This is a genomic window from uncultured Mucilaginibacter sp. (assembly GCF_903893715.1).
Taxonomy (GTDB): domain Bacteria; phylum Bacteroidota; class Bacteroidia; order Sphingobacteriales; family Sphingobacteriaceae; genus Mucilaginibacter.
The window spans coordinates 57,672-100,568 of the sequence record NZ_CAITNG010000094.1 but is presented as its reverse complement, the minus strand read 5'-3'; the positions used below and the strand labels follow the sequence as shown (position 1 = coordinate 100,568).

Sequence of the window (42,897 nt, the reverse complement as noted above, 5' to 3'; positions counted from 1 at the left end):
AGCAACAACAAGCTCAACAACAGCAGGCGCAGCAACGTCAGCAGCAGCAAGCCCAACAGCAACAGGCGCAGCAACGTCAGCAGCAGCAGCAAAGGCAAGCACCGCCTCAGCAGCAGCAGCAAAGACAGGCACCGCCACAACAGGCTCCGCCACAACAAGACAAGCGTGAAGAACGCAGACCGTAGTTGGCGTTGACATTAAAAAAGCCCCGAAAATATCCGGGGCTTTTTTAATTTTATGGCGAAGTATCCATAAAAATTGATGAACTTGTATCGAGATAATTTATTACATCACCCATGAGAAAAACACTGTTTACTATTAAGATATGTTTGTGCCTGGCACTATGCCTCAGCACGGCCGCAAAAGTTGCGGCGCAGGGCACAAAAACAAACGATAAGATACATTTTATTGAGGATGCATGGAGCGAAGCTTTAAAACAGGCAGCCGCCCAAAACAAGTACATTTTTGTGGACGCCTATGCCAGCTGGTGCGGGCCATGCAAAATGCTGAAGAATACAACTTTTAAGGATGCCAAAGTAGCTACGTTTTACAACAAGAATTTTGTGAATATATCGATAGATATGGAAAAGGGTGTTGGGCCTAAATTGGCTGCCGAATGGCAGATGCAGGCTTACCCAACCCTCATTATTTTTAACCCGCAAGGTAAACCCGTTTTAGGTACCGTGGGCTACATTAAAGCCACAGACCTGCTGAAATTTGGGCAGGATGCTTTGGCGAAGAAGATGTAGGGGGTTTTGATTTTCGCCAATAATCACTAACTTTAACAATAAAAAATTAAAAAAGCAATGACTACGATAACATTACAGGTGCCTGATGATCTTGAAAAAGACCATGATGAAACTGTTCGTTTAATTGCAGCCAAATTATACGAGGCGGGTAAATTGTCATTAGGGCAGGCGGCCGAAATGTGCGGCATGGATAAATGGGATTTCCCAAAGGTATTGGCCCAATTTGGCGTAGATTATTTTCAGTATAGTGCAGAAGATGTAATGGCTGATGTTGCAAGAATCTCCAAAAGTTAATACCATTATTACCGATGCCAGTTGTTTTATTTTATTTGACAACATAGGTTGCCTTGATGTACTCCAAAGACTTTATCTGCGGGTAGTTACCACACCTGAAATTGCAAAGGAATATGGGAAATCGTTACCTGAATGGGTAATTGTTAAATCTGTAGAAAATTTAGCCTTGCTTAATACTTACTCAGCAATTGTTGCATTGGGCGAGGCCAGTGCTATAGCATTGGCAATAGAAGTCGTTTCGCCGTTATTAATTCTTGATGACCTAAAAGGCCGTAATCTTGCCGAATCGTTCAATTTGGCATATACCGGCACCATTGGGGTGCTGATTTCAGCAAAAAAACAAGGTATTATACATTCTCTTAAACCATATTTTGAGAAGATTGCCGCTACAGACTTTCGCATCCCCGCAAATTTCCTAAAAACACTCCTGGTTAAGTACGACCGGTAAGTACATAGAAACAAAAATAGCGATGGGTTTGAAACCCATCGCTATTTTTTATGGAGCGAAAGTTATTTATGCGTAGCTATTCAACATTACCGGCATCACCAGCATCAGTACATCTTCGTGCTCGTCGCCGCCTTGGGGCAGCAACAAACCGGCGCGGTTTGGTGTCGACATTTCCAGTGATACTTCGGCACTGCTTAGGTTTTTCAGCATCTCGATGAGGAAACGGGCGTTAAAGCCAATCTCCATATCTTCGCCTTCATATTGGCAGCTTAAACGCTCGTGCGCTTCGTTAGAGAAGTCGATATCCTCGGATGAGATATTCAACTCACTTCCGTTTATTTTTAACCTTACCTGGTGGGTGGTTTTGTTAGCGTATATGGCAACGCGGCTCAACGAACCTAAAAATGCCTGACGGTCTATCAGTAATTTGTTGGGGTTGCTTTGCGGGATAACGGCTTCGTAATCCGGGTAACGCTCGTCAATTAAACGGCAAACCAAATTGATGTTGCCAAATTTAAAGAACGCGCTGGTGCTGTTGTACTCGATGGCTACGTTCACATCATCCGACGGTAGCGAAGACTTTAGAAGGTTCAATGCTTTTTTTGGCAGAATGAACGATGCTGTACCGGCAGCTTTTGCATCGGTGCGGCGATAGCGTACCAGTTTATGCGCGTCGGTAGCTACAAAGGTGATGGATGTGGTGGTCAGCTGGCAGAAAACACCCGTCATGGCAGGGCGCAGCTCATCGTTGCTTACCGCGAATATGGTTTTGCTGATGGCTTCGGCCAGTACTGATGCCGGTAAATTTACCGAAGACGCGTTTTCTACAACCGGAATCTTAGGGAAATCGTCGCCGTTTTCGCCGCTCAGTTTGTATTTACCGTCGCCGGCGTTTATTTCGATAGCGAATGTTTTGTCATCAACCGAAAAAGCAATGGGCTGCTCGGGCAACGATTTTAAGGTATCGAGCAAAATGCGCGATGGTATAGCCACACGGCCGTTTTCTTTAGCCTCGACGGTTAAAGAAGTCGTCATGCTGGTTTGCAGGTCGGTTGCCGAAATGGTGAGGTTACCATCCTTAATTTCGAACAAAAAGTTTTCGAGTATGGGCAATACAGTGCTGCTGCTCAGCGCGCCGCTAACTGCCTGCAACTGCTTTAGCAATGTTGATGTCGAAACTATAAATCTCATATCTCTCTTCAGTAATTATCAATCAAAAATATAAAAAATTAGTGCGCATACTTTCGTTTGCGCATATAATGTTGAAAAATAGCAAATATTAACACTAAAGCAATGGGAATTACATTATTTATTAACTGCCAGAACATTTTTTCGCTGCGGATGCGGGTGCGGTCGAGCAGGCGGAGCTGTATTTCTTTGTTGCGCAGGCTGATGAGGCCCGAGTCGTCGGTCATGTAATCGGCAATATTGAGCAACAGATTTTTGTTGCCGTAGCTTTCCCGGGTGAAATGGTCGAAACCTAAGGGATATGGCGAACCATCGCTGGCTACCTGGTTTTTAAACAGGTCGCCATCGCTGAACACAATCATTTTTGTGGGTATGCTTTCATCGGCCTGGTTTACCTTTTCGGTGATGCCGGGCGGTATGGGGCGGTTAGCGAAATCAGACTTGAAAGTCCCTTCGAGCAATACGCCTACCGTTTTTGGCGCGCTGCGGAAGGTTTTGGGATCAGGCACTTCTTCCACCATTTGCAGGGATAGCATGTGCGGAGCACCCAGTTTGCGGTTATAGGGCGACGACGCGAGTATCACCGTTTTTTGTGTGCCTTTGGTGCCGAGCGTATCGATGGTGCTGGCAAATTCGCTGCGGATGCCATCGAGGTTTTTTACGATGGGGTTTTTTGACAGCGGCATAAAAATGGGGTAAAACAACCAGGGCACCATTTGTATTTGGGGCTGCCCGCTGATATCGCCGGTGGTGAGGGGGATTTGAGCCGAACTCATATCGGCTATCATATCGTAATTGATGCGGATGCCGTAGGTAAACAACTGGTCGTCGAGGTTGAGCTGCTTGTTAAAAGCTAATTGCTGATGGCCATGCAGGCTATCGAGTTCGGCGCTTACCTGGTCGATGCTCCACACTACCCTGCCGCCGTGCATAATGTATTGGTCGAGTTTGAATTTTTCGGCTTCGGTAAAGGGTTTATCAGGTTTGGGGATGACCAGCATTTTAACCTTTTGCAGGGATGCCATTGAAATGGTGCTGAGGTCGACGCGTCCTACCAAAAAACCATCGGATAAGGACTTCATGGCATCGTTCAGTTGCAGGTCGCTCAGTTCGTTGTGGCCTTCGGTAAAGCCTATTTCGGGTTTGCCATCGGCACAAACTTTTTTGATGGCCGATACAAAAGCATACTCCAGGTTTTGAATGGAGTTGTTCAATACTTCGTCGGATGAGAGACCTGTGCGGGTTTGCAGCAACTTTACGGCTATCTGCTTGCCGTTGGCGCTTACCATGGCCGATGGGAAGATGATTTTTTGCGTTAGACCGTTATCTGTTTTTATGCTCAGGTTGGTGGCATCAATGCCCTGGCCCTGCAGGTCTTTTATTACATCATTTTGTTGCTGTTCGGCAACTCCCGCAAGGGGATTGATAAACTCGTATTGAATGCTGCTGCCATGTGAGTAGGCTTCCAAATCTATCAGCATGTCGTGGGTGGCGCTTTGCAGGCGTTTAAAGCCGGGCGGCAGGTCGCTGCCCTCGAGGTAAACGGTTATTTTTACTTCCTGCGGCAAGCCATTCATCAACAACTTACTGATGGGCGACAGGGTGTAGCGTTTCTCCTTGGTAAAATCGAAACGGGTAAATACTTTATCCGAGAGTAAATTCAACAGAACAATACCCACCAGTACAATGGCGAGCGTAATCAGGTCGCGTTTTTTTTGTGAGCCTACCATTTGCGCCCTCCCAAAATAGTTTTAGTAGTGGCTACAAACACGGCGATAAAGCTGAGGAAGTAGAGCAAGTCGCGGGTATCCAGCACGCCGCGGCTGATGGATTGGTAATGTTCGTTTATGCCAAAGTTTTCGAGGCCGTAGCTTTGCAGGCTGAGCATTTGGCTGAGGGAATCGAACCCGCTGAAAGCGAAAAAGCACAGGAACACGGCAATGGTAAACGCGATGATTTGGTTATTGGTGATGGATGAGGCGAATATGCCTATCGCGACAAAAGCCCCACCCAACAAAAACAGGCCGATGTAAGAGCCGATAACCGCGCCGGTATCGATATTGCCGACAGGGTTGCCCAAAGTATAAACGGTATAGTAGTAAATGAGCGTGGGCAACAGCGCGAACAACACGATGAGCAGGCAGGCCAGGTATTTGCCGATGATGATTTGCCAATCTGTGAGCGGGCGTGTGGCTAAAAGCTCGAAGGTACCTTCCTTGCGTTCTTCGGCCAGGGAGCGCATGGTGACGGCCGGGATGAGGAACATGAACAGGTAGGGCGCAGTGCTGAAGAGGCTATCGAGGCCGGAATAGCCGTACTCGAGTATGCTCGACTCGGGGAACACCCATAAAAACAGGCCCAATACCAACAGGAACGCCCCGATGGTGATATAGGCCACCATGGAGCTTAAATACGCTGTTATTTCTTTTTTGAGGATAGTGAGCACGTGCGGGAAAATCACCTAATAAACGTCGAAATTACAACATTATTGGCAAAGCTAAAATTTATCGCGGGGGAATTTGCCTTTCGGATAGCGATGGGTTTAAAGCCCATCGATATGAATGACTTAAGATAGCTTATAGCCCGAACTTGTAGGCCACCCGCAAACCGATAAGCTGGCTCACGTTGTTTTCACCAATCACGGTTTGGCGGGTCCAGTTTTCGAAATGGATACCAAAATCGATGGCGCGGTAATTATCCATGATATAAGAGACTCCGGTACCTGCACCAAGGGCGAAGGCGGGCATTGTGTAGTGTGAAGTATACAATACTGCCCCCGTTTCGGCTTCGGTATACCAGTTTTCGGTGAGGTAATACTTGCCGCCAACTTTTAAGGGTATAAAATTATCGGTTTTGTAACCCACATGATTGTATTTAAGATAGAAGGCATAGGTACTTGTAGGCAACAGGGTCAATAAGCCTACCGACCCTGTCAAATTAAAACACCCGGTCATGTGGTATTCGCCCCTTACAACCAAAGCGGGGCCTGTTTTAAAATCCTGTGTAACAGGGCCTACGGCCATATTGGTTTCGAGGCCGTAGCTGATTGAACTGCCGTAATTGGCGGGTACGGCTAATTGCGCGGTTGCTTTAAAACCTATAGCCACCAGTAATATAATGATGATATTTATTCTGTTGAGGGTCTTCATAGTTGATATGATATATCAATTATGCGACCACAGAATGAATTTCGGGCTGAATAGATGGGAATGTGACGGATTACACGGACGACGATGTGAGGCTGATAAATATCTGCTCCATAGTTTTGCCCTTGTGGCCATCTTTTATGCCCTGCAAAGTGTCGCTTGCTACAATTTTACCCTGGTTAATGATGATGACGTCATCGCAAACGGCATCAACTTCCTGCATGATGTGCGTGCTGAGGATGATGGTTTTTGTTTGGCCCAATTCCCGGATGAGCTGGCGGATACCTACAAGTTGGTTCGGGTCGAGGCCGGAGGTGGGTTCGTCCAAAATAAGTACCTGCGGATCGTGGATGATAGCCTGGGCAAGGCCTACACGCTGGCGGTAGCCTTTAGATAATTGACCTATTTTTTTGTGCTGCTCGGGGCCAAGGCCGGTTTGTTCTATCACTTCGGCAATGCGTTTGGCGGGGTTGTGCAGTTTGTGTATTTCGGCAATAAAGGCCAGCGATTCTTTTACATACATCTCCAGGTATTGCGGATTGGTTTCGGGCAGGTAGCCTACGCTGCGCTTTACCTCCTGCGATTGCGTTACCACATCGAACCCGCAAACCGTAGCCGTACCCGATGTTTGGGGGATAAAGCCGGTGAGTATCTTCATGGTGGTGGATTTGCCCGCGCCGTTGGGGCCCAAAAAGCCGGTTACCTTGCCCGGCTGCGTGCTGAACGAAATGGCATCGATAGCTTTTTGTTTGCCGTAAAGTTTGGTTAAGTCGGTTACCTGGATGCTCATCGAAATGGAAGACGGAAAATGTAAGATGGAAAATGTAAATAAACGCAAATTTAGCAGAAGTTGTATAACACGCGGAAAATGTTTGATAATGGGTAACCCCGATAGGGCATTTATTTCTAATGGCTGATTGTTTTTTTTTAATACCTCGTAGGGATTACCTGTTTGTAGTAAAATATTGTGAACGTCCCCAGCGCCGTAGGTGCTGCCCGCCAACAAACAGGTGTCTCCTATAAAATCTACAATTTCCGTCGTATATCATCTATCTTGCATCTTAAAAAAATTATCTTTGCCCCTGTTATGAGTAAAAATACCGACGAGCTGTTTAAGAATGTGATATCGCATGCCAAGGAATATGGTTTTGTGTTCCCTTCGAGCGAAATATATGATGGTTTGAGCGCTGTGTACGACTACGGTCAGAATGGTGCCGAACTGAAGAACAACATCAAAACCTATTGGTGGAAAAGCATGGTGCAACTGCACGATAATATTGTGGGCATTGACAGCGCCATATTTATGCACCCAAAAATATGGAAAGCCAGCGGCCACGTGGATGGCTTTAGCGACCCGATGATCGATAATAAGGATTCGCAAAAACGCTACCGTGCCGACCAGCTGATTGAAGATAAAATAGCCGCTTTGGATGCCGAAGGCAAAACCGATGAGGCTGAAACCCTACAGGCCGATATGGATGCAGCGCTGAAGAGCGAGGACCTGCAACGTTTGAAAGAGATCATCATTGATGCTAAAATAGTTTGCCCGATATCGAAAACTGCCAACTGGACGGATGTGCGCCAGTTTAACCTGATGTTCAGCACACAGATGGGCGCGATGGCGGAGGAAAGCAGCGAGATATATTTGAGGCCGGAAACAGCCCAAGGCATTTTTGTGAACTTTTTGAACGTGCAGAAATCGGGCAGGATGAAGATACCTTTCGGGATAGCGCAAATTGGCAAGGCTTTCCGTAACGAAGTAATTGCCCGCCAGTTTATCATCCGTATGCGCGAGTTTGAGCAGATGGAGATGCAATTTTTTGTGCGCCCCGGCACCGAAATGGAATGGTACAAATACTGGAAAGAAGCCCGCCTGAAATGGCATTTGGGCCTGGGTACCAGCGCCGATAAATACCGCTACCACGACCATACCAAGCTGGCGCATTATGCCAACGCTGCGGTGGATATTGAATATGAGTTTCCGTTCGGATTTAAGGAGGTGGAAGGTATACACAGCCGCACCGATTTTGATTTGAGCCAGCACCAAAAATTTTCAGGCAAAAAAATGCAATACTTTGACCCAGAACTGGGCGAGGATGGCAAACCTTACGGCAATTATATCCCTTACGTGATAGAAACTTCTATCGGTTTGGACAGGATGTTCCTGCTCACGATGATGAACGCCTACGAAGAAGAAGACCTGAGCACCGAGGAGCGCGAAGACAGTCGCGTGGTGTTGCATTTCCCGCCGGCGTTGGCGCCTGTTAAGGCCGCTATTTTCCCGCTGACGAAGAAAGACGGTCTGCCGGAAAAGGCACGCGAAATAATGGACAAACTGAAGTTCGACTTCAACATCCAATACGAAGAAAAAGATACCATCGGCAAACGTTACCGCCGCCAGGATGCCATAGGTACACCGATATGTATCACCGTTGACCACCAAACTTTGGAGGACAATACCGTAACCATACGCCACCGCGACAGCATGGCCCAGGAGCGTGTTGCCGCCGACCAATTGGAAAAGATTATTGGGGATATGGTGAGTTGGAAGAGGGTGTTAAGCCCCCTCTAAATCTCCCCCGGTAGGGGAGACTTTTGAAAAAGTATTTGAGCCTGCGGATTTCGCAGGCTTTTTTGTTGACATGGCATTTATACATATATTTTGTAAATTTGAGATATGAATTGGCAAGATTACATTGTTTCGGATAAAAACATTTTATTGGCTAAGCCAACCATCAAAGGCACGCGCTTGTCGGTAGAATTGATACTGGAATTATTGTCGACTGGTTGGACTGAACAAATGTTGTTTGACAGTTATCCAAATCTTACCGAGACGCAATTACAGGCGGTGTTCGCTTATTCTCAGATCTAAATAAAAACTGACGGATCGGCCAAGTGTCAGGAAGCTACCTTCAATTTAATGACCTCTAATTCAGCACCATTGGCAACGGCTTCATTGCCTTTTTGAAGCACTTCGGCGGTAATTTCTTCCGACAGGTAATAATGTCCGCAATTACTGCAAACATCTGCGGGTACATCCTTGATCAGGATAATGGAATTGCCCTTTTCTAAGGTAACCAAAACAACCCCTTTTGTAGTTGTGCCGACCTTGCATAAATCGCAATCCATAGCTATATTTTCTCCAAATCTCAACAATTTTTCTTATATTGTATGGATTGGCAAGGTGGGATGAACAGATAATTTCATATACCCATATTTACCCATATGCATGGCAGAGCGCGTAGAGCTGAGCGCAAAGCGGAAGAAAAAGTTCTTTGAAATTGTACCCATAATTACCCATATAGTTTGTCATTAGGTCATTGGTCATTGGGTCATTTTTAATTTGCACATAGGCGCATTTATGCATTGGTACAACACCCATAAATACTCATATGGTTCGACGACTTTTTTTGAAATTGACAGCAAATCGGTGAAATCGAATATCAATTAGTGCAATCTCAAAAACGCCCGAAAACTTTGATACGCTGGCGTTTGAGTTGGTTGGCGAGCATGAAAACGTAAACCACATCGTAAGCTAAAATGGCAACAAAAAGGAACTGCATGAGCGGCGAATGGCTGTAGGTTTTGGTTTGGGTGTAGAAGGCAACTGAGGCCAACAGTGTGCCGGCAAGCTTGAACAATGCGATGTAAATGCTTTGCCCCGAGGCGGATTTACGGTCGCGCAGGATGGCAATGAACAGGGCCGACATCATGAGGTTTTGGCCGAAGGCAACATAGGCGCCGTTATCATCGTGCAGGGCATCGCTCACCAACAGAATAAGGATAAAGGTTACGCTGAAGGAAAGCAAAAACTCGAGGTAAAAGGTAATGTTGATGCGTACTTTACGCACCGAGGGGCCGAAGCGCAGGTACTGCAACAGCAGCAGGAAATCGAACGTTAACCAAATGCGGTCGACCGCCAATTGGGGCATGGTATGCGGGTGGATGAAGGAATAGATAATCTCCCAGGCCAGGTTGGCAAACAAGGCCGCGGCGGGCATGCCATAGGTAAGATCGAGTATGCCGCGCCTGAGGATAAGCAGGTAAGTAATGGTCCAGCATACGCCGGAACCTATCATAAGCTGGTTAAAGATTGACATAGGTGCCCAAAGGTAAATAAATAGCGATGGGTTTAAAACCCATCGCTATTTTGAAAGGCGGCAAATGTATTTATTAGGCGCCGTAAGTAGCAGTCATGGTGATAGGCACGTTGAGGGCCTTTGATATGATACAGCCTGCTTTTGCACCCGCGGCTATTTCCTGAAATTTTTCTTCGGAAACACCTTCGATGGCCGATGCTTTTAGTTCCAGATGGATGCCTGTGATGCTCAGGGCAACCATATCAAGGTCTAAAATGGCTTCGGTTTCCAGGTCGCCGGGGGTAAAGCCTGCCTGGGTAAGTGTAGCGCCAACGGCCATGGTAAAGCAGCCGGCATGGGCGGCGGCTATCAGTTCTTCGGGGTTGGTGCCAATGCCGTCGGCAAAACGGGTTTTAAATGAGTACTGGGTGTTGTTCAATACGGTGCTTTGGGTCGAGATTGTTCCCTGGCCGTCTTTTAAAGTGCCGGTCCAATGGGCTTTTGCGGTACGTTTCATGGTTTTTGTGATGATGTTTTAATGAGTACAATATAGGATGATTTTTGTTTGTTATCATGACCATTTGGCCCGCTCGTATTGCAGCGGCCATTTGATATCGACACCGAGCGCATGAGCCGCGCGAAGCGGGAAATGCGGGTCGCGCAGCAACTCGCGCGCAAGCGAAACGATATCGGCCTTACCGTTTTTAATGATGTCGTCTGCTTGTTGCGGCTCGGTTATCATGCCAACTGCCCCGGTGAGCACGCCAGTCTCCTTGCGGATGCTTTCGGCAAATTGCACCTGGTAGCCGGGGCCAACGGGTATTTTGGCGTGCGGCACATTACCGCCTGATGAGCAATCGACGAGGTCCACGCCATGCTGTTTGAGTATGGCGGATAATTTTATGGCCTGTTCGGCATCCCAACCACCTTCGGTCCAGTCGGTAGCCGATATGCGGACGAAGAGCGGGTTTTCATCGGGCAATACCGAACGAACGGCATCGGTAATTTGGAGCAGCAGGCGTATACGGTTTTCGAAAGTACCTCCGTATTCATCTGTACGGTGATTACTTAAAGGCGATAAAAACTCATGGAGCAGGTACCCGTGGGCAGCATGGATCTCGATCACTTTAAAGCCGGCTTTCAGGGCGCGCAAGGTGGCCTGTTCAAAGTTGCCGGTCAATTTGCTTATGCCCGCGGCATCCAGTGCTTCGGGTGCTTCGGTCTCTTCCTTAAAAGGGATGGCGCTGGGGGCTACGGTGAGCCAGCCGCCTTCGGCCGAAACGGGTACTTGTGTGCCGCCATTCCATGGTTCGCTGTGGCTGCCTTTGCGGCCGGCGTGCGCCAGTTGTATGCCGGGAATTGCACCTTGTTTTTCGATGAAGGTGGTTATTTGCTTAAGCTGGTCGATGTGTTCGTCTTTCCAGATGCCGAGGTCGGATGCGGTAATGCGGCCCTCGGGCGATACGGCGGTAGCTTCGGTCATCACTAACGCTGCACCGCCAACGGCAAAGCTGCCCAGGTGTACGGTATGCCATGGGTTGGCAAAACCATCCATACTGGAGTACTGGCACATGGGCGATACGGCGATACGGTTTTTTAACTCGATGCCCTTTATGGTTAAGGGACTGAATAAGTTGGACATGTGTTTAAGGCTAATTATTGCTCAATTTTAACACTATTTTGGATGTTTATGTTTGATAGTTTGAATAAATACTTTGGGATGACTAAAGTGACCGCGTATGTCAATTTTATTACTTTATTTTCGAAACATCGCGGGCAAACGCGCATCTAAAGCACATGTCGACATCAAATTATAACGGAAAAATATATATCAACCCCATACCCACACAAGTTGGCGGAGATGGTAATAAAGGCAAGCTGATTGCCCAACTATTTAAAAAACATCCTAACCGGACACCGGCCAAAACGCCGGGGCCTTTTAAGGCAGACTTTGAAAAACTGAACAAACTGCCAAAAGACACCTTGCGTGTTACCTGGCTGGGACACTCGGGCTTAATTATAGAAATTGACGGCAAGCGAATATTGACCGACCCGGTTTTCAGGAGGGCTTCGCCTGTTCAGTTTATGGGACCCAAGCGGTTCTTCCCAACCCCTGTTTCGGTTGAGGAAATGCCGGAGCTGGATGCCATTATCATCTCGCACGACCACTATGACCACCTGGACGATAAAACCATCGTCGCCCTGGCCAAAAAAGGGACGCCGATATATACTTCGCCTGGCGTGGGCGCGATATTGAACAAATGGGGCATCCCGGCAACACAAATAAAGGAACTGGACTGGTGGCAATCGGTTGATTTGGGTGATGGCTTTACGCTTACCTCAGCACCTGCCAGGCATTTTTCGGGGCGTAGCCTGTTTAACCGTATGCAAACGCTTTGGGCTTCATTTGCCATAAAAGGACCTGTACACAATGTTTATTATGGCGCTGACTCGGGCTTGCACCCTTTGTTTGCGGAGATAGCGGAAAGGCTCGGACCGTTTGACATCACGATGCTGGAGATTGGCGCTTCGGACGAGTTATGGAAAGACATACATATGGGCCCGGACCGCGCCATCGAAGCGCAGCTGATGTTGAAGAGCGCGGTATTGATGCCGATACATTGGGGTACGTTTAACCTGGCTTTCCACGCGTGGACACAGCCGGTTGAAAGGGTGATGGAAGTGGCCACGGAAAAGGGCGTAGAACTTTTGCTGCCTGCACCAGGCGAGACCTATACGTTTAACGGCAAGGGTTATACCAATAAATGGTGGGAGGCGTTTAAATAGGTTTGTTAATGGAACACCCCTTTATAAATTACCGCGCCTTGTACCGTATCGACGAGCAGGTCGTGGCCTTTTATATCATCAAGCCTTACGCCGCCTATTGAACCATCGATTGGAAACGCCGCGCCCTTATTGATGGTATAATATTTTATTTTGAAAGGGTATAAAGCCACTATGTCGCCATTTTCTTCTTCCTTAAAAACAGAGAAAAACCTTACGACGATTGGCTGCCTTACCGATTTATCGGCAACGGTGAGGGTGTCTTGTTTCTTTACTTTTTTTGCCGGCTTTGTTTGGCTAAAGGCCATAGCTGACAGCATGACCAGCGACAGGATCAGGAAGATGTTTCTCATAAGTCAAAGTTTATGAACAAATTTAAATAAATGTATTTTTATTTGCTTACAAAAATTGGATGGAAATTTATGCCTAATTGATTGAAAAAGCGTCCATTGCAGTTGTGGGACGGCCGGAATTATCAAACGCCCCCATAGAATAACTTTGCCAGTTATACGCTTCGGGCTCCCAATAAAACACGCCCAGGCCATTGCCATTGGGGACAGAATTTACCTTGGTGATTATATCGGTAATAAAGGAATTGGTAATGGCCGGCGAGTTGACATCCATGCCTATTTCGCATATCATAACGGGTTTGCCGTAACGGCTCACCATATCGTTCATGTTGGTGAGGCATTGGCCATCCAAGGTTGCCCAGTTTGATGTTGATGGATATAAAGACATCCCGATAATATCGTAATTGGCGTTGTTAGCCTTTAAACCATCGAACATCCATCGAAACAAACTGTTATCGTAACCATTCGAAATATGGACGATTACTTTTATGGAAGAATTGACAAACTTTACCGCATTGTAGCCCGCATTGACCAGCAGCGCGAAGTTTGCCATATTGGTGGATGCACGGCCATCTTCCCAAAGCATACCATCGTTGGTTTCGTTGCCAACCTGTACCCAAACAGGTGTTATGCCGTTGGTCTTCAGGGTAGACAATACATCGACCGTGTGATTATAAACCGAGGTTTGCAGTGTGGCGATATTTTGCCCAACCCAGGCTGCGGGTTTGGTTTGATGGGCCGGGTCGGCCCAAACATCGCTGTAATGAAAGTCGATCATGATTTTCATACCCAGATTATTGGCGCGGATGGCTTTGGCAAGCAGGTCGGCTTTGTTGCACCAACCATCGGATGGGTTTACCCATACACGCAAGCGGATGGCATTCATACCTTTATCTTTCATCAGTTGAAAACAGTCTTCAACCGCACCCGAGTTATTGTAAAACTTATATCCTGCCGATTCCATTTGGGTAACCCAACTGATGTCGGCCCCTTTGGCAAAACTTGCGGGCAAGCCAATAGTGGTAGTTGTATTGGTTGAACCATTGTCGCCCGTTGAGCCGCCCTTGCTGCAAGCTGTTACCACAAACAATGCAGCCAGCAGGCTGATATATCTAAACTTCGTCATGGTTATAATTGGTTTGGTGGTTCAAATATAGGGCTTAATTGTGTAAGATATAAAGCGCCGTTGCCGGGATAGTAAGCCCTGTCGTAATCCCTTTATTTAACGGCTTTTGCTGCACCTTATTTTCATTGGCTACCAAATCCCAGTTACCCGGTGGCAGCTTAACCGTTTGGGCTGTGGTATTGCCATTGATGATGACAAGGATATCCTTCCAGGCATCGCCATTGGCATGTTCTTTCAGCCGGTACATAATTAGGTTGGGATTCGCGGTATCCATAAACTCCAAATGGCTGCTTATCATCTGCGTTGAGGGCATCCTGAAAGCGGGGTGATTGCGACGCAGCCAAACCAAAGATTTATAATAGTTAAATACGGCCTCATATTTTGTTTTGCGGCTCCAGTCTATCTCATTGATACTATCGGGCGATACGTAAGAATTGGCGACTCCATGTTTGGTGCGCAACAGTTCGACGCCCGAGTGCAGGAACGACACGCCCTGCGATGTGAGTACCACCGCGTTGCTCAACTTATCCATTTGTATCAGCTGAGCTTCGGTGGCATCGGGGTTGCTTATTTTTAGGCGATCGAACAGGGTATTATCGTCGTGGCAGGATACATAGCTAATGGTTTGATAAGGCTGTGCCGCCCAAGGTACTTTGGAGTAATTTACCATGGCATAATTAACTTGCGGATGTTGGGTTGATGCTACAATACCAAACTTTATTGATTCGGCCATGCCGGGTGCACCGCTTACAAAGCCTTTGGCTTTCACGTCACTCCAACCACCTTTTAGAGCATCGCGCAGGTCGTCGCTAAAGGCGGCAATTTTGTTGAGCCGGGGCACATTCTTTTTTATGGCGCGCTGGTTTTCGGGCAGCGGGGTTGAGCCTGCCGTCCAGCCTTCTCCGTAGATAAATATGGTAGGGTCAATTTTATGCAGGGTATCGCTGATAGCGTTCATGGTCGCTATATCGTGCACACCCATCAGGTCGAACCGAAAACCGTCCAGATGATATTCCTTCGCCCAGTACACAACCGATTCTATCATAAACTTACGGACCATGGTACGTTCGGAAGCGACCTCGTTGCCGCAACCTGTGCCATTGCTGTAGGTGCCATCGGTATTGGTACGGTAAAAGTAGCCCGGTACAAACTGGTTAAAGTTGGAGTGTTGGATATCGCTGGTATGGTTGTAGACTACATCCAATATTACCCTTAACCCGTTTTTATGGAGGGCTTGCACCATCTGTTTAAATTCTCTGATGCGCACGTTGCCATCGTGAGGGTTGGTGGAGTAACTGCCTTCGGGTACGTTATAGTTGAGTGGGTCGTATCCCCAGTTGTATTGGGTGCCAGATCGTTTGGTCTCATCAACACTGTTAAAATCGAATGAAGGCAAGATGTGCACATGGGTGATGCCGAGCTCTTTAATATGGTCGAGGCCGGTTGACTGCCCGTCGGGATTTTTAGTACCCGTCTCGGCCAGGCCTAAAAACTTGCCTTTATGTTGGATGCCCGAATTGGGGCTCACAGAAATATCCCGGATGTGGGTTTCGTAAATGACGATGTCGGTGAAGTTTTTCAGCGGCGGGCGCTTATCTGATGCCCAGTTTAGTGGGTTGGTGGCTTTCAGGTCGACCACCATACCGCGGTGCCCGTTTACCCCTACCGCTTTAGCATAAATATCGGGCGCTTCGTCAGGCCATTTACCATCCCGGTTAACCTGGAAGGTATAGTATTTGTTTTTGATGTTGCCTACAACACCTATTGCCCACAGGCCATTATCCTTTGGCATCATGCTTTTGGTAAAAGCGGGTTGCCCACCATCGCCGGCATCGTATAGCCTGAGCCTTACCTCGGCAGCGCCTGGTGCCCATACTTTAAACGTCGTCGCCTTCGGGGCATAGGTAACTCCGAGGTCTTTGCCCGCGTAAACGGGCACTTCATTGGCAACGGGCATTTGGCGAAAAGGCCCGATAAAGAAGTTGAGGAACGCTAAAATCAATACTGCTCTCGTCATGTTATGCCGATACTTTTATAAACCACAGGTTTTAACCGGCTGTTATTTTAATGCTGTTGTGCTGTATACATGGTATTCGCCGGGTGCCAATGTGATGGCGTACGATGTTGATGACGGCACGGTAATGCTGGTGCCGGTAATGTTATCATAATACGTGCCCGCCGCCGGGAAGTTGATACTGGTTGGCTGCGAAACCACATCGAAATTACCGACTACCTCTACATTGGTTGATGGGTCTAACAACTGTATCCATTTAACCGGACCAGCCAGACTATAACTAAAGTTGGTGGTGGCAAAAACCGGATTATTGATCTTCCATTTTATCATTTTGCTGTAAATGGTTTGCAGGTGTTTGCGGTTAACATCGGATGTGTAATTCCAAACGATAGGTTTATCGCCCAGGCGGCCATTATAGTTTACACTATAATCGTAACCCAACTCGCCAAATTGCCACAGCATTTTAGGCCCGGGGGACGAGAACATGAATACGGCACCCATTTCGTTACGTTTTAAACCGGTTGGGATGTCTTTTGTGGTGTACGAGCCCGAACTGTTACCAAATTGTTCGTTTTTATACATGAGCCGTTCTTCGTCGTGGCTTTCAAAGTATGATATAAGCGCGTAAGGTGCGGTAAAACTGAACTGGTTATAAAATAGCCCGGATATATCCCAGGATGGATTGGTAGCATAACCCATAGTAGCCTGCTCGCTGCTGCCACTTAAGTTGTTCCACATCATCATGCCTTGGTTTGCCAATTCCGATTCTTCCTGGTTACCGGCAAAATATTCCAATATCACATAAAAATTAGGGTCGATGCCTTTCATATAACTGTTATATGCTTTCCATGTAGCAACCCTGCCGGCATCATAATTGGCCCAACTGGCTTCGTCGGCAGAGTAGGTTTGGGTATAACCTTTAGCCTCATCGAACCTGTAACCATCAATATGGTACTCCTGCATCCAGTACTTCATTACTCTTTCGGTATAATACTGCGTATAGGCACTCTGGTGGTTGAGCTGATAGCCAACTGCATCAGGGTGCATATTGGCGACATCAAACCAGGGATTATCGGCCGTCGGCACACCATTTGCGTCGCAATACATCCGCACCATCGGCGATGAGCCGAACTGGTCTTCCAATACAAAATCCTGTATAACAGCTATACCTTTTGCGTGGCAGGCATCAATAAAAGCTTTATAGGCATTTTTTGTGCCGTAATATTTATCCAACGCCATACCGAAGTTGGTATTATAACCCCATGAGTCGTTGCCTTCAAACTCGTTTACGGGCATCAGTTCGATGGCGTTAACGCCAAGGTTGGCAAGATAGCTTATGGTATCCTTCAAAGTGCTGTAGCTGTGTGTGGCTACAAAATCGCGCACCAGCAACTCATATACTACCAGGTTTTTGGGGGCGGCGCGGGTAAAGTTAGTGGTTGTCCAGGTATAAGCCGGTTGTACGGGTTGTACAATGCTTACTATACCTGTTTGCCCTGCCGGGTAAGCTTTCAGATTGGGATAAACGCTGGCCGGTATGCCGGGGTCGTTTGCCGGGTCGAGCACCTTTTCGGTATAGGGGTCGGCCACCTTGATGGTACCATCGATTAGGTATTGATAGGCGTATTCTGTAGTGGGGGTCAAGCCGTCAATCTGTATCCACCAATGTGTGCCATCGGGTGTTGGGGTCATGGCGGCAGGCTGCCAGTTATTAAATTCGCCTATAATGCTTACCGAGCTTTTGCCGGGCGCGGTGAGGTCGAATATAACAGAAGTGCCTGAGTTAAGTATGGTAACGCCATCGGCAACACCAGCCGGGAGGTCTTTACCATTTGGGAACGGCACGCCTCCACCACCTGTACCGGGGTCGACGCTTTTTTTGCTGCAACCCAAGCTCACTAATAACGCGGCTGCAATCAGTAATAAATATGTCCTTTTCATTATGTTTTTATTTAGATAGTATGATGTTCAATGTTTTTGGCCGGTTCAAATGATTCAGTATGGTCAGATTCAACGGTTTCTACGGGTAAAAATTTTATATCCTTATTGTCCTGCACGTAAAGTACAGAAACCGCGCCGCAAAGCATAAATATGCCCGCCAACACAATGGCGTAAATGGCTTCGCCACCAAAGATGTTTTTCACTATCCAGCCACCAAAAAAGCCGTTAATAATTTGCGGGAAAGTGATAAAGAAGTTGAAAATTCCCATGTACACGCCCATTTTTTTGGCGGGGATGGAGCCTGATAAGATAGCGTAGGGCATGGCCAAAATACTCGCCCAGGCTAAGCCTACCCCTATCATTGACAGGATAAGCATCGTTGGGTTTTGGATAAAGAATATGGAAACCAAGCCAACTCCACCAATAGACAATGAAATAGCATGAGCCATTTTACGACCGATTGCACGCGCCAGAGCAGGCAAAAAGAAAGCCGCGTATATGGCAGATACGCCATTGTATACCCCAAACATCAGCGTAACCCAATCGCCCGCTTTTGCAAAATTTACGGAGGTTGTATCGCCGGCGCGAACATGGTATACGTGTTGCGAAATTGCAGGAAAAGCAAATACCCACATGGAAAATAAGGCAAACCATGAAAAGAACTGAACCAAGCCTAACTGACGCATTGTTGCGGGCATTTTAGCAAAGTCCTTGAATATCACCATCACGCTCTCCTTTTGCTGTGTTTCTTCTTCTTCAGGATGAAATTTGGCGTTTTCTTCGGGAGAGTATTCTTTGGTTTTGAATATCGTCCATAACAAGCAGGCAATCATTACGACAGCACCTACATAGAACGAGTAGATTACGTTATGCTGTACATGACCGGCAACAGCTTTTTCGGGGGCCATAAAATGCGTAAGCACCCAGGGGAAAACCGAACCGGCAACAGCACCAACACCTATCAGCGCAGTTTGAATAGAGAATCCCAGGCTACGTTGGCTATCGGGCAAATTATCGGCGATGAGCGCGCGAAAAGGCTCCATGGCTACATTGAACGAGGCATCCATAATCATCAGGATACCCGCTCCTATCATTACCGGTGGCAAAAACAACAAAACAGAAGCATTGGGCATAAAAAGCAACGCGATACCAGACAAGATACCACCTGCCAAAAAATAAGGTTTACGACGGCCTAAACGGTTCCAGGTATGGTCGCTGTAATGCCCGATGAGCGGTTGAATAATCATGCCCGTTATAGGGGCTGCCAACCAAAAAAGCGAAAGATGCTCGACATCGGCACCGAAAGTTTGCAGTATGCGCGATGCATTGCCGTTTTGTAAAGCAAAACCAAACTGGATGCCCAGGAAGCCGAAGCTCATGTTAAAAATTTGCCAGAAGGTTAGCCTGGGCCTTTCTACAACTTTTCTCATCGTCATATTTAGTCTATTTATTTGGCCAGCTCGAGCACCAGGGCACCTTTGCTGTTTATATTTATGTTTGTTATGGCCGGCAATTGCTCGCCCGTCATCACATTTTTTGCTTTTGTAAACCCGGCCATGCGCTCAACAAACCTGTCGGTAGTTAGGGTAGCATCTTTATCGCCGCTGTTATAAATTACCATTACGGTGCTTTTGGCATCGTACCTAAAATAAACGAATATGCCTTTTTGGGGTATGTACTCCATCATTTTACCGGTTTGCAAGGCGGTGGTATTTTTGCGGTAATTTGCCAGCGTGCGTACATAGTTAAAGGCTTCGTTTTCCCTGTCAGTTCTACCCGCGGCAGTAAACTTGTCTACCTTATCGCCGGGGAAACCGCCGGGGAAATCGGAGCGTACCAAGCCATCGGGGCGTGAGCGGTTTTTCATCAGTATCTCATCGCCGTAGTAGGTTTGCGGTATGCCACGCAGCGTGAGCAGCATGGTCATGCCAACCTTGTATTTGTTGAAATCTTCATCGACCACCGAGAAGAACCTGTCCATATCGTGGTTATCTAAAAACACCACGTTTTTGGTCGGGTCGTGATACACAAAATCCTGGGCCAAAATACCGTACAAACGATTTACACCGCCATCCCAACCGTCTTTACCATTCAAGGCCTCGGCAATGGCGTCTTTAACGGCCGCATCGGTAATGCCGGGCAAATGGGTATCAAAACCGCGGTTAACCGTATTGCCCTCTTCAAAATAGGCTTCATTCACCGGTGCCTGATCCAATACTTCGCCAAAAATGGAGAAATGAGGATATTCGGCTTTTACTTTTTGAGCCCAATCGGCCATGTAAGGGGCATCGTTGTACGGGTAGGTATCCAGACGGAAACCATCTACACCGGCGTATTCGATCCACCAGATGTGATTTTGGGTAAGATAATTTTGAACGTAGGGGTTGTTCTGGTTCATATCGGCCATATGGCGGTCGAACCAGCCGTCGAGCATTTGCTTGGTATCGGATGCTGCAGCATGCGGGTCCGTAACGGCACCGTACCTGAAGTTGGAGTTGGTATATTTTGGCCATTGGTGCACCCAGCTTTTCATGGGCATATCGCGGATGAACCAATGCTCGGTGCCTACGTGGTTGTGCACCAAATCTTTAATCACTTTTAAGCCCATGGCATGGCATTTTTCAACGTATTGTTTGTACAATTCGTTGGTACCATAGCGTGGGTCGGTTTTATAATGGTCGGTAACGGCGTAACCATGATATGAAGCATGTGGTTCGTCGTTCTCAATTTCAGGCGTCATCCAAATGGTGGTAACGCCCAGGTCTTTCAGGTAATCCAAATGGTTCATCAAACCTTGTATATCGCCACCGTGGCGGGAGTACATCGAATCGCGGTTAACGCGGGTTTCGCGCATGTTTGCGAAAGAATCGTTACTTGGGTCGCCGTTAGAGAAACGGTCGGGCATGATGAGGTAAATAAAGTCTTTATCCGTTACACCCTGTGCGCGAATGGCATGGTCGCGTTTTAAAAGGTTATAGGTATAGGTCAGGTTTTTATCACCTGCTTTTATAAAGCTGATAGCGAAGGAACCGGGTTTGGCAGCGTGTGAAATATCCAGATCAAGGAACAGATAATTCGGGTTTTCCACCTTGTGCACCTGTACCAATTTTACACCGGCGTAGTTCATTTTAACCGTGCGGCCGGCAATGTTGTTACCATGCACAATAAGCTGCAGTTTGGTATTCTTCATACCTACCCACCAAAACATTGGCTCAACACGTTCCAAAGCCGGTACCTGCGCAAAAACGGTTGCCGATAAAAGCAGCAAACAGGTAATGATGTATATTCTAATTTTCATTTTTAACATGCTTAGTAAGTGATTGAAAACTGCGTGTTATCGTTTTTAACAAAGGCGCTCTTTACACGGTCGCCTTCTACATTGTGGCTGTTACCCTGCGGGTCGAATTTTGACACGGGGGTTAGGTACGATACAAAGTCGTTGTTGAAAGCAGCTGCCTTGTTGTTTATTTTAAATGAGGCATTGCCATCGAAACCATGCATCACCAATTTAATGGTATTGAATTTTGATTTGAAGGAACCCTCAACACTTCCGAAAGTGATGCTTCGGTTAGCGGCATCATAACTAATGGCTCGTTTAAAGTAAGCTCCGTTTTCATAACCAAAGCTCTCACCATCATCCTCATAATACACATATTGGTTGTTTACAGCACCATTGTAGATATGCACCACCAGGGTATCGGTAGGTAGTTGAGCGGTAGTTTGCACCAGCGATTGCATCGGGATAATGCTGCTTTCTTTTACATAAACCGGTAACTTGTGAGCTGATAGCTCGATGATTTTTGATTGGCCTCCGGATTGTACCTCACCGGTGTACATATCATACCATTTACCTTGCGGGAAATACACTTTGCCAAAACCTGCCGTGCCGTCGAAAGGAGCAACCAGAAACGCGCTGCCAAACAGATATTGGGTTTGGAATTGGGTGTTATAAATATTGGGGTCGAATGTATAATCGATAGCCAGCGAACGCATTAAGGGCTGACCGTTTTGTGTGGCTTGATAAAATGCGGAATACAGGTAAGGCATCAGCATATAGCGCAGGTTAACGTAATTGCGCGATGTTTCGAGCACCTCTTCGCCAAAGGTCCAGGGCTCGGCCGATTTGGTATTAACAGCGGTATGGTTGCGGAAATATGGGTTAAAGGCGCCAATCTGCATCCAGCGGCCAAAAAGCGCGGGTGTACCGTTGCCCGCAAAACCACCAATGTCCATTCCCGTAAAGGCAACACCGCTTAGGCCTAAGCTATTCAACAAACGAACGCCGAGCAGCATGTGGCTATCTTCGGCGCGGTTATCGCCTGTCCAGATGGCCGAGTAGCGTTGAAATCCCGCATATCCTGCCCTGGTCAATATAAAAGGGCGTTTGCCGAAGGCGGCCTTGGCACCTTCGTAGCTGGCGCGGGCCATTTGCATGGCGTATACATCGCGGGTTTGCAGGTGCGATGCCTTGTGGCCTTCATAATCAAAAATGATGTTATCGGGCATTTTTTGGCCCCAGGTGGCAATCTCGTTCATATCGTTCCATAGCCCGCTGATGCCATCATCGCCATACTTCTTTATCTCATTTCCCCACCAGGCACGACCTTTGGGGTTTGTAAAATCGGGGAAGTTACACCAGCCGGGCCAAACTTCGCCCTGGTAGTTGGTGCTATCGGGATATTTGGCGAAGATGTTGGCTTTCACTCCGCGGTCGTAAACGCCGTATCCGGGTTCCACTTTAACGCCGGGGTCAACAATCACGGTTAGTTTAAAGCCCATGTCCTTTAGTTTAGCCGTCATGGCTTTAGGGTCGGGGAAACGTGTTTTGTCCCAGGTAAACACCTTGTATTTATCCATGTAGTGGATGTCGAGGGTGATACCATCGGCAGGTATCTTTTTCTCCCGTAAGGTTTGCGCTATGCGGAACACCTCGGTTTCGGGATAATAGCTGTAGCGGTTTTGCTGATATCCCAAACTCCATAGTGGCGGCATTTTCATGCGGCCTGTAAGGGCGGTGTAGGCCGTGATAATATCGGCTATATGTTTGTTGTAGATGAAGTAATAGTTCATTTCGCCGCCACGTGCGCCGAATGATGAGAAGCGGTTATTACTTGCACCAAAGTTGAAGTCGGTTTGATAGGTATTGTCTAAAAATATACCGTAGTTGATGTTGTGGTGTATACCGATGTAAAACGGTATGGTGGAATAAATAGGGTCCTGGGTATCTGAGTAACCAAAGGCATCCGTATTCCAGTTGGTATAACCTGTTCCCCTGCGGTCGAGGTTACCGGTTTTTTCGCCGAGGCCGATGAAGCGCTCGCCGTCTTGCATTTTTTTGTAGGTGGTAACCGATTCGTTTACCCATGAGGTGGTTAAACCGGTTTCATCCTCACTTATTAACGCGCCGTCCTTATTATAAAAGCTTAAAGAGAACGGGCTTTTTTTGATGACGGCTTTGAGCGAGTCGGTAAGGATGGTTACTTCCTGGGCGTTTTGGGTGATGTTTGTATTGGTTTTTTGTGGGGTAGCGATGATGGCGTATGAAAAATCGTCGCCCAGTTTCTTTTTATCTATCCTCACCCTGATTACCCCGGGGGTATAAACAGTAATTTGGGCAAAGGCATTATCGGTAACTACATTAACCTGCTGGCCCTGTACATCAACGCTGTTGACATTGCCGATACCTTTTACCTGGGCCTGCAAAGTGGTATGGCCCAAAAACAGTATAAATAATAATAAACAGGTGTGTTTGATGTTCATATTAGTGTGTTAGCATCCAGGCAATGGAAAAAACCATTGTCAACATGTATTTATTGGCTTAAATTAAGCTATAGCTTTTGTAAAACCAACCTGCAATTATTTTGCAGGTTGGTTAAATTGAAGTCAGTCAATAGTATTTAGTGTATTGAGTAGGTAGCTGTAACCGACGGCGTAACACCTACAGCAGTTATAGGGATAGTAAAGCCTATAGTATAAGTTTTGGCTGTTGTGATGTTGATGTTACCACCATTATTGTCAGTCGCATCTACCCCATCAGCGGGAGAAATATCGCCCCAGCTATAAGTCCAATCATGATTTTGACGAACCTTGAACTGGCCAACTATCATCGGTACGGTAGCAACCCATGTGCTCGTACCATCGTTGAGGTATTTCATGTCGCTGTCTGTAGACCATGCAGTGCCCGGAGGCGCGCTACCAATCAAGCTGTAATAATTTACGGCCTGGAAGGATATGGTATTCAGGTTTAGGTTCAGGGTTACCAAATACTGGCCTGCAGTGCTTGGCGCGTAAAAGTTGTTGTTAGCATTGTAGGTAACCGTTGAGCTTGTTGAACCTGTAGGGTCGTTTGTCGCGTATTTATTGTTCCAGTTTTTAGCTGGCAAAACCAAAAACTGGTTGTTACCGGCCGTAAAATTGATAATACCTATATAAATACCATTGCTTGTAGCTGAGTATAAGCTATCTTCCTGCGGACCTGGGTTAGCCCAGCCTTCGTAAGCGCCGGCAACGTATAACCACGATTTTAAGTTGAACGGCGTAACAGTAATTGGCACTACAGCCGAATATACTGATGTGTTAACACCAATAGTGCTTTGGATACGGGCGTTAATAGTTGCGGCTGTACCACCTTTTAAGCCCATTTTTAATAAAATGGTGTTAAAATCGCTGGTGTTATAGCCTTGGCTAAGCACATTGGTACTCATGGTAACCGAATAAGGGTGAGCCCAGTTATCGCCGGGTGCGTCCAATTGGAGGATGTTAACCACCGCGGCCGCATAACCAAAAGATGGTGCGGTAAAGGAGAAAGTTTCGACAATTGTCGGGTCGGTTAGTTTGGAAGGGCTTAGGGTAGCGGTTGGTGCCGAAACAGTAAGTGTGCTTGCCGAACTACTGGTCAGGTTGGCGGTTGTTAAAACCCCATCCTTTTTACATGACGCGAGCGCCAGCAGCGAAAGGCCGCCGAACGTTAGCATTTTAGTGATCAAGTTTTTCATTATAATTTTTTTTAAGTTTTATAAAAGCTGTTTTTATAATGTAACAGCGAGGGGCAGAACCCCCTGCTGCTATTTATTTTTTTAGTATCCCGGGTTTTGAGCCAGATTCGGGTTAACCGACCGATCTGCATCAGGTATTGGGAACAGGTTGCGGAAATCGGGCACACCTGCGCCGGCTTTTACGCCACCTTTAAATGGCCACAGATAACTGCTGCTGGTAAACAATCCGTAACGTATCAAATCGGTACGACGGAAGCCTTCCCAATACAATTCGCGTGCACGCTCATCTAAAATAAATTGGGTTGTTAATTGGCCTGCTGTAATGTTGCCTGCCAAGCTGCCATTATAAGCGCGTGTCCTGATGTTATTGATATAGATTAATGCCTGAGCGGCTGTGCCACCTGAGCCACCACGTAATACGGCTTCAGCATAAATCAGGTACATTTCGGGTAAACGGAACAAAGGTTCGTCAACATCCGAAAAGCTGTTGCTTTGGCCCTGGGCGCCGGTACTGGTTACGTTCCTCCATTTGTTTACGGCGTATCCATCGGTAAAGCTGGTCACATCGTTAATGGTAAGGTTTTGGCCAACGGTGTAAAACTCAGCACGATAATCAGGGTTGCCGTTTTCAGGGAAAGTAGTGTTGGTATTGGCCGGGAAAAGGTTTACCAAACTACTTGTTGTACGGACACCTGCCCAACCACCGGATATACCGAAGGAAGATGAAGGCATTGAACCGCCAACAGGCGCGTGTGTCATAAACGTTGTACCGCCATAACCTTGTATGTTGTTACCATCGTACTCAATAGAAAAGATATTCTCGCTTGTATTTAAGTTATTGTCGGCCAAAAACAGGTTATCATATTTAGGAATCAGCGTATAACCAGCGCCAATTACTTTGGATGCATAGGTAATGGCATCGGTATAGCGTGCTGTGCCGGTATAAACCTGTGCATTTAAGTAAATACGTGCCAACAATGCCCAAACTGCGGCCTGATCGGCGCGGCCATATTGGTTTTGTTGAGGTGCTACCATTAAGGGGTCTATCGCTTTCAATTCGCTTTCAACATAGCTGAACAATGCAGCGCGGGTTGTTTGCGGAGGGATAATAGAACCAACAGCGTTAGCATCGGTTATAAAAGGCGGTTGAGCAAACAGGTCCATTAACACTGAGTACTGATAAGCGCGTAAAAAACGGGCTTCAGCCTGATAGTATCGAATTTTGGTCGCATCAGCCCCTGAAATACCACGGGCCGATAGATTAGCATCGCTCGACTGGCGGATGAAATCGTTAGCCAAGGTGATTTGGTATAAGCAACGTTCGTACAAACCCGTTAGGATAACGTTTGATGATGACCAGTTCATTTGGTGCAAATCAGGCACGCCCGGGTCGCCCCATGCTATTACGGCTTCGTCGGTAGGCAATTCTTGCGCGTACCAGTATAACCTGAAAAAGTCGGAGGTACCTTCGTCAATACCGGCGATATCGCCGCTACCCGCAGGGCCCTGATTACCGGTTAACGCAAAGGCACCGTAAACTTTGGCCATTGCTTCTGTGTATCCCAAAGGTGTACTATACACCTGTTGCGATGTAACTTCGTAATTTGGTGCAAGAATGGTATTCTTCTCGCAAGACATTAAACCGGTGCTTAATATCGCTGTAATTACTAATGTTTTAATTGAATTTCTTTTCATATTATTCCTTTCTGTAATAATCAATTCCTAATTACTTTAAGTTCAGGTTTAAGCCTATAGAGTAAGTCCTTGGTCGTGGGTAAAAATTATTATCTATACCGCTCGATACTTCAGGATCTACACCTGTATATTTTGTGATGATGAATACGTTTTGAACGTTTGCTGTAATAGCCAAATTAGCTTTACCATTAAACAAGCTGCCAAAGTTGTATCCCAGGTGGACGTTGTCCATCCTTAAGAAGGAAGCGTTTTGGATATAATAATCCGACAACAAATCGTTACTTCCGTTACCGGTTAAACCACTTGCCAACACATCGGTTGAGCCGTTGTTAATGGTACCAATGGGGTTAAGTATATTACGTTGAATACCTGTGCTTGAAGCTACGTTGTTATACACGTAGTTGCCTAAGCTGGCACGGGCCACAAAACCTACGTTCCATTTTTGGTACCTGAAATCAGAGCTGAATCCGAAAAATTCTTTCGGAGCGGGATCATGATCCTGGTACAAATCCTGGTTGTTTGTAATACCATCTGATTTTCTATCAACAAAAGCACCATCAATTGGTAAACCGTTTGCACCATATACCTGTTGGTAAACATAGAAGGTGTTACGGGCGTAACCTGGTTGGTCGATTTGGATATTGTTACCTGTACCACCAGAAATGCCGCCTACAGCGATGCCCGGGAAGCTCGAGGTAGGAATGGCGGTTAAATTAGTGATTTGGTTATGGGCGAAGGTTACATTGAAGTTGGCAGTCCAGCCGATTTTTTTGGTATCGATGATGTTACCGGTAAGACTAACTTCCACACCGTCGTTTTCCATGTTACCAACGTTGCCGACAATGGTATTGCTAAAGTTAGTACCAGCCGGTTGTTGAATGGTTACCAACAAGTTTTTGGTTTTGTTATAGTAATAATCAACTGTACCTGTGATGCGATTATTCAGGAAACCAAAATCCAAACCTGCGTTAGCGGCGTTTGTTGTTTCCCAGGTACGGCCAGGGTAGTAAGCACCCGGACGATACAAGTTGTAATAGGTATTACCAAACGCGTATTGGGCATTACTGTTACTCAAGCTGTATTGCGATAAATAGTCATAATCGCCGATACCGTCCTGGTTGCCTGTAACACCGTATTCGAGACGTAGTTTCAAGTTCGACAACACTTTGTTATCTTTCAAAAAGCTTTCATTGTTAATCTTCCATGCTAACGCTGCTGAAGGGAATGTGCCGGTTCGTGTGCCCGGTGCAAACTTGGTTGAGTTATCGCTACGAATAGACGCTGTTAAATAATAACGCTGATCGAAATTATAATTGAACCTTCCGTAAACTGACGCAAGGAGATATTCATTGGAAAGGTACTCGTAGTTGTTGTAATTGTTTGCTGAAGCGGTGTTTACTGTACCGTTAGAGAACTGTGAACTATAATACAACCCGCCCGAAGAGAACAATCCGTTTGAGGCTGTATTCACAAAATCCTGATAAGAATAACCGGCTACGGCATCAAAATGACTCTTGATACTTCTTATATCTTTACTGTAGCTTAAAAAGCCTTCAAAAAGTTTGTTTTGCTGATTACCGTTATAAGGGCTGTAGCTACCGCTGTAGTATTGACCATTTTGCAAAACGTCAATATTGGTAGCGGCGTTTGATGGTATGGTAGTACCACCCGAATCTTTAGAAGCATCGTATGCCATGTTCACATTAACATGCAGGTCGGGGAAAAAGTGAACCCTGTAATCCAATGCAAGGCTGGTAATAGCCCTGTATACTGTACTGGTATTGTTGGTTTGATTTAAAATACCAACCGGGTTTAAAGGCGCAAGTGCTTTAAGGCCGCTTGGAGTATTTGCAGGGTCGGTCCATTGCCAGTAACCACCGTACGGCGCATAAGTTGACGCTGCTGAAGTAACGGGAACGGTAGGGTTAAAATCGACAGCAGAGCCGATAACTCCACCTTCGTTCGCAAACCTTTGTTGAACCTGTGAACCTTTAAAGCTAAAGTTGATTTTCAGGTGATCGGTAAATAAACTTGGGTTTAAGTTTACACCACCCGAGTAACGTTGTAACGATGTTGTTTTTAAAATACCATTTTGATCGGTATAACCTAAAGAAACGCGATAAGGTAATTTACCGGCTGTACCCGACACACTGATGTTATTATCGGTGCTTACAGATGTTTGGTAAATTTCGTTTTGCCAATCGGTACTGGCCGTTCCCATCAGGGCTTTGTATTTGCCTGCTTTGGTAGTATCGTTTGCATTAACGTAAGCGCGGAACTGATCAGCACTCAATACCGGAGCTTCTTTTGGCAAGTTTGATACCGAAAGCTGGGTGGTAAAGTTAACGACAGGTTTACCCGCCTGACCTTTTTTAGTAGTGATAATGATTACGCCGTTTGAAGCCCTGTTACCATAAATGGCAGCAGCTGACGCGTCTTTCAATATCGAGAAAGATTCTACATCATTCGGGTTAATCATATCCAGAGGGCTTGCAACACCACCGATACCATCAGGGCTCAAAGGCACACCATCGATGATAATCAATGGTGCGTTGCTACCGTTGATAGAAGCACCACCGCGGATACGGATGGTACTACCCGAACCAGGCGCACCGCTGTTTGATGTGATAGAAACACCGGCAACCTTACCCTGAATCAATTGCTCGGGAGAAGTTACTGCGCCGGTGTTAAAATCCTTTGATGTTACTGTTGCTACAGAACCGGTAAGGTCCTTTTTGTTTGTTGTACCGTAACCAATCACCACAACTTCGTTCAAAGCGGATGAAGCGAGTTTAAGGCCAACATTTACAACAGTGCTTCCGGCCACGTTTACAACCTGAGTTAAAGTTTGGTAACCTACGAAACGAATTTCGAGCGTTACTTTGCCGTTTACAAGGCCTGTGAGTTTGTAGTTACCGTTAATGTCGGTATTTGTAACCTTTTGTGTGCCCTGTATCTGTACAGTGGCCGAAGGGAGGGGTTGGTTGGTCTCGTCGACCACTTTACCGCTGATGCTGCCTGTTTGTGCAAATGCCATTGTTGATATAATGAACAATGAACATAACAGCATGAATTTTTTTAAATAATTATTTCTCATATAATTTAAGATTTGGGAATAAAAAACTTTCATTATGTTATAATTGGTATGTTAAGATTTTTAAGAAAGCTTATTAAGTTGTTAAACAATTAAGGAGGCGGTTGTAACGAGTAGTTACCTTGCGCGAAGTTTACGTTGGGTAAAATGTCTTCATATGTTCATAAATTGGTTTAGCGTGTGTATCCTAAAAATTTATCCCTAAAAAATGATGTGCCACAATTTATTGTTGCACAAAAACTGCGCATCAACAAAAAGCTGTTACATTAAAAAGAGATTACGAATCGGTACTAATTGGTTTTTACAAGTGTCACATTCTTGCGACAATACAAAGTAAAGCAGGATATTTACCATACCCTATTTCTTTAAAAAGAATTTAAAAAAATATCGTGTTTTTAAAAATCAACTATTTGATTTTCAATTACTTGCTAAGTTAGTAGTGCAAAAAAATATAATGCTTTTTAGCGCTTTTTTAAATAAAAAAGTGTTTAGGATCATAAATAAAGGCCTTTTGTAACCAATGGTTACAAAAACAAGAAGTTGTTACGATGATTTGCTTTGCAGATCGACGGCCTTGATTTCCATAATACGGTGGTCGAACTGATCGCCGGGGATGAGGGCTTTGGCTTTGATACGCATTTTGTATACGTAAATTGTTTTTTCGGAGTACTCGAGGATCTTGGCGATGGTTTCGGTATCGCTTACGCCCATGCGTATGAGTGCGAAAATGCGGAGGTCGGTTGTGAGCACTTCATGCTCTTTGGGCCATATCTGATCTTCCTTGTTAAACAGGGAATTGAACTCGTCGATAAAGTTGGGGAATATTTTGATAAACACGTGATCGAAGGTGTAAAACAGCTTATCCCTGTCTTCTTTGATGTTTATCTTATCGATGATGAGGTGGATATCATCATACTTTTTGATGGACAGTTTGGTATCGATAGAGCGCTTGAGTTTTTCGAGTTGCAGGATATAACCTGATATCACGTTAAAGAAATAGCCGATGTACTCCTCTTTAATCTTGGTGCCTTCCAACAACTTTTCGTTGATACGCTCCAGTTGCACATTCTTTTCATCAATGATGACTTCCTTAGCCTTTAAGTTTTTAAGCTGTTTGGATAGCGCGATGGCAAACCAAACAACTAAACCGGTTAACACCAATATGGCTGCCAGGAATATTTGGAAACGGGTATTCTCGCGCTCTATATAATTTACCTTTTCGGACGCCACAATGGGCAACAGGGTGTTTATCTGTATTTTACGCTGACGTGCGCCGTAAAACTCTGCATCTTTTAGGGCTTCCTGCAAAAACAGGTACACGTTTTCGTTATCGCCTTCTTTATACAACAGTTGTGAAAGCCATAACAAAGCCACGGTTTCTTTGGTGGAGGATTTGATATCGCTGATGGCAGCTTTGGCCAACAGATCGATACGTTTGGCACTGTTGGTATAAATATTACTGAGCGTTGAAGCAACGATAGCATACTGGTGCGTGGTGAGCTGGTGATGGTTAAGCAGGTCGAGGAAATCGACAGCGGCTTCGTCTTTTTTACCGTTGTTGAGCTTTTTAAAGCCGGTAAGGTATATTTTGTCGTAAGAGTCGGCGGGGCTTAGGGCTATGGCCGAATCGATGTACTGGTTGGCGAGTTTATTGTAATAGGGGGCGTAGTATTTATCATTATCGTAACTGGCCACATCGTAATAAGCGCGTGTAAGCAATGAGTAGTATTCGAGTTTGGTATTGGCATCCAGTTCACGTACATCTATACCTTTTAAACTTTCAAAGGTCTCTTTAAACATGCCCGATGAAAGCAGGATAAAGGCCATTTTTATTTTACTGAAGTACGCTTTTGGCCTGTCGTTCAACAGCCTGCTTTGGTCCTGCAGTTTTACGGCGAACACATAAGCCGAATCGAACTGGTATGATTTATACTCGTCATACAGTTTAACGGATAAGTTAAATTGCTTGTTGATATCGGAAGTGCCCGCGAGTGCTGCTTTTAAGTGAAGTATCTTATTCTCTTTGTCTTTATCGTAATCTGCTTTTTTATTGAGTTCGGCTTTTAATTCGTCGAGGCTCTCAGACTGCGAAAAGCCGAACAAAGGAAAAAAGGAAATAAGCAGTACAAACAAAAAAAGCTTCATAAACAATAATCTATCGATCAGCACAACAGTGTAAAACCCAAAATAAAAACAACAACAGCCTTAAGTTTATATATAGCCGGACGGCTTATAAAAGTACATAATTTTGCTGTAATTACGTAAATAAATGCTTTAAAGATGTTATTGCCTAATGCAACGAAAAAATATAACAGAAGTTTGACAGGGATTTACCCGATCAAAAATTTTAGCTGACCTTGTAAAATCAAAAAACAGATATATACCTTTATTGATAATTTTTGAAAACCCCTAAAAACCAAGGTTATGACTGTCCTCTACATCATACTCGCCATTATCGCCATCCCGTTTGTAATGGCGATATTTATCCCCGCTGATTTTACGATAGCAAAAGAAGTGATCGTTCACCAGCCTAACCAACAGGTTTACGACTATTTAAAAACCATCAAAAACCAGGATTACTATAACAAGTGGGTGATGACCGACCCGGCCATGACCAAACAGTTTAAAGGCACCGATGGCACCGTTGGCTTTGTTTACGCCTGGCAAAGCGAAAATAAACAGGTGGGCCATGGCGAGCAGGAAATTATTAAATTGATTGATGGTGAACAGATAGACAATGAGATCCGCTTTTTGAAACCCTGGAACGGCACATCGTACGCTACCTTTAAAACAGAAGCCATCAACCCCACCGAAACGGCTGTAAAATGGAGCTTTAGCGGTCATAAAAAATACCCGATGAAGGTGATGCACGTTCTGTTCAATTTGGATAAAATGCTGGGCAAGGATATGCAGACCAGTTTGGACAACTTGAAAACCCTGCTGGAAAAGTAAGCCGGATTGAAAGTTATCATATTGTTAAAAAAAATATAAATGCCTGTAAATCCAAAAATTACAGGCATTTTTGCGCCAATGAAGAAAATTGTTGACTACCGTAAGTTTTTGGGCGTAACCGAAACTGCCCCATTGCAAGAATTAAAAAGCGTATACCGCAGCCTCATGAAAACCTGGCACCCCGATAAGTTTAACGACGACCATGAGCTGAAATTAGATGCCGAACACAAAAGCAAGTACATTATTGAGGCCTACCACTTTTTGGTAAGCATAGCGCCTGAAACCATTGCGGCTTCGTTGCCCGACTATATCACTACTACTACTACCGCTGCTATTTTGGATTTTGAATTTAAGCAGCAAACCCTTACCATACAGTTTACCGATGGCAATACCTACGAGTACTTTGATGTGCCCAAAGCCGTTTATGTTAAACTGGTAAATGCCGATTCGCCGGGTAGGTTTGCCCGCAGGCATATTTACAACGAGTTTGTGTACCGCAGCACCAGCCGTTTAGCCGCGAGTGAGCAGGCCGGGTAGAGGATATTTTACCAGAAATTTCAGAGATATTTGGCTAAAGCCACCTGCAAAATGACCACAAGTTCCGGGTCGTTAAATTGATAGTGGTCTTCAATATCCAGTACCACCATTTCTTTTCCGGCAATAGTCGATGTGAAACGTTGCTTTAACATATCCCGGTGTTTGCGTTCCATCACAAAGATGACATCGGCCCAGGCCAGCAGTTTTTCGTTGACCTTAACGCGGGCCTTGTCGCCGGTGCCGGCAGAGCGGGCGGTATGGTTTGGGTGGTTTTTAAACAACAACTCTGCCGTTGGGCTGCGCCATTGGTTTTTACTACAGATGAAGAGGATGTTGGGCAAGGGCTATTTTATGTGAGTAGTCAACCACTGTTTGATCTCGTCGAAACGAAACTCACCTGTGCTGGCCGAAATTACCAGTGCATATTTTTCATCCTCCGTAGCAAAAATCATCTTGTCCTCTTCAATTATCATCAACTCCATTAATACATAACCAGTACGCTTGTTACCATCAATAAACGGATGATTGATCAAAATACTTTCGAGTATGGAAGCGGCTTTTTCAATGGCTGTCGGATAAAGATCGATATCTCCGAAAGTTGCATAGGGGCGGGCAATGGCCGCTTGCAAGGCCCCAATGTCGCGAATGCCCATACCTCCTCCAAATTGTTCTATAGACCTCTCATGAACTCTTAGGGCATTTGCCAAGCTGATCATTGGGCCAATCTTTCCAATAAGCCTTTGTTTTCCGAAAAGATCTTGTCTATATTTTTTTCCAGCTTAGACCTATCTGCTGTATTCGCTTCAATCTCTTTTACTTGATTTAAAATATAAACTAAGGCATCTTCCGGTACCCTATCAAGTACCTGTTGTATTTCCAATTTAATTTCTGCCGTACTCATATTCAAATTTACTAATAACAAACATTATTTACAACAACACAGCCGTAGGGCTGCGCCATTGGTTTTTGCTACAGATGAAGAGGAGGTGGGGCAAGGGGGATTCAGCTAATCTTTTTGAGCGCCAAGGATTGTCATTCGATATAACCTACCTGTATTGGTATCAAAGTCAAGCATCCAGTGCCCGTCATTGGGTTTGTCTGTATCGGTATGTTCGATTTTAATAAACAAAGTTGTTCTGATATCCATATCAGTTCCGCGTGTTGATTCTTCTGTATCAAACATTTTTTCAACGTCGTCGATCTTCGTCGAACCGTCAAATCTCATTTTAGGACTTTGCAAATAATTGATCTTTGTGTTCCTAAATAAAGCATTATTGAAATAAAGAGAGTCGCCTCGCTTTATAAAAGCCAAATTTTTGAAATAACAATTATTTGATTTGATAACCTGATATTGTGGAAGAACAGAATATGCCATGCTATCAACAACTCCTAAATTAGCTGCGACATTACTATAGCTCTCATGAAACTTCAATACACCATTTATAGTAATACTGTTTGGATCTATATATTCAATTTTCGAGCCTTTCTTTGGCGAATTACATGCTGCAAAAAATGAAACGATAACTAATGTTAAATATCTCATAATGAACTTTTAAATATGCCCCTACCGGGCAAACTTGCCTATCTTACTTTTTCATTGTCGTCTAAATGTTTGTAATTCAAATCATTTGCACATTATTTCTTAGTCTGCATCGCCATATAATCCAAAGCCAAATTGCAAAGCGCTTTCACGCCCAATGTAAACCCGCTTTCATCGATAAAAAAATCGGGGGTATGGTGGGCGGGTGCTGTTAGCGGGTCGCCGCCTTTGGGCAGGCCGCCGAGGTGGATAAATATACCCGGCGCTTTTTGCTCGTAAAAGCTAAAATCTTCGGCGCCGGTTTCGGCGTGGCGCATAATGATGTTATCGGCACTGGCTGTGGCTTGTAGCGTGGGCAGCATTTTGGCTACCAGGGCAGGGTCGTTATAGGTTACGGGGTAATGACTGCTGTAAGGTATCTTCACTTCGGCCGTGGCGCCGTTGGCTTCCGCTATTTTGGTAGCGATGGTTTTTACCCTGTCGATGATCATTTTTTCGTCGCCATCGCTAAAGGTGCGGATAGTGCCGAGCATGGTTACCTGTTCGGGGATGATATTGGAGCGGTTGCCGCCGTTGATGGCGCCAACGGTTACCACGGCAGGGTTATCGGTAATGTGCAGGTTGCGGCTCACTACGGTTTGCAGGGCGCTTACAATTTCGGCGGAGGTAACGATCGGGTCCACGCTGGACCATGGGTAGGCCCCGTGCGATGAGCGGCCTTTTACGATGATCTGCATATCGTTAACTGAGGCCATATCGCCGCCGGCACGGTAGGTGATGGTGCCCACGGGCTGGTACGATTGTATGTGCAGGCCAAAAACAGCATCCACCTTGGGGTTTTCCATTACGCCTTCTTTCACCATTTCTTCGGCGCCGCCTTTTTCGCCGGGAGGCAGACCTTCTTCGGCTGGCTGGAAGATGAATTTAACGGTGCCATGAATATCGGCTTTCATCGAGGCCAACACCTCGGCAACGCCCATCAGGATGGCCATGTGCGAATCGTGCCCGCAGGCATGCATCACGCCAACGGTATTGCCCATATAGGTGGTGGTAACTTTCGACGCGAAAGGCACGGGGGTACGCTCGATAACGGGCAAGGCATCCATATCGGCACGCAGGGCCACCACCGGGCCAGGCTTCCCTCCCACCAATAAACCTACTACGCCTGTTGTTGCTACGCCGGTTTTTACTTCGATACCTAAGGAACGCAGGTGCCTGGCGATAATATCCGCCGAGCGGAACTCGTGGTTGCCCAGTTCGGGGTGCTCATGGAAATCCTCGCGCCAGGCGATGATCTTTTTTTCGATGGCGTCGGCGCGTTTGGCTACTTCGGCTTTGGAGGTGGTTTGGGCATATATTGCAGACATGGTGAGTCCGCAAAACAGGGTGAGTACGATTTTTTTCATTTTTATGAGGTGCGTTAATGGCTAAATATACAGAAATACCGGTGAGATTAAAAATCGTTACTTTCCAAACCGATATGGCCAACTTATTCCATGGAAAAGGTATTTATATCCTTAATACCGGCTCACCCGGCACAAAACTTTTAACTCTCGCTTAAAAAAGCTACCTTGCGCTATTTAACAGCATCTACAATTTGACTTTCGCAGATTTTAATTTCAACGAACACTTATTTGAGGGTATAACAAGCATGGGGTTTGATACGCCCACGCCCGTTCAGGCTGAGGCCATCCCTATCATATTATCCGGTCGCGATATCATCGCCTGCGCGCAAACCGGGACCGGTAAAACCGCCGCTTACCTGCTGCCCGTTATCGAGCACATCAGCAAGCTGGAGAACCCCAAAATCAATACCCTGATACTGGCCCCTACCCGCGAACTTGCTCAACAGATAGACCAGCAGATACAAGGCCTGGGCTATTTTACCGGCGTTACCAGCATTGCCATATTTGGCGGCGGCGATGGTATGGTTTACGAACAACAACGCAAAGGCATTGAGCATGGCGCCAATATCCTCATTGCAACCCCTGGCCGCTTATTGGCCCACCTATCGAGCGGTAAAGTAAAGCTGGATGATCTTAAACACCTGGTATTGGACGAAGCCGACCGTATGCTCGACATGGGCTTTATGGACGACATTATGCGCATCATCAGCTTTCTGCCCGAAAAAAGGCAAACCCTGCTGTTTTCAGCCACCATGCCGGGGCGCATACTTAAATTGGCCAAATCTATTTTGCATGAGCCAGAACAGATCAGCTTAGCGATTTCTCAGCCTGCTGTTGGGATAGACCAGCAGATATATAAAGTTTTCGATAGTCAGAAAACACCTTTGATACAGTCCCTGCTAAAAGATTCCAACTATACCAGCGTCATCATCTTTTGCGGGATGAAGGAAAAGGTGAAAGAGGTGTTCAAAGTGCTGAAAGGAATGAAATTTTCGGTCATGGCCTTCCACTCCGACCTGAAACAATCGGAACGCGAAGATATTTTGCTCGATTTTAAAAACCGCAAACTACAGGTTTTGGTTGGTACCGATGTGCTTTCGCGGGGTATTGATGTGGAAGGGATTGACCTGGTAATGAATTACGATGTACCCGGCGACCCCGAAGATTATATCCACCGCATAGGCCGTACAGCCCGTGCCGCAACTACCGGCACGGCCATTACTTTGGTGAATGAGCGCGACCAGCGCAAGCTGCTGGCCATCGAGGCCATGATAGGCCGCCCCGTACCCGAAACCGAACTACCTGAGGAGTTCGGCGAAAAACCGGTATTCAAACCGGTAAGCGCCCATAGCGGCGGAGGTGGTGGCGGATTCAATCGCCGCAAAGGTGGTGGCGGCAAGGGCGGTAACTGGAAAAAGAAAAAAGCGTAGGCATCGGCGATTCGCAACCTTATCAACAAGCGTTGTAAATATCGCGTCATAAAAAGCTAAAATGCCTTTGGCGTACAGGCATGTTTAAAACTAATGTCTTAAATTCGGCGTTAGTTTAGCACGAAAGGATATTATGCGCGGTTTTGGCTTCTCAAAATTTACTCCACAGCAATTTACAAAAGGCAGTTTCGACGAATTGTTGAAACTGTTTATGGAATTGCTCAACTATACCGCCGGCGATGCCGGTGAAGCGCTGCAATGGCTCAACGAACTCGATAAACAATACAAACTCACCAACGACGAATACGGCATCGGCGATTTTATAGACGAACTGAAACAAAAAGGCTACCTGGGCGAAGACGAGCAAAGCGGCGAATTTAACATCACCGCCAAAACGGAACAGGGCATACGCCAGTCGGCATTGGAAGAGATATTCGGCAAACTCAAAAAATCAGGCAAGGGCAACCACCGTTCGCCAAAAAGCGGGCAGGGCGAAGAGAAAAACTCAGAGCGCCGCGAGTTTGAGTTTGGCGACAGCCTCGACCGTATCGACATGACGCAAAGCGTGCACAACGCGCAGATCAATCATGGTATTGATGATTTCCACCTCACCGAGCGAGACCTGGAAGTAGAGGAAATGGACTTTAAAACCCTCACCTCAACCGTGCTGATGATCGATATATCGCACTCCATGATCTTGTATGGCGAAGACCGGATAACCCCGGCCAAAAAAGTAGCTATGGCTTTAGCCGAACTCATCAAAACCAAATATCCCAAAGATACTTTGGATATTGTGGTGTTTGGTAATGATGCCTGGCCTATCACACTGAAGGACCTGCCATACTTACAAGTTGGCCCGTATCATACCAATACATATGCCGGCCTGGAACTGGCTACCGACCTGCTGCGCCGCCGTAAAACGCATAACAAGCAGATATTTATGATTACCGACGGCAAGCCAACCTGCCTGAAAGAAGGTACAAAATATTATAAAAACAGCATCGGTTTGGATAGAAAGGTGGTGAACAAAACATTGAACATGGCTGCGCAATGCAAGCGGTTGAAAATACCCATCACCACGTTTATGATAGCGAAGGACCCTTACCTGCAGCAGTTTGTGCGCACCTTTACCGAAACCAACGGCGGCAAAGCATTTTACAGCTCACTGAACGGTTTAGGTGAATATATTTTTGAAGATTACATCAGGAACCGGAGAAGGACGGTGAGATAAGTCTTGAGTCGCGAGTCCTAAGTCGGGAGTCAAGAAAAAATAACAATATTAACAAACTATCCGGACTCTGAACTAAAAACTCCGGACCAAGAACTTAGCATGAGCATACCAAACATAAAAACATTAGGCCAGTTAAAACAAAGCGGCTACGTAAGCCGGTCGGTAAAAGACGAGCTGCGCGGCAATTTAATTGAGCAATTACAGAAACATGAAGGCGGTTTTGAAGGCATCATTGGTTACGAGGATACCGTAATACCCGACCTGCAAACCGCTATCCTGTCGCGCCACAACATTTTGTTGTTGGGCTTACGCGGACAGGCAAAAACCCGTATCGCCAGGCTGCTGGTTAATTTGCTGGATGAGTACATTCCTTATATCGAAGGTTCGGAATTATATGACGATCCCTTCAACCCGATATCCTGGTTCGGGCATAACGAAGTATTGACCAAAGGTGATGACACACTGATTGCCTGGCTGCACCGCTCCGAACGCTATACCGAAAAACTGGCCACACCCGATGTTACCGTTGCCGACCTGATAGGCGATGTGGACCCCATCAAAGCCGCTACGCTCAAGCTGACCTATTCGGATGAGCGGGTACTGCATTTTGGTTTGATACCACGCGCGCACAGGGGTATCTTCGTCATCAACGAACTGCCCGATTTGCAGGCGCGCATACAGGTTGCACTCTTTAATATCCTGCAGGAAAAAGATATCCAAATCCGCGGTTTTAAATTACGCTTGCCTTTGGATCTCCAGTTTGTATTTACTGCCAACCCCGAGGATTATACCAACCGTGGCTCCATCGTAACACCATTGAAGGATCGTATCGAGAGCCAGATACTGACACACTACCCGCACTCTGTAGAAATTTCAAGGAAGATTACCCAGCAGGAAGCATCATTAACGGCTTCGCAAAAGGCGACCATCGAAGCAGATGGTTTGGTGAAGAACCTGGTGGAGCAGATCGCTTTCGAGGCGCGCAACTCCGAGTATATAGACAAAAAATCGGGTGTATCGGCAAGGCTCACCATTTCGGCTTACGAGAATCTGATCAGCAATGCCGAGCGCCGCATGATCATCAACCGTGAAAAGAACACTTTTGTACGCATTTCCGATTTTCTGGGCGTTATCCCGGCCATAACAGGCAAAATTGAGCTGGTTTACGAGGGCGAACTGGAAGGGCCTGCCAAAGTGGCAAACATCCTCATCGGCAAGGCTATCAAGACTTTATTGCTGCAATATTTCCCCGATCCGGAGAAAGCAAAAAAATCGAAAAAAGCCAACCCGTATGCCGAAATTATTGAGTGGTTTGGCAATGGGAACACTTTATCGGTGATTGACGACCTGCCTTTGCCCGATTATAAAAAGGTACTCAATTCGGTAACGGGGCTTAAAGCGCTGGTAAAAACTTTCCATCCTAAACTGGCAGAAAACCAGCAATTATTACTGATGGAATTTGTACTGCACGGTTTGGCAGAGTTTTCGCAGTTGAATAAAGGATTTTTAAACAACGGTTTCGCGTTCTCGGATATGTTCAACAGTTTGTTCAACATGGAACCCGACGAGGACATGGACGACGACCGTTACTAATTTTTTATTTTGGGACAGATTGTAACCATATTAATCGTTTGTATCGGCTTATTGATAGCCGACGTATATATCATCAGTGGCATAAAGGGAATTTCAAAAAAATGGAAATTTCCTAAAAAAAAGTCGTTTACAAGGTGGTATTGGGGCGTATCGATATTTTTGATAGCTGGTGTTTTAGCGAGTATCTACCTTAAGTTTGGCGTTGGCGTTAAAGCTGCGTTTTTATTGGTGTTCTTTTTAGTATTAATGGCTAAGGTGCTGTTTTTGCCCTTTATCGTTGTCGACGATATACGCAGGCTAATTTTATTTAGGGCGAGAAAGAACAAAACCGCAGAACCCGAATTTCCGGCCAGCCACCCCAAGCCCGACAGTATACCCCGTTCCGAGTTCTTAATGAAAGCCGGTTTACTGGCAGGTTCATTACCCTTGGTAACTATGGGCTACGGCGTTATATCCGGCGTTTACGATTATCGGGTCAAACATCGTGTGCTGTACCTGCCAAACCTACCCAAAGCCTTTGACGGGATAAAACTCGGGCAACTATCCGACATACATTCGGGCAGTTTTTATAATAAGAAAGCGGTAGCAGGTGGTGTAGAAATGTTGTTACGGGAAAAGCCAGACTTCATTTTCTTTACCGGAGACCTGGTAAACGACATGGCCAGTGAGATGCGCGAATACCAGGACATCTTTGCCAAGGTGAAAGCTCCGCTGGGCGTATATTCATCGTTGGGCAACCATGATTATGGCGATTATGCGCATTGGGATAGCCTCGAAGCTAAAAAGAGAAATCTGGATGATTTAAAGGCTACCCATAAAAATATGGGTTGGGATTTACTATTGAACGACAGCCGCCGTTTAAAAGTGGACAATGAAGAAATAGGCATATTAGGCGTGGAAAACTGGGGGAGTTTAAGCCGTTTCCCAAAATACGGACGGATAGACCTGGCCGAAAAAGGAACGGATGGCCTGCCTGTAAAACTGCTACTCTCGCATGACCCATCGCATTGGCGCGCGCAGGTGCTGGACCATAAGGATATCGATGTGATGTTTGCCGGGCATACCCATGGCATGCAGTTTGGCGTACAAACCAAATACTTTCAATGGAGCCCTATACAATATGTGTATAAAGAATGGGCCGGTTTTTATCGCGAAGGAAATCAGCAGTTATATGTAAATACCGGATACGGCTTTTTAGGTTATCCCGGCCGGGTTGGAATATTGCCCGAAATAACGATATTTACACTCAAAGCCTCAGCCGATCCTGCGCTTAAGAATATCATTTCATAATCTACATAGTGGGCAAGGGCTTTAATTTGCCGCTATGAAAACGTTTTTTAAGCCATTTTTCGATTCTTTGCTGTTCAGCAATCTGTTTATGGCACTGTGCGCGGTGGCACAGGCCCTGGTAACTTTACAGCTTATCGGTGCGCGGCCCACCACTTATCCACTTTTTGTGCTCCTCTTTGTATCCACCATTTTTACTTACAATCTCAATGTTTTTGCGGGCAAGCCGAAAGAGCCCCAAGCATCGCCTTTTTTGCGTGTGCGATGGTTTTTTAAACACAACAAAGTTATGGTGCTTATCACCATCATCTCGGGCATTGTGTTGATGCCTTTGTTTTTCCTGCTATCGCCGGTTTCACAAATATTGCTGGTATTCCTTTCTGTTTTGTCCATAGGGTATGGTTTACCCATATTTTCCATCCGTGGTAAAAAGTTCGGCTTACGTAGTGTGCCCGGCATCAAATCGTTGATGATTGCCCTGGTTTGGACCGTAAGCGGCGTGCTGTTGCCCATATTTGAAGCCGAACGGGCGCAATTGGTCCGTCTGTCATTTTCAGATGAAGCCATCTTGTTCGCCAAACGATTCGTCTTCATTTTCGCGTTGACCATCCCCTTCGATATCCGCGACCTCTTTCAGGACAGCATTGAAGGCGTAAAAACAATCCCGGTTATTTTTGGAGAGAAAAAAGCCTACCTTTTTTGCCAGGCCTTATTGGCTATTTACATGGTGCTGTTGTTTTTGTTCAGGGGCAACGGCTTTAGTCCCGATTTCTTCGCACTGGGGCTCACCACCATCCTGACCGGCTGGCTCATCTTTAAATCGGAATGGGAAAAGGATGAGTACTATTACTTTTTTTACATGGATGGCATATTGATATTGCAATATGTCATTTTGTTGGCCTTTAAATTCATACCCTGATCGCATGGCCTCGAACTACGATAATTCAGCATGGTTCTATGATGGCCTATCGCGCGTAGTGTATGGTAATGCTTTGATTAGTTCGCAGGTTTATTTGCT

At 45.9% G+C, this 42,897-nt stretch carries 39 protein-coding genes (1 of these 39 cut by a window edge); 14 read left to right on the top strand and 25 right to left on the bottom strand.

Going from position 1 to position 42,897, the window contains the following annotated elements; genetic code table 11:
• The first annotated feature begins 296 nt into the window (after window positions 1-296).
• From QZX97_RS10940 to QZX97_RS10930, 3 genes are read left to right on the top strand one after another with little or no spacing between them, the layout of a single operon-like run.
• Window positions 297-749 (top strand): thioredoxin domain-containing protein, encoded by a 453-nt coding sequence (locus QZX97_RS10940; protein WP_295650695.1) that lies wholly within the window; start codon window positions 297-299, stop codon window positions 747-749.
• Between the two features lie 57 nt (window positions 750-806).
• Window positions 807-1,043, top strand: coding sequence for a UPF0175 family protein (locus QZX97_RS10935; RefSeq protein ID WP_295650693.1), 237 nt, complete (start codon window positions 807-809; stop codon window positions 1,041-1,043).
• Window positions 1,018-1,491, top strand: coding sequence for a DUF3368 domain-containing protein (locus tag QZX97_RS10930; RefSeq protein WP_295650690.1), 474 nt, complete (start codon window positions 1,018-1,020; stop codon window positions 1,489-1,491). The genes QZX97_RS10935 and QZX97_RS10930 overlap by 26 nt, the downstream gene beginning before the upstream one ends.
• A 66-nt stretch (window positions 1,492-1,557) precedes the next feature.
• On the opposite strand, the gene dnaN is transcribed toward QZX97_RS10930, so the two are convergent.
• The 5 genes from dnaN to QZX97_RS10905 form a co-directional block, all read right to left on the bottom strand.
• On the bottom strand, window positions 1,558-2,682 hold the full coding sequence (gene dnaN, locus QZX97_RS10925) for a DNA polymerase III subunit beta (protein WP_295650687.1): 1,125 nt from the start codon (window positions 2,680-2,682) through the stop codon (window positions 1,558-1,560).
• Window positions 2,683-2,720: 38 nt separating this feature from the next.
• Window positions 2,721-4,409 carry a gliding motility-associated ABC transporter substrate-binding protein GldG gene (gene gldG / locus QZX97_RS10920; protein WP_295650684.1) on the bottom strand — a complete coding sequence of 563 codons (1,689 nt, stop codon included), beginning with the start codon at window positions 4,407-4,409 and terminating at the stop codon, window positions 2,721-2,723.
• The gene (gene gldF, locus QZX97_RS10915) at window positions 4,403-5,125 is read right to left on the bottom strand and encodes a gliding motility-associated ABC transporter permease subunit GldF (protein WP_295651011.1); all 723 of its coding nucleotides are present in this window, start codon (window positions 5,123-5,125) and stop codon (window positions 4,403-4,405) included. Before gldF ends, gldG begins: the two co-directional genes overlap by 7 nt.
• A 130-nt stretch (window positions 5,126-5,255) precedes the next feature.
• Window positions 5,256-5,828 (bottom strand): hypothetical protein, encoded by a 573-nt coding sequence (locus tag QZX97_RS10910; RefSeq protein ID WP_295650681.1) that lies wholly within the window; start codon window positions 5,826-5,828, stop codon window positions 5,256-5,258.
• A 70-nt stretch (window positions 5,829-5,898) separates the two neighbouring features.
• The gene (locus QZX97_RS10905) at window positions 5,899-6,615 is read right to left on the bottom strand and encodes an ATP-binding cassette domain-containing protein (protein WP_295650677.1); all 717 of its coding nucleotides are present in this window, start codon (window positions 6,613-6,615) and stop codon (window positions 5,899-5,901) included.
• Between the two features lie 297 nt (window positions 6,616-6,912).
• Here QZX97_RS10905 and QZX97_RS10900 point away from each other — a divergent pair, with 297 nt between their 5' ends.
• Together QZX97_RS10900 and QZX97_RS10895 are read left to right on the top strand one after the other, a co-directional pair.
• The gene (locus QZX97_RS10900) at window positions 6,913-8,397 is read left to right on the top strand and encodes a glycine--tRNA ligase (protein WP_295650674.1); all 1,485 of its coding nucleotides are present in this window, start codon (window positions 6,913-6,915) and stop codon (window positions 8,395-8,397) included.
• A gap of 105 nt (window positions 8,398-8,502) precedes the next feature.
• Entirely contained in the window at window positions 8,503-8,697 is a 195-nt protein-coding gene (locus tag QZX97_RS10895; RefSeq protein WP_295650672.1) for a DUF433 domain-containing protein, read from the top strand.
• 26 nt (window positions 8,698-8,723) lie between these two features.
• Here QZX97_RS10895 and QZX97_RS10890 read toward each other — a convergent pair whose 3' ends face one another.
• The 4 genes from QZX97_RS10890 to QZX97_RS10875 form a co-directional block, all read right to left on the bottom strand.
• The gene (locus tag QZX97_RS10890) at window positions 8,724-8,954 is read right to left on the bottom strand and encodes a type II toxin-antitoxin system MqsA family antitoxin (RefSeq protein ID WP_295650670.1); all 231 of its coding nucleotides are present in this window, start codon (window positions 8,952-8,954) and stop codon (window positions 8,724-8,726) included.
• Window positions 8,955-9,283: 329 nt separating this feature from the next.
• Complete coding sequence (locus QZX97_RS10885) at window positions 9,284-9,925, bottom strand: hypothetical protein (RefSeq protein WP_295664647.1); 642 nt, start codon at window positions 9,923-9,925, stop codon at window positions 9,284-9,286.
• Between the two features lie 73 nt (window positions 9,926-9,998).
• On the bottom strand, window positions 9,999-10,421 hold the full coding sequence (locus QZX97_RS10880) for an OsmC family protein (protein WP_295649782.1): 423 nt from the start codon (window positions 10,419-10,421) through the stop codon (window positions 9,999-10,001).
• Window positions 10,422-10,475: 54 nt separating this feature from the next.
• The gene (locus tag QZX97_RS10875; protein WP_295649785.1) at window positions 10,476-11,546 is read right to left on the bottom strand and encodes an NADH:flavin oxidoreductase/NADH oxidase; all 1,071 of its coding nucleotides are present in this window, start codon (window positions 11,544-11,546) and stop codon (window positions 10,476-10,478) included.
• Between the two features lie 155 nt (window positions 11,547-11,701).
• Between QZX97_RS10875 and QZX97_RS10870 the strand changes: the two genes are divergently transcribed.
• Window positions 11,702-12,691: an MBL fold metallo-hydrolase gene (locus tag QZX97_RS10870; protein WP_295649788.1), complete on the top strand. Its 990-nt coding sequence runs from the start codon at window positions 11,702-11,704 to the stop codon at window positions 12,689-12,691.
• Window positions 12,692-12,696: 5 nt separating this feature from the next.
• On the opposite strand, the gene QZX97_RS10865 is transcribed toward QZX97_RS10870, so the two are convergent.
• The 11 genes from QZX97_RS10865 to QZX97_RS10815 all read right to left on the bottom strand — a co-directional run bounded on the left by QZX97_RS10865 (window position 12,697) and on the right by QZX97_RS10815 (window position 32,048).
• On the bottom strand, window positions 12,697-13,041 hold the full coding sequence (locus tag QZX97_RS10865) for a hypothetical protein (protein ID WP_295649792.1): 345 nt from the start codon (window positions 13,039-13,041) through the stop codon (window positions 12,697-12,699).
• A 73-nt stretch (window positions 13,042-13,114) separates the two neighbouring features.
• Window positions 13,115-14,164, bottom strand: coding sequence for a glycosyl hydrolase 53 family protein (locus tag QZX97_RS10860; RefSeq protein WP_295649795.1), 1,050 nt, complete (start codon window positions 14,162-14,164; stop codon window positions 13,115-13,117).
• 34 nt (window positions 14,165-14,198) lie between these two features.
• Window positions 14,199-16,181 carry a type I pullulanase gene (pulA, locus tag QZX97_RS10855; protein WP_295649800.1) on the bottom strand — a complete coding sequence of 661 codons (1,983 nt, stop codon included), beginning with the start codon at window positions 16,179-16,181 and terminating at the stop codon, window positions 14,199-14,201.
• 42 nt (window positions 16,182-16,223) lie between these two features.
• The gene (locus tag QZX97_RS10850; RefSeq protein ID WP_295649802.1) at window positions 16,224-18,119 is read right to left on the bottom strand and encodes an alpha-amylase family glycosyl hydrolase; all 1,896 of its coding nucleotides are present in this window, start codon (window positions 18,117-18,119) and stop codon (window positions 16,224-16,226) included.
• An 11-nt stretch (window positions 18,120-18,130) separates the two neighbouring features.
• Window positions 18,131-19,498 carry an MFS transporter gene (locus QZX97_RS10845; RefSeq protein ID WP_295664646.1) on the bottom strand — a complete coding sequence of 456 codons (1,368 nt, stop codon included), beginning with the start codon at window positions 19,496-19,498 and terminating at the stop codon, window positions 18,131-18,133.
• Window positions 19,499-19,566: 68 nt separating this feature from the next.
• A complete protein-coding gene (locus QZX97_RS10840; protein ID WP_295649808.1) occupies window positions 19,567-21,417 on the bottom strand; it encodes a glycoside hydrolase family 13 protein in 1,851 nt (616 codons plus the stop codon).
• A gap of 11 nt (window positions 21,418-21,428) precedes the next feature.
• Complete coding sequence (locus QZX97_RS10835; RefSeq protein WP_295664645.1) at window positions 21,429-23,879, bottom strand: glycoside hydrolase family 31 protein; 2,451 nt, start codon at window positions 23,877-23,879, stop codon at window positions 21,429-21,431.
• 137 nt (window positions 23,880-24,016) lie between these two features.
• Complete coding sequence (locus QZX97_RS10830; protein ID WP_295649813.1) at window positions 24,017-25,114, bottom strand: SusE domain-containing protein; 1,098 nt, start codon at window positions 25,112-25,114, stop codon at window positions 24,017-24,019.
• A gap of 81 nt (window positions 25,115-25,195) precedes the next feature.
• The gene (locus tag QZX97_RS10825) at window positions 25,196-26,809 is read right to left on the bottom strand and encodes a RagB/SusD family nutrient uptake outer membrane protein (RefSeq protein WP_295649815.1); all 1,614 of its coding nucleotides are present in this window, start codon (window positions 26,807-26,809) and stop codon (window positions 25,196-25,198) included.
• A gap of 31 nt (window positions 26,810-26,840) precedes the next feature.
• Window positions 26,841-29,846 carry a TonB-dependent receptor gene (locus tag QZX97_RS10820; protein ID WP_295649817.1) on the bottom strand — a complete coding sequence of 1,002 codons (3,006 nt, stop codon included), beginning with the start codon at window positions 29,844-29,846 and terminating at the stop codon, window positions 26,841-26,843.
• Between the two features lie 600 nt (window positions 29,847-30,446).
• The gene (locus QZX97_RS10815; protein ID WP_295649819.1) at window positions 30,447-32,048 is read right to left on the bottom strand and encodes a DUF6377 domain-containing protein; all 1,602 of its coding nucleotides are present in this window, start codon (window positions 32,046-32,048) and stop codon (window positions 30,447-30,449) included.
• Between the two features lie 279 nt (window positions 32,049-32,327).
• Here QZX97_RS10815 and QZX97_RS10810 point away from each other — a divergent pair, with 279 nt between their 5' ends.
• Together QZX97_RS10810 and QZX97_RS10805 are read left to right on the top strand one after the other, a co-directional pair.
• The gene (locus QZX97_RS10810) at window positions 32,328-32,855 is read left to right on the top strand and encodes an SRPBCC family protein (protein WP_295649821.1); all 528 of its coding nucleotides are present in this window, start codon (window positions 32,328-32,330) and stop codon (window positions 32,853-32,855) included.
• A 78-nt stretch (window positions 32,856-32,933) separates the two neighbouring features.
• Complete coding sequence (locus QZX97_RS10805) at window positions 32,934-33,392, top strand: KTSC domain-containing protein (RefSeq protein ID WP_295649824.1); 459 nt, start codon at window positions 32,934-32,936, stop codon at window positions 33,390-33,392.
• Between the two features lie 20 nt (window positions 33,393-33,412).
• Here the strand turns inward: QZX97_RS10805 and QZX97_RS10800 are convergent, their stop codons facing one another.
• From QZX97_RS10800 to QZX97_RS10780, 5 genes are all read right to left on the bottom strand, one after another.
• Window positions 33,413-33,733: a protein tyrosine phosphatase gene (locus tag QZX97_RS10800; protein ID WP_295649827.1), complete on the bottom strand. Its 321-nt coding sequence runs from the start codon at window positions 33,731-33,733 to the stop codon at window positions 33,413-33,415.
• Between the two features lie 3 nt (window positions 33,734-33,736).
• Window positions 33,737-34,108: a type II toxin-antitoxin system death-on-curing family toxin gene (locus QZX97_RS10795; RefSeq protein ID WP_295649829.1), complete on the bottom strand. Its 372-nt coding sequence runs from the start codon at window positions 34,106-34,108 to the stop codon at window positions 33,737-33,739.
• Entirely contained in the window at window positions 34,105-34,293 is a 189-nt protein-coding gene (locus tag QZX97_RS10790; protein ID WP_295649831.1) for a hypothetical protein, read from the bottom strand. The genes QZX97_RS10795 and QZX97_RS10790 overlap by 4 nt, the downstream gene beginning before the upstream one ends.
• A gap of 105 nt (window positions 34,294-34,398) precedes the next feature.
• Window positions 34,399-34,935, bottom strand: a complete 537-nt coding sequence (locus QZX97_RS10785) for a hypothetical protein (protein WP_295649834.1) — start codon at window positions 34,933-34,935, stop codon at window positions 34,399-34,401.
• 92 nt (window positions 34,936-35,027) lie between these two features.
• Window positions 35,028-36,338 carry an amidohydrolase gene (locus QZX97_RS10780; RefSeq protein WP_295649837.1) on the bottom strand — a complete coding sequence of 437 codons (1,311 nt, stop codon included), beginning with the start codon at window positions 36,336-36,338 and terminating at the stop codon, window positions 35,028-35,030.
• Between the two features lie 245 nt (window positions 36,339-36,583).
• Between QZX97_RS10780 and QZX97_RS10775 the strand changes: the two genes are divergently transcribed.
• The 6 genes from QZX97_RS10775 to QZX97_RS10750 form a co-directional block, all read left to right on the top strand.
• Window positions 36,584-37,768, top strand: coding sequence for a DEAD/DEAH box helicase (locus QZX97_RS10775; protein ID WP_295649840.1), 1,185 nt, complete (start codon window positions 36,584-36,586; stop codon window positions 37,766-37,768).
• Window positions 37,769-37,901: 133 nt separating this feature from the next.
• Entirely contained in the window at window positions 37,902-38,999 is a 1,098-nt protein-coding gene (locus QZX97_RS10770; RefSeq protein WP_295649842.1) for a VWA domain-containing protein, read from the top strand.
• Window positions 39,000-39,098: 99 nt separating this feature from the next.
• A complete protein-coding gene (locus QZX97_RS10765) occupies window positions 39,099-40,592 on the top strand; it encodes a sigma 54-interacting transcriptional regulator (RefSeq protein ID WP_295649845.1) in 1,494 nt (497 codons plus the stop codon).
• A 9-nt stretch (window positions 40,593-40,601) separates the two neighbouring features.
• Window positions 40,602-41,882 carry a metallophosphoesterase gene (locus tag QZX97_RS10760; protein ID WP_295649848.1) on the top strand — a complete coding sequence of 427 codons (1,281 nt, stop codon included), beginning with the start codon at window positions 40,602-40,604 and terminating at the stop codon, window positions 41,880-41,882.
• A gap of 34 nt (window positions 41,883-41,916) precedes the next feature.
• On the top strand, window positions 41,917-42,798 hold the full coding sequence (locus QZX97_RS10755) for a UbiA family prenyltransferase (RefSeq protein ID WP_295649851.1): 882 nt from the start codon (window positions 41,917-41,919) through the stop codon (window positions 42,796-42,798).
• A gap of 4 nt (window positions 42,799-42,802) precedes the next feature.
• Window positions 42,803-42,897, top strand: partial view of a class I SAM-dependent methyltransferase gene (locus QZX97_RS10750; RefSeq protein WP_295649854.1) — the start only. Its footprint extends 553 nt past the window's final position; only the first 95 of its 648 coding nucleotides appear in the window; the start codon lies at window positions 42,803-42,805; its stop codon lies beyond the right edge, outside the window.

Coding starts and splice junctions, on each gene's coding strand:
- QZX97_RS10940 (WP_295650695.1), top strand. CDS start 297: ATGAGAAAAACACTGTTTACTATTAAGATATGTTTGTGCCTGGCACTA.
- QZX97_RS10935 (WP_295650693.1), top strand. CDS start 807: ATGACTACGATAACATTACAGGTGCCTGATGATCTTGAAAAAGACCAT.
- QZX97_RS10930 (WP_295650690.1), top strand. CDS start 1,018: ATGTTGCAAGAATCTCCAAAAGTTAATACCATTATTACCGATGCCAGT.
- dnaN (WP_295650687.1), bottom strand. CDS start 2,682: ATGAGATTTATAGTTTCGACATCAACATTGCTAAAGCAGTTGCAGGCA.
- gldG (WP_295650684.1), bottom strand. CDS start 4,409: ATGGTAGGCTCACAAAAAAAACGCGACCTGATTACGCTCGCCATTGTA.
- QZX97_RS10910 (WP_295650681.1), bottom strand. CDS start 5,828: ATGAAGACCCTCAACAGAATAAATATCATCATTATATTACTGGTGGCT.
- QZX97_RS10905 (WP_295650677.1), bottom strand. CDS start 6,615: ATGAGCATCCAGGTAACCGACTTAACCAAACTTTACGGCAAACAAAAA.
- QZX97_RS10900 (WP_295650674.1), top strand. CDS start 6,913: ATGAGTAAAAATACCGACGAGCTGTTTAAGAATGTGATATCGCATGCC.
- QZX97_RS10895 (WP_295650672.1), top strand. CDS start 8,503: ATGAATTGGCAAGATTACATTGTTTCGGATAAAAACATTTTATTGGCT.
- QZX97_RS10890 (WP_295650670.1), bottom strand. CDS start 8,954: ATGGATTGCGATTTATGCAAGGTCGGCACAACTACAAAAGGGGTTGTT.
- QZX97_RS10885 (WP_295664647.1), bottom strand. CDS start 9,925: ATGTCAATCTTTAACCAGCTTATGATAGGTTCCGGCGTATGCTGGACC.
- QZX97_RS10880 (WP_295649782.1), bottom strand. CDS start 10,421: ATGAAACGTACCGCAAAAGCCCATTGGACCGGCACTTTAAAAGACGGC.
- QZX97_RS10875 (WP_295649785.1), bottom strand. CDS start 11,546: ATGTCCAACTTATTCAGTCCCTTAACCATAAAGGGCATCGAGTTAAAA.
- QZX97_RS10870 (WP_295649788.1), top strand. CDS start 11,702: ATGTCGACATCAAATTATAACGGAAAAATATATATCAACCCCATACCC.
- QZX97_RS10865 (WP_295649792.1), bottom strand. CDS start 13,041: ATGAGAAACATCTTCCTGATCCTGTCGCTGGTCATGCTGTCAGCTATG.
- QZX97_RS10860 (WP_295649795.1), bottom strand. CDS start 14,164: ATGACGAAGTTTAGATATATCAGCCTGCTGGCTGCATTGTTTGTGGTA.
- pulA (WP_295649800.1), bottom strand. CDS start 16,181: ATGACGAGAGCAGTATTGATTTTAGCGTTCCTCAACTTCTTTATCGGG.
- QZX97_RS10850 (WP_295649802.1), bottom strand. CDS start 18,119: ATGAAAAGGACATATTTATTACTGATTGCAGCCGCGTTATTAGTGAGC.
- QZX97_RS10845 (WP_295664646.1), bottom strand. CDS start 19,498: ATGAGCTTCGGCTTCCTGGGCATCCAGTTTGGTTTTGCTTTACAAAAC.
- QZX97_RS10840 (WP_295649808.1), bottom strand. CDS start 21,417: ATGAAAATTAGAATATACATCATTACCTGTTTGCTGCTTTTATCGGCA.
- QZX97_RS10835 (WP_295664645.1), bottom strand. CDS start 23,879: ATGAACATCAAACACACCTGTTTATTATTATTTATACTGTTTTTGGGC.
- QZX97_RS10830 (WP_295649813.1), bottom strand. CDS start 25,114: ATGAAAAACTTGATCACTAAAATGCTAACGTTCGGCGGCCTTTCGCTG.
- QZX97_RS10825 (WP_295649815.1), bottom strand. CDS start 26,809: ATGAAAAGAAATTCAATTAAAACATTAGTAATTACAGCGATATTAAGC.
- QZX97_RS10820 (WP_295649817.1), bottom strand. CDS start 29,846: ATGGCATTTGCACAAACAGGCAGCATCAGCGGTAAAGTGGTCGACGAG.
- QZX97_RS10815 (WP_295649819.1), bottom strand. CDS start 32,048: ATGAAGCTTTTTTTGTTTGTACTGCTTATTTCCTTTTTTCCTTTGTTC.
- QZX97_RS10810 (WP_295649821.1), top strand. CDS start 32,328: ATGACTGTCCTCTACATCATACTCGCCATTATCGCCATCCCGTTTGTA.
- QZX97_RS10805 (WP_295649824.1), top strand. CDS start 32,934: ATGAAGAAAATTGTTGACTACCGTAAGTTTTTGGGCGTAACCGAAACT.
- QZX97_RS10795 (WP_295649829.1), bottom strand. CDS start 34,108: ATGATCAGCTTGGCAAATGCCCTAAGAGTTCATGAGAGGTCTATAGAA.
- QZX97_RS10790 (WP_295649831.1), bottom strand. CDS start 34,293: ATGAGTACGGCAGAAATTAAATTGGAAATACAACAGGTACTTGATAGG.
- QZX97_RS10785 (WP_295649834.1), bottom strand. CDS start 34,935: ATGAGATATTTAACATTAGTTATCGTTTCATTTTTTGCAGCATGTAAT.
- QZX97_RS10780 (WP_295649837.1), bottom strand. CDS start 36,338: ATGAAAAAAATCGTACTCACCCTGTTTTGCGGACTCACCATGTCTGCA.
- QZX97_RS10775 (WP_295649840.1), top strand. CDS start 36,584: ATGGGGTTTGATACGCCCACGCCCGTTCAGGCTGAGGCCATCCCTATC.
- QZX97_RS10770 (WP_295649842.1), top strand. CDS start 37,902: ATGCGCGGTTTTGGCTTCTCAAAATTTACTCCACAGCAATTTACAAAA.
- QZX97_RS10765 (WP_295649845.1), top strand. CDS start 39,099: ATGAGCATACCAAACATAAAAACATTAGGCCAGTTAAAACAAAGCGGC.
- QZX97_RS10755 (WP_295649851.1), top strand. CDS start 41,917: ATGAAAACGTTTTTTAAGCCATTTTTCGATTCTTTGCTGTTCAGCAAT.